We start from the raw sequence: 57,671 nt of genomic DNA, 5'->3' as shown, positions 1-57,671 counted from the left end.
ACAAGCAATTAAAGTTAGACCTCCATGAATTTTTTGGATCTAATAGGCCAAATTTAAGATCAAACTATTCAGGGAGGGAGCATGACCATGACTACGACAAACATAAACGAATACTCCATGCATTATATGGATTCCGGTGAAGGAATGGCCATCCTATTCATTCACCCTCCAGTACTCACAAGCTTAAATTTCACATACCAAATCCAAGGACTCTCGCCCCATTTTCGGACTATAGCTTTTGATATTAGAGGACACGGTAAAAGTCAGCCTTCCGAACAAACGGTTACTTACCCTCTCATCGCCCTGGATATTAAACATTTGATGGACCGGATGAGCCTTGATAAAGTATTTCTATGTGGATATTCTACCGGGGGCTCGATAGTACTTGAATTCCTCTTGACTTATCCAGATCGAGCATGGGGAGGCATTGTTATTAGTGGAATGTCGGAAGTAAACGAATGGCGACTAAGAAATAAAATTTCTTTGGGCATTGCTCTTTCCAAAATCGGCACAATCGGTACGATTGCCCTTTCTAATGCTTGGTCACAAACGAAACAGCTATCTTTATTCCGTAAGTTATTCAACGATGCGAAGCAGGGAAATCCCAGGAATGTCGAACAATATTATCGATACAGCTTGAATTACAACTGCACCTCACGGCTCGGGGAAATCCATCTTCCTGTCCTGCTCGTTTATGGTGAAAAAGATAAGCACTTTCATCCCTATGCCAAAATATTGCATCAACAATTACCAAATAGTGAGCTGGTTTTCCTTAAGAAAGCTGATCATCGCCTTCCTACGAAGGCCGCCGGATTATTGAATGAACTGATCAAGCAGTTCGTAGATCGGTTCAGCCTTTAAGGCAAATCCTACAGGATAATTCCACATACATATCTACATCCCACTTCTGTTACGTTAAGCGTCAAATAGCCCCCCACCTGTCAACATCCGTTGGCCATGACATGCGGCGGATGGGGCATTCCTTTCCGGACCCCGGCCGAAAGGCAGGAATCAGCACATTACATGCTGTTTTCTGCGCCATCGTCGCGCAACCTTACAAGAGTGTTAGGCAATTGTCATCTAGATCAATGGTATCAACCTAGCTGCTCCTCTATACTAATCCATTGATAGGATTATTTTTAAGGGGGAGTTGGCGTGAGGTTTTTTGAAATGCTGCTATTCTTTTCAAGTGCTTGTTTGTTGGCACTCCTGTTCATTATCAATCAACGTATCCGAAGACCAGCTTTGCTCCTGACAAGCGGAGCAGGCTCTATTTTTTTAGTGATACATTTGCTTGTCGAAGGATACAGGGTTCAGCTTTTATTTTTATACGGATTTACGATCCTGATGCTTATGCTTTCGCTTATAGACGTTTTCATAACGCTGAAAGTCGTTCGGACTGCCTCGCGAATCCGTAGGGTGCTGGGCCGCCTTTTTATCGTGATTGGGCTAATCGCAACGGCGTGCTTCCTCTATGTGTTTCCCGTATTCGACTTTCCGGCGCCAACCGGCGAGTTGAAGGTAGGCACGCAAGTCTTTCATTTCATCGATCCAAGCCGGGAGGAGACATTTGGCAAAACCGCGACAGGCAAAAGGGAATTGATGGTTCAGGTATGGTATCCGGCTCAAGCTGGCACCGACAAGTACGCTCCCTTTATTCCCGATACCCAGATTTTACGTTATATGGCCGCGGACTATGGCCTTCCTGAGTTTACTTTTCAACATCTGAAGTACGTATCCAGTCATGCTTATTCGGGGGCCGAAGTCTCTTCGGCACAGACTTCATACCCGCTGATCCTTGCGAATCCCGGCAATGGCTCTTCCAGGTTCCTCCACACGTCGCAAGCCGAAAATCTCGCGAGTCATGGATATATCGTGGCAGTGATCGACCACACCTACAATACCTTTGCAACCGAGTTTCCGGACGGGCGAATCACGACCAGCACAACCAACGACTTATTCTCGCCCGCCCATGATTACCAGACGAGTAGAGGAAATCGCGACAAGTTGGGAAAAGTTTTAACCGGCGATGTGGCGTTTGCGCTGGACCAATTCGAGCTCATCCAATCGGGGCAGATTACAAGTCATCTAAAAGGGAGGATTGATCTCGGTCATGTCGGGGTGTTCGGTCATTCCATCGGCGGAGCGACGGCCTATGACGCTTCTTACGATCCGCGAGTCACGGTTGGAATAGACCTTGATGGAGGGCTTTATCGACTGCGTGACAGAGACGGTCTGCGAAAGCCGTTTTTGTTCATCAACTCGGAAAGCTATTTCGAAAAATTAAAAATGGTGATGGATAACCGGGTCTACACGGATGCAGAGCTTAACCGTATGGGCTCAACAAGAGAGTGGGAGGATCAAGTAACGGAAGATAAAAAGTTGGAGCTTGAACGGATGCGCGAAGCGGTCAACGAAGGGGGACAAGTCCTCTATATCGAAAATACGGAGCACTTGAATTTTGCCGACGTACAGTTTATTTCTCCGATTTTCGAAATACTGGGCATTACAGGAAAGATTGCGCCCGAAAGAGCGAACTCCGTTATCAATGCCTATATGCTGGATTTCTTCGATAGGTATCTGAAAAATCAAGGCGGTATCTTAATGAAAGGACCGGATAGCCGCTTTCCGGAGGTGAAGTTCGTAACCTCGCTATTATAAATTACGGAACAGGCTACCGATTTTGATATGCTCCCCTTCAAGTAGGCAGGTTTAATAAATAAACCGCTACTTGAAGGGGAGTTTTCCTTTGTCTAAGAAGAACGCATACAATGCGATTGAGAAACTAGCCATCATACAGGAGTTAAAAGCAGGACAGAGCAGCCGTGTGGAAGTAGCCAAAAAACATAACATCAGCGTTACCACCTTAGTGAAATGGCGACATCGCTATGAGTTGTACGGAATGGGGAAGCGAAAGCTATGAGCAAGGGGCGGTCTACCAATCATCAGGAACGAATAGACAGTATCTTTGCCTGTATATTGTCCTGCTCATCAAAGCGAAAAATAATATATAATATTTTACACCATGTAAATATACAAATTATGCTAAAGTCATATATAGTTTGGTTAGGATAGGTATGTATTCGGAAGGAGTGTAAAAATGAAATGCTAAAGCGTATTCAGAATCTTTTTGTTATCCCTAACTACCCATTGTTCATGATCTGCATGTTATTGCAAGGCATGGCTATATCCATCAGCGCACCTTTTTTGGCTGTATATTTTACAAGTACACTTGGCGTATCTGTGGGAACCTTTGGTGTGTTTACAGCGGTAACTTTGATTTGTGGCATATGGATAAGCTCTCTGATTGCCAAACGTTCTGATACCGGATTAGATCGTAAACAAATTTTGGTGATTTGTACGTTATTTAATGCCATAGCCTTTGCAGGATATCTTGTAATCCAAAATTTTTATGTACTTTTTGTTTATATGACGATCTTTACGGCCATTGGTGCTCCTGGGATGCCGCAGTTATTTGCCAGTGCACGTGAAGCAGTAGATCGCAGTAAATCTGCGGATCACGCCTTTGCTAATTCAACACTTCGGTCTATGTTTTCTCTCGGCTTTATTACCGGGCCGCTTTTTGGTTCCTTTTTGATTGCACATACGGGCTTTAAAGGTATCTTTATGGGAACGACCTCTATTTTTGTTCTCATTGCTGCTCTTTTATTCTTTTTTATCCAGCAGCCTCCCGCTCAGCTTAAACATAAAAATCAACTTTCACTTCATAACATTACATTACATAAAAATATTGAGATTCTGATCCCTTTCTCAGTTCTTACTCTGCTCTATACGTCTCACTGGATGAATAGTTTAAATATTTCCTTGTTCATCATTCACAATTTAAAAGGTGACACAAGTGACGTTGCTCTAGTATCCAGTATTTGCGCCATTTTAGAAATACCTTTGATGCTTATGCTAGGCGTACTAGCAGCTAAATACTCCAACCGTTTGCTTATATTTTTAGGGGCATTAACAGGAGTTGTCTATTATATCCTTGTCCTTATGTCTACGGAGATGTGGCAGCTATTCGTGGGGCAACTTCTTCTAGCCTTCTTTGTTGCAGTGATTTCTGCCATTGGCATTAGTTACATGCAGGATTTGTTGCCCTCTCTTCCAGGGTACGCATCGACGCTATATTCCAATGCGACAACTATCGGAAGACTGGTGGGGAGCTTGATGGGCGGATTAACCGCTCAATGGATGGGTTACCGAAACACCTATTGGGTATGTTTGGCCCTAATCATCTGCTCCCTGGGTCTCCTGGCAATTTCGAAGAAATTAGAGTTTGAAAAATCTGCTGCTTTAAAAGAAAGGAATCACAGTATATAGACTGCGCCTTATTTTTCTATGGTGGAGAAATGACTCATAATTGTATCTGCCGCATGTCTGTACCCACCAGCCTGACGTAATGATTCGCCGATCACATGAGCCTGTTCTTTATAGGTCGGATGACTCAATACCTCTAATAAGGCAGCTCTCAAACTAGCGGGTGTAAGCTTATTTTTATCCACAACAACACCCGCTCCCAGTTCCTGCACCCGACTAGCTACGATCGGCTGATCCGATGTTAAAGGAATCATGACCTGCGGTACATTGTAATATAAGGCTTCACTTGTACTGTTCATCCCCGCATGTGTAACAAAAGCGTCCACATGCTGAAGCATTTCCAATTGCGGAATATAAGGCTTGATTATAAAATTGTCAGGGATACACGGGGCCAAGGGCTCCATGTCTGTATAATTGCCTGAAGACAGCACAAACTGCACAGGCAAATCGCGAAATGCTGCAAAACAAAGCTTATAAAATTCTAAGTCTTTATTCAAAATAGTACCCATCGAAATGTAAACCGCCTGTGGATGTAGAACACGAAGTTGTTCGAACGGGAAAGATGGAGCATCTTTACGCGGTACAATAGAAGGACCTGTAAAAATAAAACTGTGATCCAGTTTATCAGCTTGCGGTTGAAAATAGCGGCTTGTATAAACGATTCTTAAGCGCCCGCCATGAGGAGCAATCTTTTCTATAGCTGGAGCCTCAACCTGAAGCTCATTAGCTAGTTGATGCGTTATTTGCATCGTAGCCGTGTACAACTTCTTTACCTCCGGATCATTGTCATTCATGCCTTGCCCCGATCCCAATGGCTCTACGAAAGCAAAAGAAGCGATAGAGCACACAGCAGGGATTCCTAGCTTCTCAGCAATAATCGTGCCTCCCCAGCCCATCAAAGAATCATAGATTAAATAATCATAGGTTCTGTTTTCAATAACTCTCAAAACCTCTGGAATAATCGGAAGAATCATACCTTTTACCATCATGTACACAAATTGATAATGATGTTTGTATTCTGCTGGCTTTAAATCAGAGTCTTTAGAAAAAGCATCATCCACAAAAGGGTAGGTGATCATCTGTGCTCCTGTCTGTTGAATTCTCGTACGATATTCTTCCGTACACACATAGTCAACATCCTCCCCACTGTCTACCAACCTTTTTACTAATCCTAATGTCGGATTAACATGGCCTTCAGCTGGCGTGATCACTACTAACACACGTGCCATACCTTACACCTCCAAATCAATAATAAATTTCAATTTGAGATAAATGCACTTTTAACATAGCAAACATTTACCATATAAACAAGTATTTTCAATACCGAAAATCAAGTATGTATCCTCTACTCAAACTATTGAAATAAGCGAGGCTGAACGCTAGAAGCGCTTGCCCCGCTTAACCACTGAACATCAAATTTAAAGACGCCAATCCCAATGATCTGTCCCGCTCAGAACAGCTTCAACGGTGTACTGACTTGCTTCATCAGCGGTAAGCTGTTTGGCCCAAGATACACGCCCGCTACTTCCTGCACCTGGTCCAAAGTTGTCAAACTCTCCAAATCTTGCGGTCTGCTCATTGGATTCCTTGCCCCAATTGTTCCAGCCGCCCGGCTTGATATGGTCATCCATATAGGTCTTCAAAAAAGTAACATGAGCATAAGGGCGCCATGGCCGTCCAAGATCCACCTTGCCTGTCAAGCCATTTTCTGTTGTCAGACGACATTGAATAAATACAAAGCCAGGCTTGTTCTCTTCTGTTGAAGCTGCTGTCACATATCCAGCACGCAGGCTGTGTATGATCGAATTATCAAACACGGCAGGTGCATTGCCAAATATAAAATCTACACTACCACTGATGTAGCTGTCCTTAAAATACTGTCTGCCACGGTTCACAAGCAACGTATCCTGTAGGCCGGTAATTTTGACATTATGATACTTACCACGATCACCTTCGGCATATAACGCTACAGCCTGCACCTGCCCGGTTCCTTCTGTATTGGCAACCGTGACATTCTCCAACACAAAATCGGGACTTTGCACACGCATTGTATAGCTGTTGCTTGTTCCTAATTCTTTTCCATCCACCACCGTTTTGGCCGTATCATCAAAAGCAATGATCGTTTTGTCGCGATCTTCTCCGATAATACTCAGATTTTTTTTGGAGGAATTCACCTTTATTTTTTCACGATACGTACCGTTTTTGAGATGGATAACTGTCCTTGTGTTGCTGTCGTCAGGGACTGCGTCAATCGCTGCCTGGAGAGATGTAAAGTCAGCAGGGCCATAGGTCGCTACCACCACACTAGTGGGATGAGTTCCTCCTGAGTCTGTCAGGTTGCGGATGGTGACATTGCTGAATTCCGACGTATTGTAATTCCATACATCGTTTTGTTGTTTGGATGCATCGGTGGCCAACCCGAACAATAGCGGCTGATTATCCGGCACATCTATAACAGTTTCACCAACCTTCTCCCAGTTCGTCACACCATCTGCGGATACCCAGCCGGTAAGCTTTTGCCCTTGTCGTACCAGACGAACCGAATATGGCGTTGCAATAAACGTCTCCATTGACGCACGTTTCGTCTTGGCATCCGTTTGATCACGACTGATAAGAATACCCTGTTTGCCATATTTAACAAATGCTAAAGACATAAAGGCCATTTTTGATTCAGGCTTCAGCGATTCACGAATCATTACACCCGCTTCGGCATTATCATCCACCGGGGTAATTTGTTCCACACGGGCTGTAATTTCAGTGTCACCTTCCCATTTTTGATAAGCATAATGGAAAATATCTGCCTTACCGTCAACGTCTCCCGCTGACTTCAGTCGTATGCTGCTGCCGCTTGCATCTTCTTTTAAGACCTGAGTATGCCCTTTTATATAACCATCGTTGCCCTCAGAGCCAATCTCTTCGCTGAGCCAACTTCCCGACGGCGCAGTCGTATTGACGTGAATGGTAACAGGATTGGAAAATGCAGCAGTCCCCTTGCGGTCGATCACCCGTACAATAATATTATGGGTACCGTCTGTTACATGATTCCAATCGAGATGATAAGGCGCGGTCTCTACTTTACCAGCAAGTTTACCGTCAATGATAAATTCAACGTGAGCAATACCATCTTTGTCCTTGGCTGTTGCTGTTATGGTCGCATCACGGCCTGCTTCCAAAATATCGTTATGCTTTAGTGAACGTCCGTTTGCATCCGACACCTGAACGACGGCTTCTGGATTATCCACCTCATTTCCATTCGACAGCTTCTCAATAAGATCATTTAAATAGACCTCCAGATTCGTATAACCCTTGGCAAAATGAGCATACGCCCCTGTGCTGGCAAGCAATTGACCGTTACGATCATCCGCATTATTGGGGTCCAGCCCATGGGCACGTTCCCATTCATCCGGCATTCCATCATGGTCACTGTCAGAAAGCTCCGTCGTCGTTACGTTAGAATCGTCGTAAATCCACCCTGCTTCACGCGGAGAGTTAATAAATGCACCCGTTCCATTCTTCACATCATTCATAATTCGGGCGTCCACCGCATCTCTTCTTGGCAGCGTGGCTCCTGAGCCGGCAAGCACCTCCGTATATGCGGTTTGTGCATCTGTCGCTTGATATGGACCATACGCATCCGGTGAAATTCCGTTGTCGTATTCCCCTCTGACTTCAATCGGCTCCGCCAAACGGGTGGAAGGATCAATAATTGACCCAATAGATGTGCCAAGCTGCCAGTTGTCTTTCGTAACCGAGTCATTGCCGTACATGTAGTTACCACCAATAAAGATGCGTGTTTTATATTTTTCACTACCCACGTCTACAAAAATTTGACCGCGAACGTCCTCATATGTGTTGGGGCCATACTTATAATAGTTATTCAGCACATTATACGATCCTTCACCGCCACCGTATGAAGAGAAAAATCCCCAGTTATAAATGACATTATTGGTCATTTCCACAGCGTCGATTTGTTTTTTATCGGTTGGAAAACGCGGATTACGACTTGCATTGTGAGCCAACAAATTATGATGATAGGTGGAGTTTCGCCCGCCCCATATGCCGCCATAGCCGTGGCGACCTTTCTGATGCGTGGTCATTAGCATACTTTCGGACGCAATGGACCATTGTACCGTTGTATTGACGTTGTCATACAGGCTCAGTACCTCATCCACCGACCAGCTAAAGGAACAGTGATCAATCATTATGTTTTTATGGTATCTGGCTCCTAACGCGTCATCCTCACTGGGGTAACGGTCGGTCAATCGGAAACGCAGGTAACGGAGAATGACGTTATCTGCATCAATCCCTGTTGTGTAATCGCTTACAGTTATACCATCGCCAGGAGCTGTCTGACCCGCAACCGTCAGGTTGTTTCCCAAGATTTTAAGTGGCTCCTTGAGATGAATCGTTCCACCCACCCGGAATACGACCGTCCGATTATCGGAGCTGACCGCTGCACGAAGAGATCCGGGTATTATCTGTTCCCCTTTGCCGTAGTCTGCCAGCGTGGTAACCTCATACACTTCACCTCCGCGTCCACCGGTAACATATTTACCGCCACCCTCAGCCCCTGGAAAAGCCGGAATATCCGTCGCCACTTTTGACACCTTTGCGTTCTCTGTTCCTACCGCATTCTCCGCTTGGATTAGTGGTGGGCACAAGGTCAACAACAATGAACCCACAACCACATTACATAGCACCTTTTTCCATGTACGCTGCTTGCTCATATTCTGTTTCCTCCCTAAGATTTTCTTCCACATCAGCGCATATTTTTATAAAAACACGACCCGAGACGTTCAGAAGCGCCTTCACCTCCTTTCATCAATCTTTTCTGCTTTTATCATTGGCAGGTTGTCATATATACTGGTGGTATATGAATGCGCTTACTTATCTTAATTTGTAAAGGAAGAAGCACATGAATGAAATGAAAGAAGATAAATATGTCATTGGCGAACAACAATTCTCCATTCATCACATCTATCGTACCGGTTTCACAGTTATGCCCCGGCCTCATGTCCACGAGAACTATGAACTGTATCTCTTACTGCGAGGCGAACGCATCTATTTTATGAATGGCAAGGTATACACCGCTCGCAAGGGGGATCTAATATTCATCCTTCCTCATGACTTGCACTCTACCGCCAGTACACAATTGCAGGAAACAGAGCGCATTTTGATTCATTTTTCTCCGACGTTTCTCCCACAGCAGGATCATGACATTCTTGACCTGCCGCCATATCAGCAATCCGCGTTGCTTCGCTTACCTGCGAGAGAGCAAGTGGAGGTTGAACGTTTATTCCTACAGATGAATACCGAATGCAGGAATAAGCAGCCTCTGCATGACCGTTGTGTACAGCATTTACTGCTGGAAATGCTTATTCTGGTACACCGATCGGAAGCGATCGAGCGAAGTGAACCTGTTTCCTCTCATCCCATGCATCAGAAAATCACGGAAATTTCTTCTTTTATTCAGGATCATTACAATGAACCGTTAACTCTCGAACAAGTGGCCGCATGCTTCTTCATCAGTCCAGCTTACCTAAGCCGTATCTTTCTAAAGTTGACTGGTTTTCATTTCAGCGAATACATCCGCGTAGTGAGGGTCCGGGCGGCCCAAACAAGACTGCGAACCACCAAAGACAAAATCCAGCATATTGCAGAGGATGTCGGGTTCGGTCATGCTTCCCACTTTAATAAAATCTTTAAAAAAATAACCGGGCTCTCTCCTCTTCAGTACCGCAAGCAGGTTCGGTAGATATTCAGTGTAAAGAATTAGACGCCGACTTTATACATCCGCTCTTGTCTTGTTTTTCCATTTTTATATCCACTTGCTCTTTCATGGAACTAAAGACAAGCCGCTTTGGAATAAGTAAAATGCACAAAAAAACCATACTTCGCTGCAATGCATGCAACGAAGTATGGCTATTCAATAGTCATTTTACATCTTTAAAATTATATAAATTACTCTTTCTATGGCCTTATCGCAATGCTTTAATATCCTGAATCAGCATTGCAACATTTTCTTTCTTTGTAGCCCAACTGGTACAGAATCGAACAGCACTATGTGCATCATCAACCTTTTCCCAAAAGGAGTAAGTATATTTTTTACTCAATGTCTTTAGTATACGATCTGGCAAAATCGGAAACTGCTGATTGGTTGTAGAACGGTATTGAAAAGAAAAACCTTGCTCAGATAATCCGTTTTGAAGCAGCATTGCCATATCTATAGCGTGTTTGGAAATTTCAACGTATAAACCGTCTTCAAACAAAGTTTCGAATTGAATGCCCAACATTCTTCCCTTAGCCAGCAGTCCTCCTTTTTGCTTGATTATATATCTAAAATCTTTTTTCAATGTATCATTTAGAATGACTACTGCTTCTCCCATCAAGGCTCCAATTTTGGTCCCGCCAATATAAAATACATCGCATAGCTTTGCTATATCTGCTAAAGATACGTCGCTATCTTCGGCCACCAAGCCATAGCCTAATCGGGCTCCATCTATAAACAGTGGTAAACCACACTCTTGACAGACTCTACTTAATGCTTCCAGCTCTGATTTGCTATAAATCGTTCCATTTTCAGTAGGTTGGGAAATATAAACCATCCCGGGCTGTACACTATGCTCAGGAGCGGCATCATTCCAGTGAGCGTCATATAGCTCCTTTACCTGCTCGGCCCGAATTTTCCCATCATCACTTGGCAAAGTAAGTACTTTATGCCCAATAGCTTCAATCGCTCCGGTCTCATGTACGGCAATATGTCCAGAAACTGCAGCAACGACGCCTTGATGCGGACGCAGAATAGAAGAAATGACGGTGGTATTGGTCTGTGTACCTCCAACCAAAAAGTGTACATCTGCATTTGGGGAGTCACATGCTTCTTTAATATATGCTCTGGCTTTTTCACAATGATCGTCCACACCATAACCTGGAGTTTGTTCATCATTAGTCTCCAGTAGTCGCTTTAATATGCGCTCATGAGCACCTTCGGTATAGTCGCATTCAAATCGTATCATTCTGTATCCTCTCCAAATTATCCAATTTCTTCTGAATTAACAACATAGAAGCATGTAATTCCTTTATCTCTTCTTCTGAAAGTCCTTGAACTAATTTTAGAATTTGTTCATCAGACCTTTCATTCAGTTGGTTATAGAACTCCTTTCCTTTAGGAGTCAAACGAATCAGATTTGTTCTATTATCCAACGTTGAATTTTCCTTAACAAGAAAGCCCTCTTTGCAAAATTTAGCAATGATCCTACTCATATAGCTGCGATCAATTTTAAGAGATTCGACTAGAGTATTCGCAATACATGGCTCGATCAACCCGATCTCTATAATGACACGGGCCTCAGTAAAGGAATATCCGCTATCCAGCACATGTCTATCTAAAACACCTAGTATATTCGTATAGAACCGATTAAAACGCCTCATATCCGCTATCATATTAGCATCTATATTGATCATAACTCCCCCAATTTAGTGGACTTTTGCAACAATTATAGTAATGATTTTTGTGGACTCTGTCAATGAAATAATAATCAATATCGACAAAAGAAAAAATCGTACATTAAGACACTCGTCTAATGCACGATTTCATAGTAATAAGGAGATAATGAAGTATATTCTTTTCTATATTTACCTATAAGGTCATTGAGCTATCGCTATTTATAGCCTTTTCCTTCTTATGCTTCCGTTTCAGCTTCAGATGAGCTACGACCATATACAGCGTCGGAACTACAAACAATGTTAAAATAGTTGAAAAAATCAGTCCGAAAATAATGGTCGTTGCTAACGGTTTGAACAAGATCTCGCCTATTGTGGCAATAGGGATCATACCCACAATCGCAGTTAGCGAAGTAAGCAAGATCGGACGGAAACGGGCAGAGCATGCCATTAGAATGGCGTCTGTTAAATCAGCGCCTTCACGCCGCGCGTCTTCAATAAACTCTATCAACACGATACCGTTACGCACGACGATACCAGCAAGTGAAATGATACCCATAATACTCATGAATCCAATTGGCATCCCCGAAATAAAACTTCCAAGGATTCCCCCTGCCGCTGCCAGATAAACAGTGGTCATAATAATGAGCGGTGTGGAAACCGAGTAAAACTGCATGGTAATTAAGAGGAGAATAAGAAAAATAACAATCACAGCTAATTTGCCCAAATCCTTAAACATATCAGACTGCGCAGATGTTTCCCCTCCCATCTCCCAGGTGTAGTCTGGTTCAAACTGGGTATTTGTAAGTTTGCTACGGATATCATTAGTGAGTTCTGTAGCTGTACGCCCATTTCCATTGGCTGAGATCGTTACCGTCCGTTCCAGATCATAGCGGTGGATTTGTTGGATGGAAAAGTCCGGTTTCATCGTGGCTAATTGGGATAAGGGGATTTGCTCCCTTGCCGCATTGTTCACACTTAATTGTTGGAATAATACCTCAGGATCATGGTTTGGTTTGTTCATGTATATATTGACATCAAGCAATTCCTTACCCGTATCAAAATCCGTTACGTTCACCCCGTCACCCATTAATAGCAAAGTACGCGTTAAATCGGAATAGCTAACCTGATATTTATCCAAGGCTTGCTGATTAATTTGGAAATTCAGATTATAGCTTTGCATACCCATATTATCGGTCACATCTACAGCTCCGGGGGTTCCCGCAACAATTTCTTTGACTTTAGTTGTCATGTTTTGCAGCTTATCAATGTCTTCTCCTTTTATACGGATAGATACCGCACTGCCGACCGGAATACCTAATTGGGGAACGCGAATGCTGATTAATGCAGATGGATATTTAGCTTGTAGCGTATGGGTCCAGTTATCCACTGTTTTTTTGAGATCAAATAGCCCCTCTTTTCCAACGACAGCAATTTGGCCGTTTACCGCCCCCCCAGAGCCGCGACCACCTGCAACATCGCTGTACAGCTGAGGCGCTCCTCCACCTGCCGTTGCCGCCAGCCGCTCTGTTTCTGGCTGTTTTTTGACCCACATGCCAATCTCGTTAATAACCTGATTGGTTGCCTGCAACGATGTTCCTTCTGGCATCGTTACACTGATCGTGGCATCCGCTTGATCGGAATCCGGAAATAACTCAATAGGAACAACAGCAAGTAGTCCATAAGCTGCTGTACCCATCATAAGGCCAATAAGCGCTGTTAAAAGTGGGCGTCGCAGTATTCTTGGCATCCAGTTTTTAGAGTACACATTGGATAGAGACTGGATTTGATTCCCCAGAAGTCCAGGTGGCTTAACTGTCCTACTACTCTCTTTTCCTTTACGACGTTGATCATACCATTGACGGAAAATAGGAATGATCGTTAATGACATAATCATGGAAGCCAGCATCGTTAACGAAATAACGGTAGGTATCGGTTTAATAAAGTCACCAATGGTGCCCGGCAGGAATAAAAGCGGGGCAAATGCTGCAACCGTAGCTAGTGTAGCTGTAATGATTGATAAGGATACCTCTTTCGTTCCTTTAATGGCTGCCTCCGTAGCATCTTCCCCAAATTCAATGCGTCGGCGTTCAATATTGTCATTGACCACGACGGCATCATCAACCAATATCCCTAGCACGATGATTAATCCGATGACTGAAATTTGATTCAGCGTGATTCCTGTTGTGGGCAAGAAAATAAAGCCGATGGCGATGGAAACAGGAATGGCCAAGGCCACAAATGCAGAAGTCAGCAAATTTAAACCTAATGTACATATAACAATGACCGATATAATAGCGATGATCATCTCTTTGGTCAGGTTTCCAAACATTTCATCTACTCGATCATTTTGCGCAAAAAGCAGCTCAAAATGTACATTCTTCGGCAAACTGCTCACAAGTTCATTGATTTTGACTGTAGTCGCTTTAGATACTGTTGGCACGTCTGTGCCTGTATCTCCACTCACACTGATCGAAATAGCAGGCTTGTTATTCACATACGTATAACTAGCTGCTTTTTTAAAAACAAGTGAGGCTGTCCCTACATCTTTCAGAGATATCGGGAATCCATCGTCATTACTTGAAATCTGGACGTTATTTAGAATGGATGGATCGGTAGAGGCATTTACCGTCAGCTGATAAGTACGCTCATTGAAATCCATACTACCTGTAGGAACTCTTTCATTCTCATTTTTGATTGCTTGAACAACCTGCTCCCAGGAGATGTTATATTGTTGCATCTTTTGTGTGTCTAAACTGATTCGTACTTCTTGATCTGGTATTCCTTGAATATTAACTTGCGAAACACCCGAGACCGTTTTTAATTGATCTTTCCATTTGTTCATTAATTCATTCAACGAGTATAAATTCTCAATTTTATCAGAAGTAATCGCATATGAACCAATGAAAGAGCTTGTCATGCTATCATTGATAACCGGCTGCATCGCATCATCTGGAAGCTCGGACTGTGCATCCTGTACCTTTGTACGAAGATCAGCCCATACCTTTGTCGGGTCTGCATCTTCAAAAGCTTCTACAGTTATACTGGATTGGCCTTTAGATGAAGTGGAAGAAATCGTTTTGACACCTTGTACGGCTTTAATTTTCTGTTCCATGACCTTAGTAATGGTTTGCTCGATTCTTTCGGGTGAGGCGCCCGGATAGATGGTTGTAACACTGGCTGACAAGGGAATAACATCGGGCTGCTCTTGTTTAGGTAACGATGTAAAATTGTAGAGCCCTAGCACAATGCACATGCCAAAGAAAATGAGTGTAATTTTTTGTTTTTTAACGATATATTTAATCATTCGGACGACTCCTCCGATTTCTCAAGTACGTCACTCCCAATTAAATCACCATTAAATAAGGTTCCTGCTCCTTGTGTAACGATTTGATCGCCTGCCTGTAGTCCAGAGACCACTTCGAGCTGATTATTAGTCACTTTCCCCAGTTTAATCGGTGTTTTGACGGCTTTTCCGTTTACAGCTTTAAAGACATAAGGATCATTTCCCGTACTAATTACGGCCTCTACGGGCACTAAAAGCGCTTCGTTTTGATTCATGCTTTTAGATGCGCTTATGACTTGACCAGGTTTCCAATTCAGTTCGGGATTGGGAATGCTAACTTCCACATTGATGCTTCCCGTTTTGGAATTAGTCGATGGATAGATCTGAGTAACGGTCCCTGTTCTAATTTCATCGTAGAGAGATATATTTACTTTTTGGTTTTTCTTCCACGATAAGATTTCACTGTCCGGTACGGGGAGGAGTACTTTTAAAGTCTTGATATTTCCGACAACAAATGCCTCACTCCCGCTGGAGCCCAGTTGACCATCAGATATCTTTTTTTCAATCACAACACCCGTGATCGGGGAAGTTAAAGTAGCTTTTTTCAGTGACAAGGCTGACTGTTCATAAGCAGCCAATGCATCCTCATAGGTAGCCTGCGCCTGAGCTTTACTGGCTAGCCCTTGTTGTATAGTAGCCCTAGCCGATTCCAGCCCTGCCCTGGCCTGATCTACCCCGGCCGAAGCTTGGGCACGCTCTTCCTGGGATGCCCCTGCAAGCAAAAGAGACAATTTCTCTTGCGCATCACTTAAGCTTTTTTGTGCGTTTGCTAATTCCAGCTGCGCATTCTCATTTTCCGTTAATGATACTGCACCTGCCTGGAATAGACTTTGGGACCGTGCGGCATCCGCTTTCTTCTTGTTATAATTATTAGTTGCTACAGTAACCGCATTTTGAGACTGTGCAATCTCCTGCTTTTTGGCGCCATTGTTCAATTCCTGCAATTTGGATTGGGCCGCGTTGACCTGGGATTGTGAACTATGAATGCCCGCCTGGGCCGATTGGACAGTAGCCTCCGCTTGGCTTACACCAGCCTTTGCCTTTTCCATGGTTGCCTTTGCCCGATCCAGCTGTAACTGGTAAGCAGATGTATCTAACTTCGCAAGGACACTTCCTTTTTCTACTGAATCCCCAACTTCAACCATGGTGTTCAATATACGTCCATCCGCTTCAAAGGAAACATTGGCCTCATTACTTGCCTGCAATGTTCCCGCCAAATTAAAATCATTGGCCAAAGGTTTCATTGCAAGTTTCTCAATTTTTACCGGGTGACTGGCTTCTGTTACAGAGTTCTCCGATGCACTGGAGCAACCGGAAGCTACTAAGGCTAATGCAACCCCTGCAATCATTATCCTGATTTCTTTTCTCTTCAACTAATGTCATCCTCTCTGATTCTCTCTTCTAAAGGTGCTATCAGCAACCCGTGGGTCAAGTAAACTTTTTCATCCTTTTTTCATGTTATAGCAATGAACAAACAAAAAAATCGTACAAAGGGGCAAGCACCTTATGTACGACTGGGCAAATAAATAACATATTTTCAGTTATTATTTCTAAAGCTGTAAAATACCACGTTCCAACGAAACGGCAACGGCTTCGGATCTGGAATCAACACCAAGCTTGTTATAAATATTCGTTAAATGTGCCTTTACGGTACGCTCGGAAATTCCCATATCAAACGCAATTTCCTTACTTTTAAAACCATGTGCAACAGACTTTAGTATGTGTCTTTCCTTATCAGTCAGAACTAAGCCTCTTTCGTGTGATTCTATCTCAGCTTCTCTTTTATTCGTAGCAGCAAATACCCTTGCTGTTATTTCTGGCTGAAGCAGCGTTTCACCCCTTAGCGCAGACTCAATAGTGCGAAATAAGTTTTCTCGACTGGTATCTTTTAGTAAATATCCTTTTGCCCCCAATGAGAGTCCCTTAATCATTAAATCATCTTCGTTATAGGTCGTCAGGATAATGACTGGTGTTTCATTTTGTTTTTCTCTGAGGGCTTTCATGGTTTCCAAACCACTCATTTGTGGCATATATAAATCCAACAATATGACATGCGGCTGAAGTTCTTCGATCAATTTAAGAGCCGTTACACCTTCTCCAGCTTCACCAATCACTTCATAACTGTCATTGGTCTCCAGCACCAGCTTTAATCCTTCTCTAACTACCCAATGATCGTCGACGATTAAAATCTTGTATTTCATGATAGGTCTCCTTTAGTAAGGGGCGCCTCTATTTTTATAGCTGTACCTTCTTGAAATATACTGCTGATATTGATTTTTCCACCCAGCATCCGTACACGCTCATGTATGCCTATGATTCCGTAATGCCCTGTTTGCTTGGCAATAATATCTGTATCAAATCCTTTTCCATCATCGCGAATCTGAATTTCAATCTTGCCTTCATTATCTAAAATATGAATCCATACGGTATTAGCATGTGAATGTTTCGCTACGTTGGTTAAACACTCGCTTATAATAAACAATCCATGTTCGAACAACAGTCTGGGGACGGAAGCTTTAATTTTGATGTTGCGTATTACACGAATGCTCGTAGCCATTGTAAATCGCTGTATTTCTTCCTCCACTGCTTCTGCAAAATCAACTTCCGAGATGGTTTTCGAACGCAGATTGTCTATAGCTCGCCTTGAATCAGACAATGTTCTTCGCACTTGTGACATCGATTGTTGGACGATCTCCTGAGCTCTTTGCGTACTCCCTTTTGTCAGATGGGCATCAATGGCTTCAAGTTGCATGATTAGCCCAGCAAGCCCTTGAGCCAGCGTATCATGAAGATCCCGGGCCATACGTTGCCGTTCGTTAGCAATTGTAAGTTCTTCGACCTTTTGATGTGCGATTTCAAGTTCTTTAAGAACGTTTTGCGTTCGAATTCGTGCTTTGACTTGTTTGAGAAAAAGAACGGCATAAGCTACTATAACAACTGCAATTAGAAAAAATAGAGGGATGAACAAAACAAACTGCCTGCCATCATTATGCCAGACCACAGCCACACAAAAAAGTACATAGGAGATCAAAAATACAAGAATGACCTTAAGCGGCTTATAATAAATACCTATACTCTGACCCACCAAAATTGGCATTAACCCCACCAGTACAATGGAAAAACTGTTAGGTAGAAGAAATGCACTTGAAAAGATCAATCCCCCTTGCACAACAAAATAAGCCCATGAAAAATGTTTTGCAACTCTATGAGCATGCAAGTACAAGAGGATGTGCAATATGATGATTACAGTGAATAAGACACTTTGCAGCAGATTTAGACCCCCGAACAAATGTTGAAGAATGACAGACTCACTATAAATTATAAAAATCCATATTATGGTTAATACTTTAGAAATATCTTTCTGCTCAAATTCACCTTCACTTATTTCCGGATCTAGATTTTGAATCTGTTCATTGAATACATCAATCATAATTCCCTCCTACAATTCTGAATTCGGCTTTTCAACTTATTAGAGACAACGCCGCTATGATGACCTGGTCCATTTAGTTTGAACAGAAATCATTTATATATTATTTTACAAAAAAACAAACAGAAAAAAACGTACACATGGGCAATATCATTTGTACGTTTGGGCATTAAATACTATTTGTTCGACTCCAGCCAAATATGTGTCATATAAAAAGCACGCAACAGGTTATCCTGTGCGCGCTTGGTCATTCTCTATTTCTCCTCCAACTCATCCGGTACATCGTACTTATTGATATGTGAAGTTATTGCTGCAACGGCTTCGCTGGCATCCGTCGTGGCCGGTACTTCTCTAACCACATCATCCGTCTGGTCACGAAAATTCAAGCGGTCTGCCTCGATTTCCTTCTGTTGATTGGGTTTCATTTTTCATATCGCTCCTTTCTTATTCCAGTACCTGATCTCGTTCTGTTAACGCGTACAAAGGCACTTCCCGTTCCTCTTCTGGATTGCTCAGCGCATAAATGCGTGCCGTCTCACGCTGTTCATTCACATGCTGAATATAAATGGGTAGCCCATCGCACAACACATTCGCCATGATGGAAGAGGACGCTATTTCTTGCGCTCTTTGAATATTCACTTAGAAAAAACCTCCCTTGCTAAGTAGAGTTCGCCTTTACTATGCACGAGTTAAATATTTGTTATACACATTTCATGCCAACATGTGTTTCACGATCATGAAAGGATATCATTTGAAAAAATAAATATTATTGTTATTATGGATTAAGAGATTCAGTGAAAACTGCGATCTTAATTGTAGAGAAAAGGAGTAATGATGGATGTTAAACGTATTAATGGTTAACTTTCCGGCAGAAGGACATGTAAACCCCACGCTTGGGATCACGCAAGCCTTTGCAGCACGAGGGGACCAGGTTCATTACATTACAACTGAGAAATACAAGAATAGACTCGAAGCAGTTGGAGCGAAGGTTCACCTGCATCCTGATCTGGTCAGGACTGCTTCCATTGATACCAACACTCCGGCAGGACTGAACGCATTTATGAATATTCATATCCAGACTTCGATGGACATCTTAGCCATCACTCAGGAGCTGTCCGAGCGTATTCAATTTGACTTGGTGTTCTATGATCGATTCGGAGCTGGTGAATTAGTAAGAGATTATTTGAATATTCCAGGCATTTCTTCATCCCCATCTTTTCTCATTTCAAATCATCTGATGGCTGCCAATCTCTTCCGCTCCGACGCTAAAGTACCGTTTCAGCCTGATGAACAAGTCACGTCTTCACTGCATCTCATGAAAGAAAGGTTCGGTGTTGCTCCCAAAGATCTGGTTCAATTTATGAACAATTCAGGAGCTTTGAATGTTGTATATACGAGCAGATATTTTCAACCGAATGGTGAACAATTTGGGGACGAGCATCTTTTTATTGGCCCCAGCTTCCCGGAGCGCAAAGGAGAAAATTCATTCCCGCTGGACAGACTACAGGGTAAAAAGGTTTTATATATTTCGATGGGAACTGTGCTGGACCACACTGAAGACTTTTTTAACACCTGCATTGAGGCTTTTTCCGATTTTGAAGGCATCGTCGTGATTGCAGCTGGCGAGAAAGCTGACTTTACCAAAATTAACCCGGCCCCTGAGCACTTTATCATCTCGTCTTATGTTCCTCAATTGGAGGTATTACGTCATTCAGATGTATTTATTACTCATGGTGGAATGAACAGTGTGAATGAAGGAATTCACTTTAATGTACCCTTGGTCGTGCTGCCTCAGGACAAGGATCAGCCCATGGTCGCGCAGCGGTTAACGGAACTTCAAGCGGGCTATCGAATAACTAAGGATCAAATCAATACACAAACGTTAAGAGATGCCGTACATGAGGTAGTGTCAAACGCAGCGTATAAAGAGGGCGTACAAAAAATAAATGACAGCTTCCAGCAATCCGGCGGTACAAAAGAAGCTCTCGCAAAAATTGATGCTTATCTTGATGCTTATCTGCAACATAAGCGCGCCTAAAATCACACGAGCAAAATGGCCACAAAAAAACAGGAATCTGACCATCCACGGTCAGGTTCCTGTTTGTATGCGATTCTATGCGAGGATATCCCACTTCTGGAACGAGGCAATCGTACAGTTTCCGTTCGCAAATGCACGAATACCTGTTGATTCCATTCCGGGATACACTCTTCCTGTGAGAACGTATTCGCCGTCGCCGATGAATATCTCCACAGAGCTTTTATCGACGAAAATCCGAAGCTCCAGGCGCCCCTCTTGTAATTCCAAGGGCACTCTTCTCTCTCCGCCCGGGCCTATACCGGCACGTTCTCGGTTGAAACGGAACAGACCGTCATCGGGACGGTACGACAGTACAGTCTCCTCTTCGCTACCCACCCGCAGTTTCAAACCGAATTCATCGGTGTTACTGGACTCAAACTCAAATACGACCTTCAGTTCGTAGCTATCTCCGCGCGTGTCCATAATCTGCTCACCTGTCAGTAAGATATCTCGCTGCTCGAACAGATTGCATCGGTAATTCTTTACCTCTTCAAGTGGACGGAACAGCAGCCTGGCGCCGTCGATCACCGCTTCCCGCGGAAGACTCATCGCACCAGCCCAATGGTGCCCCTCCTGAGTCGGCATCTCCGACTCCCACATATCCATCCATCCGATAACGATACGCCGCCCTTTATCATCCAAGGTTGACTGTGGGGCATAGAAATCGAATCCGTGATCCACCTGAGCATACCGCTCTGCCGTAAATGTTCCGGCAGCGGAATTGAAATCACCTATACCGTACATGGTTGAATGCAGATTGCGGTAAGCCTCTCCCTGTGCAGGCATGCGCTGCGGGGATAGCATAAATACGTGCCGACCACCGAGCGGGAACAGATCTGGACACTCCCAATTATCGCCAAAGCGTCCGTCACTCACGGCTAGTACATTGACATACGTCCAGCTTTTCAGGTCTTCAGAACGGTAAAGCAGTACAAGTCCGTTCCCTTTGGCATCATTAGAACCGAGAACGGCGTAATATTGATCTTCGTGCCTGAACACCTTAGGGTCACGGAAGTCTTTACGGCTGATCGTGTCCGGTATAGCGTCATAACCGATAACTGGGTTGCCCTCCCACTTTTCGAACGTTATTCCGTCTTCTGATACTGCAATTCCCTGCGACTGCTTGTAATCCTGATCTTTGTCAGGCCCGGTTACAACATGTCCGGTATACATCAGGACAAGCTTTCCGTCCTGCTCAATCGCACTGCCAGAGAAGCAACCATCCTGGTCGAACTCACCGTCCGGTGCCAAAGCGATCGGTAGATAATCCCACTTCATAAGATCGCGGCTGACTGCATGTCCCCAGTGCATCGGTCCCCATACTGATTTATACGGGTAATGTTGATAGAACAAGTGATATTGCCCGTTATATTGAATGAAGCCGTTCGGATCATTCATCCAACCCAATTCAGCCATTAAATGGTAGTGCAGCCGATAATCTGGCCGAAGCATATGCTTCGATTGGGAAATAAATTGATCTGCACGCTCTCTCGTATACGTTCTAGTCTGTTTGATAAAGCATCCTCCCCCTGCAGTTATTTAATCGAGCCTTGCATAACACCCTGAATAATATACTTCTGGGCGAACAGATAGATGATAATGATCGGAAATATCGTCAGTACCAAACTTGCCATCAATGGACCATAATCCACTGTATAGGTTCCATAAAAGTTGTACGTGGACAACGGAAGTGTCCTTTGCTCCGGATCGACCAGAATAAGGGACGGCAACAGAAAATCATTCCAGATCCACAGTACATTGAGAATGGAAATGGTGGCAGTCGTGGGCATCAGTACCGGAAACACAATCCGGAAGAATGTCTGAAACCGCGTGCAGCCGTCAATTAGCGCCGCTTCCTCCAGTTCCTTTGGAATACTCTTTACAAAACCATGATAAATGAAGACGGCCAGCGAGCTGCCAAAACCGATATACATGTAAATCAGCGACCACTTGCTGTTCAGTAGATCAAGTGATCCGTAGATTTTCACCAATGGAATCATGATAGCCTGGAATGGAATGATCATGGATGCAACCATCAGCATAAATGTATATTGGTTGAACTTGGTGTTGTTTCTGACAAAATAATGGGCCGTCATCGCCGCGAACAGTGAAATAAACAGAACACTTAACACCGTTATGACCAATGAGTTGGTGAAGGCAGCGATGTAATTCATTTTATCGAATGCGTTCATATAATTGACCATACTGAAGCTCTCTGGAAGCGATAACGGATTTGAGGTGATGGCCATGTTTTCCTTGAACGAATTGATCAGCAAAAAGACGAAAGGTACGATGAACAATATGAGTATGACTGTCAGCACAATGAATTTGATCACGGAGGAAGCAATTCTTTTTCTTGTCATTACGCCTCCACCTCCAACTTCTTGCTAAAATAAACCTGAAGCAGAGTGATGAGAGCAACCATCAGGAACAACACGAATGCTTCTGCCTGCCCCACACCATAATCACGGGAAAGGAATGCCTTTTCATACACATGCATCGACACCATTTGAGTACTGCTGAACGGCCCACCTTTCGTGAGCGCAAGGTTCACGTCATAGACCATAAATCCGCGCTGCAGGGACAAGAATATACATACGATGAAAGAAGGAACCATCAAGGGCAGCACCATTTTCCGCAGTCTGGTCCAGCTGTTTGCCCCATCAATGCTTGCGGCCTCCATAATATCATTCGGGACACCAGTCAACCCTGCGATGTAAATGACCATCATGTAACCCGCGTTCTGCCACACGGTTACAATCACGAGTGCCCAGAACGCTTTGTCGGGATCAGCCAGCCAAGTCGTGCTGAGCGACTGTATGCTGGCATGTTGTCCCAAATAGACAAGCACGTTGTTGAATATAAACTGCCATATAAAACCGAGTACAATGCCGCCGACAAGGTTGGGCAGGAAAAAACCCGCCCGGAAAATACTCTGTCCTTTTAACCCTTTTGTCAGCACATAAGCCAGCATAAAAGCGATCACATTGATAAGAACAACGGTATAAAACACATACTTGAGCGTCAAGCTGAACGATTTCCAAAACTCAATATCTCTAAAAACAGCCAGATAGTTTTGGACGCCAACCAGCGATAGTGTGGTGGAAATACCATCCCAGTTTGTGAACGTCAGATAGATGCCGTACAAAAATGGAATGATCATTACCGTTATGAAGGCAAACAAGGTTGGTCCGGTAAACAGCAGCCGCGTCCGCAGCCGATTCCATACTCCTTTTTCCGCAATCATGATGCCCCCCCTCTCTTTGTCCCTGATTTCTCTCTCTATTCCGGGTAATTTGAAAACAACCTTATTTTACGGTCTTCCAGTAGTTTTCGATTTCTTTAACCAGTGTTGCTCGATCGCCCTGTTTCGCCAGATACTTTTGCATGGAAGATCCTGTCTTGGACCAGTGGTCGGCAGGCAGCATGCTCATCGACTGCTCTGACTTGCCTTTTGCGATATAATCCTGGATGGACTTGCCCAGCGGATCGGCCGCAGGCAGTGTAATATTTTTGAACGCCGGGATGATGTTTGCTTGGTTCACGAGGAAATCCTGGCCTTTCTCTTCATAGACGATCCAGTTCAGGAACTTCTTCGCCGCCTCTTGCTGTTCTGGAGTAGCCTTCTCCTTGTCAATAACAATGCGCTTGGATACAGCAGACGAAATCTCCTGATTGCCGTAGTCATCGGCATTGTTGCTGATGGGTACAGGCAGAAAACCATATTCTTTGTTAGCGGTATCAAAACTGTTGATTTGCGGCCATGCCCAGTTGCCCATGAACCAAATGCCAACTTCACCTTTGCCGAGCAGTTCTGGTCCGCGTTCATAAGTTCCTGCTAGCGGAGAAGCCTGATCGATATTGTATTTCATCATGACGTCGAATGTATCCATAAGTCCGTTAAATACAGGATTATTAGCCAAGTCCGCCTGGCCCGCTTTTAGTGACGCCATGAATTTGTCCACTTCAGCCATGTCTTTGTTCTGGCCTGCATAAGCAAGAGGCAAATAATGAGCGCCCAGGGACCAGTCCATTGATGAAATCACCAGTGCTTTCTTTCCGGATGTCTCGATTTGCTGAAACAGTTTTTCAAGGTCATTTCGGGTTTTAATTGTGGTGGGATCAAAGCTTCCGCCTACCGCTTTATCTACAACGGCTTTGTTGTAAATGAATCCGTAGCCTTCAACAGCCAGTGGAAACGCGTAATTTTTACCATCAACTGTCGTAGCAGTGGTAGCGTTTTCAACAGTGTCCGCATTCCACTTTTCCCCGCTTAGATCGAGGATACGGTCCTTGAATTTCTCAACATCACCTGTATCTAGCATGATCATGGTCGGCGGGTTTCCTGATGCATACAAGGCAGAGGCACGCTCAAAAGGAGATCCACCAGTCGGAACCGGCTGGATTTCAACAGTAATGCCCGGATTGTCTTTCTGGAACGCCTTCGCGGCTTCCTCCAGCTGTGGAAGGATTTCACCTTTGGAGTTCAAAAGCGTAATTTTCACATTTTTCGAATCCCCTGATCCCCCTCCAGAAGCCGAATTACCTTCTCCTCCGGAGCCACTGCATGCAGACACCACCATAACCAAAAGGAGCAGCATTACCATCCATTGAACTCTTTTGAATTTCCTCATTGTTGTCATCCCCTTATTTATATAATGGCTCTGAACACTTAAATAAAACGCTTACAAACGGATTATATGTCAATGGTTTAACTTGTGTCAATCGTTTGACATGTTGAATTTTTAACATGTACTAAAAAAAATCTGTTCCCCTTGTTAGAGGAACAGATTTTCATTCAGGTCGTTGCACGCTCAATTAGTTCAACAGGCAGCAGATTGACAGGTTGTACCTGCTCCCCTTCCGCCTGCCTGCGGATCAGCTCGACCGCCAGTCTGCCGATGTCTGCAATCGGCTGTCTTACCGATGTAAGTTCCGGCGTCAGCCAGGAAGCAACGCTTACATCATCGAAGCCTACAATGCGCACATTCTCTGGCACATGCCTTCCAGCGCGAATATATTCTTTCAGCGCAAAAGCCGCAATAATATCACTTGTTGCGAACACTCCATCAACATCGGGATGTTCATGAACGAGTTTTGAAATGATTCGCTCGTACTCCTTCTGGTCGAACACATTCAAGTCTGTTTGAACGATCACATGCTGGACACCATCCCTGCCCACGACATCCCGGAATGCTTGGGTCCGCTCATTGGACAGCATGTTCAGCTCCAGATTTCCGCATATATGCGCAATTTTCTGGCAGCCTTTGCTGATGAGCAGCTCCGTAGCCAGCTCGCCTCCGCGATAATTATCCGAGGATATGTAAGGAATACACGGGTCAATCTGTCTATCAAATGTCACAATCGGTGAATTCAAATGTCGGTACTCTTCTACTTCTAATGTATGGCTACCCATAATGATGCCATCCACCCGGTTCCGCTTCAACATATCGATATACACTTTTTCCTTCACGGGATCCATATGGGAATTGCACAGCAGGACCTTGCAGTTTTGCTGATAGGCATAGAACTCAACCTGATTGGCAAGCTCACTGAAGAAAGGATGCGAGACATCGGGAATAATCAGGCCAATAATATTAGACTGCTTACGCAATAGGGATCGTGCTATTTCATTCGGTTGATAATTAAGTTCCTCCATTGCGTCGAACACTTTTTTGCGTGTAGTTTCGCTAATATATCCCCGGTTGTTCATTACACGGGATACTGTTGTGACCGACACGCCCGCTTTTAATGCTACATCATGAATTGTCGCCATATTAACCTCTTCCCGCACAAAATAAATACATACAAACTATACTCTCTCCTCATCATTTCAACAACCTTACATAACGGAAGCCTAAAAATGGACGTAAATGTTAGGTGACTGAACTTTGCGAATCCCAAATTAGAGGTTACAGCAAGTTCTACTAACTTCATAAACTGATCATCATACATAATTCGCGAAGAGCTTTCTTCTTCCATTTGTTCACCGCCTGCCGAGTGATTTTGAGTTCTCATTTCTATAAAATAATACAACAGCCTATCCAATTGGATAGGCTCAGGCTGTCGAGAAACCCCCTGTTTTTTTTGCAGGGGGTTTAAAACTGTCTTAGTGGTCTAAAAACTAGGGTCCTCAGATCGTTTTAAATCGATTTTTGTTTTAAAAGATGCGTCTCCCCATATAAAAATAGAATTGTCGAAAAGTCCTCTGGACTTTCTCGACACTCTGAGCCTATCCAATTGGATAGGCTGTCGGTAGCTGAAAGTATTAACATCATTCTGATTGTGCGTCAGTCGGTGCATTAATGTATGTATCTGTAAGCACATCAGTCGGTGCATCCGCAGGCACATTATCCGTTGCTGATTCACTGTTCTGGAGTAGTGCTCTCGGATAGGCCTGTGCACGCTCATAGTACCAGTTAAACAAGAAGCGGGCCATCGCCTGACGTCGGGTATCGCCATCCCACTTTAACCCTGCTGTTGGGTCCGCAAATGAACTCCTTGCTCCAGATTCCAGCAGAAAGCCATTCATGTGTGCGGTCATGCTGACATTACCGGCTGCTGTAAAAATGGACTTCGTGTTTTTCCCAAATCCATCATTAGAGCCGTTAAACAAATTCCAGTACTCTGAATCGCCGGGTTGTGTTTTGAACCAGGTAAATTCTGTAACATTTATTGGATAGGCTTGAGCTGCCGCCTTAATGTTGGAATCCCATTGCGATTGCAGCTTGTCCTTGTTATCATAAGCTCCGTAGCCTGGATACCAGTGGACAGCATAGCCGTAGTTGTTCAAAGGGTCTGTCAGCGGGTGTTTTGCCACCGGGCTGTAAAATTGGTTGTATCCAAGTCCTGCAGCCCAGATGACATTATCCGCTCCTTTACTTCGAATCGTGGAAATGATAGAGTTCTGGAATCTTCTCAGATCATTCCAATGGTCAAGAAAATCATTCTCGCCGGGATAGCCTCCCCAATGCCCATTCGCATACGACTTAATTGGCTCGTTGATCAGTTCAAACATGACGTTATCCGCGCTATTAATAGCCGGCTGCGAGGCAAGATACCCCCAGATTTGATTAAATTTGTCCAAATTGGATTGTGTTGTAGCCTGGTCGTTAGCCAAAGTGAAATCAAGACCAAGGGTAACATAAACGCCCTTTGTTTTCGCATAATTGATGTATGGAATAATCACATTTTGTGTAACTGCCTGTAAACCGGCGAAGTTGTATGACCCTGCGGCCACATCTCCCATATCCTGGCGGTCAATAAACAATCGGACCTGATTCATATACCAACCGTGGTTGCTTCCATACTTCGGTCTGGTGTCTGTAAAGGTGTCGGTGATATCCTTCAAATAAGCCAAAATTGCTGCATGACGATTGTTACCATTCAATTTGAGATAATAATTACTGTTTTGATAGGTCCAGTATGCTCCCGACGGCTGATGCCAGCCACTCAAAACAACAGGTTTTCCGCTGCTGTTCACCAATTGATTGCCCCTGACATGGAGCTCTCCCATGGGCATACCTGACCATGCATCTATATGTTGGTCAAACACCGGTTTTAAAGGCAATATGAATACAAGTATCAGAACTATTTTACATACCATACCTAATTTTTTCAAAGAAAGGCCTCCTCCTCAAAAATTAATTGACTATTATGCCAAAAGAATAAAATGGTATAAACATGTAGTGGCACCGCTTCCTGAGTCTATCCTATTGCAAAATCATCACCTCCCTTAATGGAAAATTATAACGTTTATTTGTATTTCTTGCATCTAATTGTATAACTTACATTTCCAAACCACAACTTGATAAAATTTAGTTTTTTTTGAGATTATTTTTCAAGAGTTAAGTTTGCTATAGTCTACGCCTCAATTTCAAGCTACAATGAAGATACCAAATATGGAAGTCTTTTATATTTTTCCGATAAGCCGGCCAATACTTGAAATAATGTATCATTGCCAGCCGTTTCTTTCATGTTTGGTCAATCTTTTATGGAGGTGTAAAATGAAGAAGAAATCTTGGTTCACTTTAATGGTCACGGGTATTGTCTCTCTGTTTTTTTCGGTAAGCGTTTATGCAGGGAATGTTTTTTGGGAACCACTTAATGGTTTCAATTCTGGTGCATGGCAAAAGGCGGATGGATATTCCAATGGGAACATGTTTAATTGCACTTGGCGTGCCAATAATGTCAATTTTACGAACGATGGCAAAATGAAGCTTGGCTTAACAAGTTCTGCGTACAATAAATTTGACTGTGGAGAGTATCGATCGACGAACACTTACAGATACGGCTTATACGAGGTCAGCATGAAGCCTGCTAAAAATACTGGGATCGTATCTTCCTTCTTTACGTATACGGGACCTACTGATGGCACGCAATGGGATGAAATAGATATTGAATTTTTAGGCAAAGACACGACAAAAGTGCAATTCAACTATTATACAAACGGGGTCGGTGGTCACGAGAAGATTGTTGATCTGGGCTTTGATGCATCAAGAGGCTTCCACACCTATGCTTTCGATTGGCAGCCAGGGTACATTAAGTGGTATGTTGACGGGGTTTTAAAGCATACGGCAACTACAAACTTACCAAGCACGCCAGGCAAGATTATGATGAATTTATGGAATGGTACTGGCGTTGACGACTGGCTGGGTTCGTATAATGGAGTGAATCCGCTATACGCTGAATATGATTGGGTAAAATACACGAGCAATTAGCCCGTAGTACAAAAGCAGCCCTGTAGGGGCTGTCAGGCTGTCGAGAAACCCCCTGTTTTTTTGCAGGGGGTTTAAAACTGTCTTAGTGGTCTAAAAACTAGGGTCCTCAGATCGTTTTAAATCGATTTTTGTTTTAAAATATGCGTCTCCCCATATAAAAATAGAAGTGTCGAAAAGTCCTCTGGACTTTCTCGACACTCTGGCAGCCCTGTAGGGGCTGTTTTTTTTTGATGATGCATTGAGTCAGCCATGTTCGGCCATGAAGAAAACCACCGGAAATCTATTCAAATCTGGCGATCATCGATGCGCAGCTTGAATATAATCAGGGATTTAATAACTCCTCAGTTTACCCCATACGTTTGTAGGTGATTGGAATTCATCTGCTTCAATTACTTTAAAACACCAATACAGGAAAGGATTCATGTAACTATACTACGCACTGATTGAGCCAAAGCTGTAGCCTCTGAATTTAATAAAAAAGCCCGGTGTACAAAGGTACCAACTTTAATGTAACTAAACAATAGTTTGTCAGGTGATAAAAAAGTCGTGAACCAATTTTGTTGATTTTACTGCGTTGCCAGAGCACGTGATAAACACGAAAAATAAAAAGTGAAACCACCACAAATTACCATAAAAAGAAATTTGGAAACTTGTACTATTACGATAATATAATTTTCATAACCATTTCCTCAATATACTGAATGTCGCATATAACGTGCTTAAATGATCAATTTTCTTTTTCAAAGAATTATCTCTAATAATCTGTCCATCTTTAGTCCATTGTCCATATATTTGAACTAACCGCCCTGTAGTTCGTGAGAGTTCAAGAAGTACTGTGCCATTATATCTCTAGCTAGTTTATTAATTCTCTTTTTTTGTTCGAATGATAGCTTGATTTTACTTCATTCTTTAAATAGTGAACTTATGGAATGGTTTGATTCTTAGTATACCAAAGGTAAACTACGATTTCTGTTGTGTTTTGTCGATTTCCAATAAATTGAAATAGTTACTCAGCGGCACTTGACGTCAGATTCCTGTGGTGGATTTTTCCCTTTCATTTGGAAAAAAACACCCGGCAGGATGCGTACCGAGAGAAATACGGCATACACCCAAGCCGGGTAAGGGATTAGAAAATAATATCAATGGCCTCTAGCACATCTTGCTCCTGTTCGGATTGCCCGTTCAGGGAAATATCCTTCAACAGCACCGAAGGCTGTTCGCAAATTTGGGTGATGATCACGAGCAGGTCCTGAGCGAAATTGTCGATCAGATTGCGCGTAAACAACTTGGTGGCATATTCAAACTGCCCGTTCATTCCCTCATCCAGCAACGAAATGACCAAGGTAAGATCAAATTGGGAAACCGTATGAGTTTCCGGATAAGATTCGATCTTGATATCCCCGAAGCTTTGAACATTATCTTCCTTGGTTTCCAGAACAAACATGACATCGAATACAGGATTGCGGCTTTGATCTCGCGGCGCCTGCAGCTTTTTCACAAGCTCCTCGAACGGATAATCCTGGTGGTCGTAGGCCCCCAGCATCGTTTCTTTGACTTCGTTCAAGTAAGCGAGGAACATCTTCTCCCCGGACGGATAATGGCGAATCGCCAAAGTGTTGACAAACATTCCGATGAGCGGCTCCAGGTCGGCATGTGTGCGGCCCGAAACCGGTATGCCTACAATGAAGTCTTCTTGTCCTGAGTACTTGCTGAGCAGGATTGAATAGGCCGCCAATAACACCATATAAAGGGTGGCACCGTTCTCATCGGCGATGCGCTGCAAACTGTCGGTCATCTGCTTGTCGATGCTGAAAGGCAGCACATCTCCCTCAAAGCTGCGAGCGGCAGGTCTGACAAAGTCCGTAGGCAGTTCAAGCGTCGGCAGTTCGCCTTCCAGCACGTCCAGCCAGTAGGCTTCCTGACGTTTCAGCCGCTCTTTTACAGGTTCGGACTGCTGCCAAGCGGCGAATTCCTTGTATTGAATCCGAAGCGGTTCCATATTCTCGCCGTTATACAGGCGCAGCAGCTCTTCGACGAAGATGCCCATCGACATGCCATCCGTGACGATATGATGAATGTCCAGCATGAGCAGATGCCGTTCCGCTTCCCATTCGACTAAGCCCACACGCAGCAGCGGCGGCCGCTCCAAATCAAAGACGCGCACAAAGCCGTCTACGATGCTCTTCGTTTCACTTTCCGTCGCTTTCGTATACTCGACGGCAAACTTCAAGTCCGGATAAATCCGTTGTACCGGTTCGCCGTCGACCATTTCGAAGCCGGTTCGCAAAATTTCGTGACGAGCTATCAATCCTTTGAGCGCCGCCTCGAATTGATTCCGTTCCAAGCGCCCGACGAGAACCGTCATGCCGGACATGTTGTAGCTAAGCTCGGCGCTTTCCATCTGCTGCTGGATGTACAGCCGTTTTTGCACGGAGGAAAGCGGATAGTAATCCCTCTTATCCAGAACCGGAATGGAGAGGTGTTCCTGCCGCTCCAATTGGCTGATCGCTTCGGCCATCGCTTCGATGGTCGAGTGCCGGAACACATCGCGCAGCGGCAGGTTCACGCTCAGCTCCTTGTGCACCTTGCTGACCAGCGTCGTCGCCCGCAGGGAATGCCCGCCGAGGTCGAAGAAGTTGTCCGTCACGCCAATCGTGATCGGTCCGAGCACGTCCTGCCAGATGGCGACCAGTTTCGCCTCCAGTTCGGTGCGCGGCGCCACGTATTCGCGGCCTGCGCTTGCTCCCCCTTCCGGCGCCGGCAGCGCCTTCCGGTCGATTTTCCCGTTCGGCGTCAGAGGCAGGCGCTCCAGCTCGACGAAGTACGACGGGATCATGTAACCCGGCAGCTCCCTGGAGATCGCCCGTTTCAGGTCTGCCGCCGTCAGTTCGCCATCCGTTGTGTAGTACGCGCACATCGCTTTCTGCCCGTTCGCGTCACTTCGAACCAGCACCACCGCTTCGCGCACGCCTTCCACCCGCAGCAGCTGCGACTCGATCTCGCCCGTCTCGATCCGGTACCCCCGGATTTTCGCCTGGTTGTCGATCCGGCCGATGAAGTCCACGTTCCCGTCCTCCATCCACCGCGCCAAGTCTCCCGTGCGGTACAGTCGCTCGCCCGCGGCGAACGGGCTGTCTACGAACTTCTCTTCCGTCAGCTCCGGACGGTTCAAGTACCCGCGCGCCACTCCGACTCCGCCGATGACCAGCTCGCCCAGCACCCCGACCGGCACCGGGTTCAGATGCGCATCCACGATGTAGAATTTCGCATTCAGCCACGCTTTGCCGATCGGCACATTGCCTGTCTGCGGCAGCTTCGCCAGCGGCTCGCCGTAGAAGCTTGAGTCGATCGCCGCTTCCGTCACACCGTATGCGTTGATGATCCGGAACAACGAGCCGAAGCGTTCCTGCAAGGTCCGGTAATCCGCCACGCTGCAGCTGTCCGAGCTCGTGATCAACAGCTCCAACCGGCTCATATCCAGTTGCTGCTCGTGCACATACTCCAGGAACGGCACGATCAGCGCCGGCGTCGATTCGAAGATGGTGACCCGCTCCCGCTCCATCCAGTGGTGCAGACGAGAAGGATCGATCCGGTCGTCCTTCGGCACAATCACCATCGTGCCTCCGTTGTACAGCGTCCGCGCGATATCTCCCACGAACACGTCGAACGAGAAGCTTGCGAGCTGCAGCAGCCGCACCGGGAACTCATCCAACTGGTATTCCCGCCGGTAGCCCGCCGCCGTGTTCACCAGGCTGCGGTGCTCGATCATCACGCCCTTCGGCTTGCCCGTCGTTCCCGACGTGTAGATCACGTACGCCAGGTCCTCCGGACGGGCTTCATGGAAGCTGTCGGCATTCGTCCGCTCCTCGCTGTACGAAGTTTCGTCGTCGAGGTACAGCACCGCCGCCAGCGCCAGCTCCTCTTCGCCGAGCCAGGCTTCGGCACGCTCTCGCAGCGGCGTTTGCGTCAGTAGCACCTTCGCTCCGCTGTCTTCGAGCATGAACCGCACGCGCTCCGCCGGGTAATCCGGGTCGAGCGGCACATACGCCCCGCCCGCTTTCCAGACGGCCAGCACGGCCACCAGCAAGTCCACCGAACGCTCGGCGAGAATGCCGACGATCGTCTCCCGGCCGATGCCGCTTGCGCGCAGCGTAGCCGCCAAGCGGTTCGCCCGCTCGTTCAGCTCCGCATACGTCAGCCGGTCATTCTCGTACACGACAGCTGCCGCTTCCGGCGTGCGTTCTGCCTGTTCCTCGAACAGCCGGTGGAACGCGGCCGCAGGAGCCGCTTCCGGCTGCGCCGGGTTAAACGCGCCGAGAATTTGCTCTTTTTCCGCCGGTGTCAAAATGCCCAGCTCGGCAATAGTCGCCGACGGGTTGCGGAGAATGGATTCAAGCAGCTGCAAGTAGTGAGCGGCCAATTTCTCCACCGTTTCGGTTTTATAAAGAGCAGTGGCGTATTCAAACAGATATTCCAAGCCTTCCTCGATCTCCGTGACGTCCAAGCTGAGATCGAATTTAGAAACAATTTCTTCGCTGGCATACGTCGACAAATGGAGTCCGGGAAGCTGGATTTCCAAATTCTCTGTATTCTGCAAAGCAAACATCGTATCGAACAGCGGATTGCGGCTTAAATCGCGAGCCACGTTCACCTTATCCACCAGTTCCTCAAACGGATAATTCTGATGTTCAAAAGCGCCCAGCGTCGTCTCCTTGATTTCCTTCAAGTAGTCAAGGAACGTCTTACCGGCAGCCGGATAACTGCGGATGGCCAGGGTATTGACGAACATCCCGATCAGCGGCTGAACGTCACTGTGATTTCTTCCCGCAATTGGCGTACCGACCACCACGTCTTCTTGCCCTGTATATTTATTCAATAATATTGTATAACCAGCAAGCAGAACCATGTAAAGCGTTGCGCCGTTCTCGGCTGCAAGCCGTTTCAGACCCTCGCTTTTCTCGCTATGCATAAACAATTGCAGCGTGCGGCCCTCGTAGCTCTGCATAGCCGGGCGCGGATAGTCCGTCGGCAATTCCAAAACCGGCAGCTCTCCGCGGAACATGTCGAGCCAGTAGGCTTCCTGCTTGGCAAGCTGAGCTTTCTGCTCGTTCGATTGCTGCCATACCGCATAATCTTTGTACTGAATGCGGAGCGGCTCCAACTGCTCCCCGCTGTACAAGCGGACGAACTCTTCGATCAGTACGTCAATCGAAACGCCGTCAGATACGATATGATGCGTATCGAACATTAGAATGTGCTGGTCCGGCGCCAGTTCGGCAAGGCCTACCCGCAGAAGTGGCGGCTTCGCTAGATCAAACGGACGAACGAATTGGCGCACCGTTTCTTCCGCCTGCTCCCCGCTGATCTGCACATATTCCACCTGGAAGGCGGCTTCTTCGTAAATCCGCTGAACCGCTTCGCCTTTTACCATCTCAAAGCCGGTACGCAGCGTTTCATGACGAGCTACGAGCCCGCGGAACGCTTCTTCAAACCGCTGCCGATCGAGCTCCCCTTCGAGCAGCATAGCTCCCGGTATGTTGTAGCTCAGCTCGGCTCCTTCCAGCTGGTTCAAGATATAGAGACGTTTCTGAGCGGAAGAGAGCGGATAATACTCGCTAGGTTCCGCAGCCGGAATAGCCGTGAACGAGCCGATCTCCAGCCGCTCCATAGCCGCGGCCATTTCCTCAACCGTCGAGTAGCGGAATACGTCGCGAAGCGGGAATTCAACGCCTAGCTCCTTATGCATTTTGCTGACAAGCGTCGTCGCCCGCAGGGAGTGTCCGCCGAGGTCGAAGAAGTTGTCCGTTACGCCTACCGCCTTCTCCCGAACAAGCACATCCTGCCAAATGGCGGCCAGCTTCGCCTCCAGTTCGGTGCGCGGCGCCACGTATTCGCGGCCTGCGCTTGCTCCCCCTTCCGGTGCCGGCAGCGCCTTCCGGTCGATCTTTCCGTTCGGCGTCAGAGGCAAGCGCTCCAGCTCCACGAAGTACGACGGGATCATGTAACCCGGCAGCTCGCTGGCAATCGCCCGCTTCAGGTCCGCCGCCGTCAAGCCTTCTTCCGCTGTATAATAAGCACACAAAGCTTTCTGACCTTCTTGATCTTCCCTGACGACGACGACCGCTTCCTTCACGCCACCTACACTCAGCAGCTTCGCTTCGATTTCGCCCGTCTCAATCCGGTACCCCCGGATTTTCACCTGGTTGTCGATCCGGCCGATGAAGTCAACGTTGCCGTCCTCCATCCACCGCGCCAAGTCTCCCGTGCGGTACAGCCGCTCGCCCGCGGCGAACGGGCTGTCTACGAACTTCTCTTCTGTCAGCTCCGGACGGTTCAAGTACCCGCGCGCTACCCCGACTCCGCCGATAACCAGCTCGCCCAGCACCCCGACCGGCACCGGGTTCAGATGCGCGTCCACGATGTAGAATTTCGCATTCAGCCACGCTTTGCCGATCGGCACATTACCTGTCTGCGGCAGCTTCATCAGCGGCTCGTCGTAGAAACTTGAGTCGATCGCCGCTTCCGTCACGCCGTATGCGTTGATGATCCGGAACAACGAGCCGAAGCGTTCCTGCAAGGTCCGGTAATCCGCCACGCTGCAGCTGTCCGAGCTCGTGATCAACAGCTCCAACCGGCTCATATCCAGTTGCTGCTCGTGCACGTACTCCAGGAACGGCACGATCAGCGCCGGCGTCGATTCGAAGATGGTGACCCGCTCCCGCTCCATCCAGTGGTGCAGACGAGATGGATCGATCCGGTCGTCCTTCGGCACAATCACCATCGTGCCTCCGTTGTACAGCGTCCGCGCGATATCTCCCACGAACACGTCAAACGAGAAGCTTGCGAGCTGCAGCAGCCGCACCGGGAACTGATCCAACCGGTATTGCCGCCGGTAGCCCGCCGCCGTGTTCACCAGGCTGCGGTGCTCGATCATCACGCCCTTCGGCTTGCCCGTCGTTCCCGACGTGTAGATCACGTACGCCAGGTCCTCTGGACGGGCTTCATGGAAGCTGTCGGTGCCAACATTCTGATGGCTCTCATCGCCGTCGTCCACAGCATCCGTCAGCTTGCCGGAGACAATGCCGGAGCCAATCGGCGCATTCGCCCGCTCCTCGCTGTACGACGCTTCGTCGTCCAGGTACAGCACCGCCGCCAGCGCCAGCTCCTCTTCGCCGAGCCAGGCTTCGGCACGCTCTCGCAGCGGCGTTTGCGTCAGCAGTACCTTCGCTCCGCTGTCTTCGAGCATGAATCGCACGCGCTCCGCCGGGTAATCCGGGTCGAGCGGCACATACGCCCCGCCCGCTTTCCAGACGGCCAGCACGGCCACCAGCAAGTCCACCGAACGCTCGGCGAGAATGCCGACGATCGTCTCCTGGCCGATGCCGCTTGCACGCAGCGTGGCCGCCAAGCGGTTCGCCCGCTCGTTCAGCTCCGCATACGTCAGCCGGTCGTTCTCGTACACGACGGCCTCCGCTTCCGGCGTGCGCTCCGCCTGTTCCTCGAACAGCCGGTGGAACGCGGCCGCAGGAGCCGCTTCCGGCTGCGCCGGGTTGAACGCGCCGAGAATTTGCTCTTTTTCCGCCGGTGTCAAAATGTCCAGCTCGGCAATAGTCGCCGACGGGTTGCGGAGAATGGATTCAAGCAGCTGCAAGTAGTGAGCGGCCAATTTCTCCACCGTTTCGGTTTTATAAAGAGCAGTGGCGTATTCAAACAGATATTCCAAGCCTTCCTCGATCTCCGTGACGTCCAAGCTGAGATCGAATTTAGAAACAATTTCTTCGCTGGCATACGTCGACAAATGGAGTCCGGGAAGCTGGATTTCCAAATTCTCTGTATTCTGCAAAGCAAACATCGTATCGAATAGCGGATTGCGGCTTAAATCGCGAGCCACGTTCACCTTATCCACCAGTTCCTCAAACGGATAATTCTGATGTTCAAAAGCGCCCAGCGTCGTCTCCTTGATTTCCTTCAAGTAGTCAAGGAACGTCTTACCGGCAGCCGGATAACTGCGGATGGCCAGGGTATTGACGAACATCCCCATCAGCGGCTGAACGTCGCTGTGATTTCTTCCCGCAATCGGCGTACCGACCACCACGTCTTCTTGCCCTGTATATTTATGCAATAATATTGTATAACCAGCAAGCAGAACCATGTAAAGTGTTGCGCCGTTCTCGGCTGCAAGCCGTTTCAGACCCTCGCTTTGCTCGCTATGCATAAACAATTGCAGCGTGCGGCCCTCGTAGCTCTGCATAGCCGGGCGCGGATAGTCCGTCGGCAATTCCAAAACCGGCAGCTCTCCGCGGAACATGTCGAGCCAGTAGGCTCCCTGCTTGGCAAGCTGAGCTTTCTGCTCGTCCGATTGCTGCCATACCGCATAATCTTTGTACTGAATGCGGAGCGGCTCCAACTGCTCCCCGCTGTACAAGCGGACGAACTCTTCGATCAGTACGTCAATCGAAACGCCGTCAGATACGATATGATGCGTATCGAACATTAGAATGTGCTGGTCCGGCGCCAGTTCGGCAAGGCCTACCCGCAGAAGTGGCGGCTTCGCTAGATCAAACGGACGAACGAATTGGCGCACCGTTTCTTCCGCCTGCTCCCCGCTGATCTGCACATATTCCACCTGGAAGGCGGCTTCTTCGTAAATCCGCTGAACCGCTTCGCCTTTTACCATCTCAAAGCCGGTACGCAGCGTTTCATGACGAGCTACGAGCCCGCGGAACGCTTCTTCAAACCGCTGCCGGTCGAGCTCCCCTTCGAGCAGCATAGCTCCCGGTATGTTATAGCTCAGCTCGGCTCCTTCCAGCTGGTTCAAGATATAGAGACGTTTCTGAGCGGAAGAGAGCGGATAATACTCGCTAGGTTCCGCAGCCGGAATAGCCGTGAACGAGCCGATCTCCAGCCGCTCCATAACCGCGGCCATTTCCTCAACCGTCGAGTAGCGGAATACGTCGCGAAGCGGGAATTCAACGCCTAGCTCCTTATGCATTTTGCTGACAAGCGTCGTCGCCCGCAGGGAGTGTCCGCCGAGGTCGAAGAAGTTGTCCGTTACGCCTACTGTCTTCTCCCGAACAAGCACATCCTGCCAAATGGCGGCCAGCTTCGCCTCCAGTTCGGTGCGCGGCGCCACGTATTCGCGGTCTCCGCCTTCCGGTGCCGGCAACGCCTTCCGGTCGATCTTTCCGTTCGGCGTCAGAGGCAGGCGCTCCAGCTCCACGAAGTACGACGGGATCATGTACCCCGGCAGCTCGCTGGCAATCGCCCGCTTCAGGTCCGCCGCCGTCAAGCCTTCTTCCGCTGTATAATAAGCGCACAAAGCTTTCTGACCTTCTTGATCTTCCCTGACGACGACGACCGCTTCCTTCACGCCACCTACACTCAGCAGCTTCGCTTCAATTTCACCAAGCTCGATCCGATAGCCGCGAATTTTCACCTGGTTGTCGATCCGGCCGATGAAGTCCACGTTGCCGTCCGGCATCCAGCGCGCCAGGTCGCCCGTCCGGTACAGCCGCTCCCCAGCGGCGAACGGGCTGTCTACGAATTTCTCCGCCGTCAAATCCGGGCGGTTCAAGTAACCGCGGGCCACACCCGCTCCGCCGATAACCAGCTCGCCCAACACCCCGATCGGCACCGGCTTCAGATTCGCATCCACGATGTAGAACTTGGCGTTCAGCCACGCTTTCCCGATCGGCACGCTGCCCGTCTTCGGCAGCTTCTCCAGCGGCTCGTCATAGAAGCTGGAGTCAATCGCCGCTTCCGTTACGCCGTAGCTGTTAATAATATGGAACTGCGAGCCGAAGCGCTCCTGCAAGGTGCGGTAATCCGCTACGCTGCACGCATCCGAGCTTGTGATCAGCAACTGCATCGAGCTGAGCTCCAGACTCTCGGCATGCACATGCTCCATGAACGGCACGATCAGCGCCGGAGTCGATTCGAATACCGTCACGGCGTAGTCGCGAATCCAGCCGTAGAGGCGGGTTGGATCAATCCGGTCGTCCTTCGGCACGATGACCATCGTGCCGCCGTTGTACAGCGTCCGCGCAATGTCGCCGACGAACACGTCGAACGAGAAGCTGGCGAGCTGCAGCAGCCGGATCGGGAACTGATCCAGGCGGTATTCCCGCCGGTAGCCCGCCGCCGTGTTCACCAGGCTGCGGTGCTCGATCATCACGCCCTTCGGCTTGCCCGTCGTACCGGAGGTGTAGATGACGTAAGCCAAATCGCGCGGCTTGTTCACATTCGCCGGATTCGATGCGAGATCCGCCGCTAGTACGTTCTTCTCGGCTTCTGCCGTGGCGGACGTTTCGGCAGAAGCCGTTTCCGCTTGCGCCAAAGCCTCCGCCTCTGCGCCTGCTTCGCCCAAAGCTTGTACGCCCACAGCCGCTCCGAGGCTGTACGTCGCGGCGTCGTCAAGCGCAAGCACCGTTTGCAGCACTAGAGCTCCGTCGCTGCGCCAAGCTTCCGCCTGCTCCAGCAGGCGGGTCTGTGTGAGCAGCACCGACGCCCCGCTGTCCGCGAGCATATACTCGATCCGCTCCGCCGGATAGTCCGGGTCGAGCGGCACATAAGCGCCGCCCGCTTTCCATACGGCGAGCACCCCGATCAACAGCTCCGCCGAACGGCCGGCCAGAATGCCGACCACCTGCTCCGGCTTCACCCCGCGCGCCCGCAGTGCATACGCCAGACGATTCGCTTTGGCGTTCAGCTCCGCATACGTCAGCTTGCTGTCTTCGTAGACAACCGCCAGCGCTCCCGGAGTGCGCTCCGCCTGCTCCTCGAACAGCTCGTGGAACGTTCTCTCTCCCCACGACTCATCCGCTTCCAAACCTGTACTCTCTGCGGCGGGTTGCTTCGCAAGAGCCGAAGACGACACGTCAAACCCGACCAGCAAATCATGCTTTTCGCTGTCCGTCAAGATATCCAAATCCGAAATCCGCGCACTCGGCTGAACCAGGATCGACGCCAATAGCTGCTCGTAATGACCCGCCAGCCGTACCATCGTTTCCTGTCTAAACAACGAGGTAGCGTACTCGATCTTGCAAACCAGCTCGTTATCGGCTTCCACGATATCAAGGCTAAGATCAAACTTTGCCGTCTTTTCCTCGATGTCGAACAGCGACCATTGCAAGCCTTCCATGGTTAAATCCAAGCTTTCGTGTTTTTGCAAAGAAAACATGGTGTCAAACAGAGGATTCCGGCTTAAATCCCGGCTCACCTGAAGAGCTTCCACCAGCTCCTCGAACGGATAGTCCTGGTGCTCGTAGGCTCCAAGCGTCGTTTCCTTCACTTCCTGCAAGTAATCCAGGAACGTCCGCTCCGCCGCCGGACCCAAGCGAAGGGCCAGCGTATTGACGAACATGCCGATAATCGGCTGCAGGTCGGCGTGAGAACGGGCAGCAATCGGAGTGCCGACCACTATATCTTCCTGTCCCGCGTATTTATGAAGCAATACGGAGTACGCAGCCAGCAGAAGCATGTACAGCGTCGCCCCCGAATCGCCGGCAAGCCGTTTGAGAGCTTCGCTTTTCTCCGCATCCAGCGTAAACGTGAGCGTTTGACCGTCAAACTGCTGGACGGCCGGGCGGGAGAAGTCGAGAGGCAGCTCAAGAACCGGAAGCTCGGAGCTGAATACCCCGCGCCAGTATTCCTCCTGCCGTTTGATGCGCTGGCGCTGCTCCTCGGATTGCTGCCAAACGGCGTAATCCTTATATTGAATCCGCAGCTCCGGCAATTCTTCCCCATTGTAAAGCCGCACGAATTCGCGCAGCAGCACGTCCATGGAAAGGCCGTCGGAACCAATATGATGAATATCCAGCGCGAGCAGGAATTTCTCTTTCTCCAGTTCGATCAGCAGGGCGCGCAGCAAAGGCGGCTGGGTCAGGTCAAAAGGCTGAATGAAGCCTTCAAGAATGGCCGCAACCTGATCTTCGCTTGCTTGAAGCTTCTCGACCTTGAAAGCTACGAGCGGATGAATACGCTGAACCGGCTCCCCATTCACGATTTCAAAACCGGTGCGCAGCATATCATGCCGGGCCACCAAAGTTGTCAGCGCCTTTTCCACTTTGGCCTCGTTCAAAGCCCCTTCCAACTGCAAGGCACTTGGGAGGTTGTAATTCAGCTCCGAGCCATCCAGCTGGTGCAGGACGTACAGCCTTTTTTGCGCGGAGGAAACCGGATAGTACGCTTTCTCTTCCGCTTTCGGAATCGAGCTGTGCCGCGTTTCTTCCAAGCTGGCAATAGCCCCGGCCATCGACTCTATCGTCGTATAGCGGAACACATCGCGCAGCGGAAGTTCGACGTTCATCTCCTTCTGAATCTTGCTGACAAGGTTCGTCGCCCGCAAGGAGTGGCCTCCGAGCTCGAAGAAATTGTCCAGGACTCCAATGCCGGAGTAGCCCAGCACTTCCTCCCAGATCTTCACAAGCTGGGACTCCGTCCGGTTACGCGGCGCTACGTATTCGACGCCCGTTTGCAAGCCGCCTTGCGGCTCCGGCAGCGCTTTGCGGTCCACTTTTCCGTTGGACGTCAGCGGGATGCGCTCCAGCTGCACGAAGTACGACGGGATCATGTACCCCGGCATTTCCTGGGCCAGCGAGGTTCTCATTTCGCTGACCGTCAGCGTCCGGTCCGCCACAAAGTAGGCGACAAGCGCCTTCTCGCCCCCGCCGTCCTGACGGGCGAGCACCACCGCTTCTTCCACGCCCTCGACGTTCAGTAGCTGCGTCTCGATTTCGTCCAGCTCGATCCGGTACCCGCGGATTTTCACCTGATGATCGATCCGGCCCAGGTATTCGATGTTGCCGTCCGGCAGCCAAGCCGCCAAGTCGCCCGAGCGGTACAGTTTCTCCCCCTCCGCAAACGGGGAATCGACGAACTTCTCCGCCGTCAGATCCGGACGGTTCAGGTATCCTCTCGCAAGGCCTTCCCCGGCCACGTACATTTCGCCCGCTACGCCGATCGGCACAGGGCGGCGGTTTTCATCAAGGACGTATACGCTCAGCGTCGGGATCGGCTTGCCGATATTGCTCTTCGCCGCCTCCATTTCGACCCACGTGATTTCCTTATACGTAACGTGAACCGTCGTCTCGGTAATGCCGTACATATTGATCAGCTTCGTCTCCGGATACTTCGTCTTGAAGCCCTTGAGCAGCAGCGGACTCAGCGCTTCGCCCCCGAAGATGACGTTGCGAATCCGCAGATCGTACGGATGGTCCGCCAAGACCTCACGCAGCAGCTGGTAGAAGTACGTTGGCGTCTGGTTCAAAATCGTGACCTGTTCGCGGCCCAGCAGCGCCAGGAAATCGGCCGGATTTTTCGCCGTGAGCGGCGGTACGATGACCAGCTTGCCTCCGTACAGCAGCGCTCCGTACATTTCCCAGACGGAGAAATCGAAGCAGAACGAGTGGAACAGCGTCCACGTGTCGGACGGCCCGAAGTCGAACAGGTTCTTGTCGTTGAACAGGAGCCGCACGACGTTCTTATGCTCGATCAGCGTTCCTTTCGGTCTGCCGGTCGTTCCCGACGTGTAGATGACATAAGCCAGGTTGACCGGCCCGGAAATCGGCTCCAGGTTCGAAGCGTCCAGCACATCGGCGGAGTCCGCCCCTCTGTCGCCCCAAACGAAATCGTCCAATTCGAGGCGCGTTCCTGCGAAGTCGGTCTTCTCGTGCAGATGCTTTTGAATCAGCAATAATGGCGCGCCCGAATCCTCGATCATGAAGCGGATGCGCTCCTCCGGGTAGTCGGGATCGACAGGCACGTATGCTCCGCCCGCTTTGAGAATCGCCAAAATGCCGACAACCATATCGAGCGAGCGTTCGGCCAGAATCGCTACCAGCTGATCCGCTTCTACTCCCGTCTCCCGCAGCTTCCGCGCAAGGCGATTGGATCGCTCGTTCAGCTCGCGATAGGTCAGCTGCCGCTCGTTCATGACGGCGGCCACGTTGTCCGGGTAAAGCTCCGCCTGCTCTTCGAACAAGCCGTGAATCGTCTGCTGCTGCGGGTAGTCCGCCTCCGAATCGTTGAAACCGCGCACCAGCTTGCGGATTTCCTCCTCCGTGAGCATTTCCAGCGAGGCAATATCCCCGTCCGGCCCTGCTGCGATGGTTTCGAGCAGCTTGTCATAATGTCTGGCGAACCGCTCCGCGGTCTCCTGTTTATACAAAGCCGTAGCGTACTCCAACCGGCATTCGAGCTGACCGTCCAGCTCCGAAATATCCAGGAGCAGCTCGAACTTGGATGTTTGGTTTTCCAGTGGATAAAACGATTGCTCCAGCCCCTCGATGACAATTTGCTCGTTCTCCGTATTTTGTAGGGAGAAGAACGTGTCAAAGAGCGGATTCCGGCCGGTCGCGCGCGGAATGTGAAGACTTTCTACCAAGTCTTCGAACAAATAATTTTGGTGTTCGAAAGCCCCGAGCGTGATGTCCTTGATTTCTTCCAGGTACGAAAGGTACGGCTTGGAACGCTCCGGACGGCTGCGAATGGCCAGCGTGTTGATAAACATCCCTACGATCGGCCGCACTTCTTCCTGCGTTCTTCCGGCAATCGGCGTGCCTACGATCAGATCTTCCTGACCCGAATATTTATGCATAAGGATGGTGTAAGCCGACAGCAGCACCATGTACAGGGTCGTCCCTGTCCGTGCCGCCAGCTCTTTCAGCTTCTCCGTCCGATCTTTCTCGATATAAAACTTCACGGTTCGGCCGTCAAAGCTTTGCACCGCAGGCCGCGGGAAGTCCGTCGGCAGCTCCAAGACCGGCAGCTCGCCCGACAGCTGTTCCAGCCAATACTCCTTCTGCGGCTGGAGCATCTGCCCGTAAGCTTCGGAATGCTGCCAAACGGCATAATCTTTGTATTGAATGCGCAGCGGGGCCAGCTCCTCGCCCCGATACAGGCGGCTGAACTCGTCGAAGAGCAGCGCTGTCGAAATGCCGTCCGAGACGATATGGTGCATATCGAACAGCAGAATGTGGCGATCCTCGGCGACTTCGATCAGGCCGATGCGGAGAAGTGGCGGCTTGGTCAGATCAAACGGGTGATAGTAAGCTTCCACCACTTGCTCCACTTCCCGCTCGCTCGCTTGGAAATAATCTACAGCAAACTCCACCTCGTCATAGATGCGCTGGACAAGCTCGCCTTGAACCTGCTCGATCCCGGTACGCAGCGTCTCATGGCGCTGAATCAGCGCCCGGAACGCGTGCTCGACGCGCGTGCGGTCCAGCTTGCCTTCGAGAAGAAGCGCCGCCGACATATTGTAGCTGCGCTCGGCCCCGTCAAGCTGGCGCAGGACGTACAGACGCTTTTGCTCGGATGAAACCGGATAGTACTCGGCCTCAGCCGCCTTTGTAATCTCATACGTCTCCTGCTGCCTTAAACCGCCGATTCTTTGGGCTAGCTGTTCGATCGTGGTGTAGCGGAAAACTTCCCGCAGCGAAACCTCGACTTGCAGTTCTTTCCTAATCTTGGAAACAAGCGTAGAGGCCCGCAAGGAATGACCACCCAAGTCAAAGAAATCGTCTTGGACTCCAACTCGCGCAATACCCAGCACCTGCTGCCAAATGAGAGCAAGTCTTGTTTCCAGCGTTGTGCGAGGAGCCACATACTCACGGCCTGCTTCTACCTCTCCGGTCGGTTCAGGCAGCGCTTTACGGTCAATTTTGCCGTTCGGCGTGAGCGGAAGCTTATCAAGAGACACCAGCCGGGCCGGGACCATATGGGCCGGCAGCTCTTGCTTCAATTGGGACAGCAGATCGCTCAGCTGCAAGGAAGCATCCGCCGCGACGTAGCCGCACAAATACTTTTGCCCCTGCTCATCCGTACGGTCGGTCACCACAGCCTGCTTGACGCCCCGGAAACGCAGCAGGGCCGTTTCAATTTCGCCGAGTTCGATCCGGAACCCGCGAATTTTCACTTGATAGTCGATCCGGCCGATGAAGTCGACGTTGCCGTCTTCCAGCCAGCGGGCCAAATCGCCTGTCCGGTACAGACGTTCGCCCGGCACAAACGGGCTGTCCGCAAACTTCTCGGCGGTTAGGTCCGGACGGTTCCAGTACCCGCGCGCCACCCCGGCGCCGCCGATGACAAGCTCGCCCGGAACCCCTACAGGAACCGGCTTTAACGCGGCATCGACAATGTAAAACCGGGCGTTCAGCCAAGCTTTGCCGATCGGCACATGCCCCGACGGCGGCAGCTTATCCAGCGGCTCACCGTAAAAGCTGCTGTCAATGGCCGCTTCGGTAACGCCATAGCTGTTGATGATGCGGAATTGTCCGCCGAATCTTTCCTGCAGCAATCGGTAATCGGTGACACTGCAAGCATCCGAGCTGGTAATCAGCAACTGCATGGAGCTAACGTCCAGCCCTTCTTCATAAATATGCTGCATGAACGGCAGGATGAGCGCAGGCGTCGATTCGAATACCGTAATGTTTTGGTCCCGAATCCAGCCGTATAAGAGGTTCGGATCAATCCGGTCATCCTTCGGCACAATCACCATCGTGCCTCCGTTATACAGCGTCCGCGCGATGTCTCCGACGAACACGTCAAACGAGAAGCTGGCCAGCTGCAGCAGCCGCACCGGAAACTGATCCAACCGGTACTCGCGACGGTACGCATCCGCCGTATTCACGAGACTACCGTGCTCGATCATGACGCCTTTCGGGCGTCCCGTCGTACCCGAGGTGTAAATCACATAAGCCAAGTCTTGTGGGGCGCTGCCGGCAGATTCAAATTCCACGGCTAAGGCATCCCCGTTATAGATCTGTTCATCGTCCATGGCATAGACAGCTTGAAGCTTCAGCTGGTCATCGGCCAACCAACCTCTGGCCCGCTCCAACAGATGACGCTGCGTAAGCAGCACCGATGCATCGCTATCGCTGAGCATGTACTCAATCCGCTCCGCCGGATAATCGGGGTCCAGCGGTACATAGGCTCCGCCGGCTTTCCAAACGGCGAGCACCCCGACCAGCAGTTCCACTGAACGCTCCGCCCAGATCCCCGTAATCGTCTCCCTTCCCACGCCCTGTTCGCGAAGGAGAGAAGCCAGCCGCTCGGCGCGTTCGTTCAATTCGCCGTAGGTCAGCTGTTTGTCCATGTAGACGACTGCCGGATGATCCGGAATTTCCCGGGCAAACTTTTCAACATACCGATGAAACGCTTCTCCCTCGCTCAGCCCTGCCATCGGCGGGTTAAAAACGTTGAGAATGCGGTGTCTCTCCTCATCGCTCAGCAGAGAAATCTCGCGTACCGGCAGTTCGGGAGTCTGAAGGAACTGGTCCAGAACGGTTACATACTGTTCCATAATCCGATCAATCTCGGCCGTCTCGAACAGGCCGGTACGATAGGAAGCATGGAGAATTACATGGCCTTCATTCAGCATATGGTCGAAGCGCAGCAGCAAATCGTCCATCTCGTGCCTAGCGAAGTGAGCCTCCAGGCGTACCTTGATTTCTTCGTACTCCACGATTTTCAAAGGCAAATATTCCAGAGACGTGCGGAACAGCCCCGAAAGATCGTTGCGGCCGTGTTGTTCGCGTAAATCCTGGATCAATTGGTTATAAGGGTATTTCTGATACCGCAGATCCGCCGTATTTTCCTTGGAAACCGTTTGGATCAAGGAAAGCACGTGCCCGTCTGGATTCAGACGAATCCGCGTAGCCACGGTGCTGACGAACATGCCGATCGTTTCTTTTTCCTTCTTGCTGGTGCGATTGGCGAAAACCGTGCCGACCGGAACATCGGTGCTGTCGGTCAGCTTGTACAATAAGGCATACATGGCGGACAGAAATAACGTATATAAGCTGACCTGATATTGTTCGCTGAAGGCCAGAATGCGTTCATACCGGGAACCGTCCAAAGTGATGGCCAGTTTATTGGATTCGCTGCCGATCGAGAATGGCGGATACGATTTAATGCCGGTCGTTTCAGGCAAAGTGTTGTACTTCGTCAGCCAGTATTCCTTGCCTTTTTGATAACGCTGCGATTGCTCATATTCACGCTCCGCGGAAATATAATCCAGATAGGTAGGGGCCTGGTAACTGCTGGAGATGCCTTTACGCAGTTCTAAGTATTTTTCCATCACCGCATGCAGCAAAGCATTGACGGACAAGCCGTCGGCGATAATATGATTTACCGTCAAATTGAGCCATACTTGGCCGTTCGCAAAATGGATAATCGTAAATTGGTAGAGGTGTTCGTCGAACACGCTGGCCGGTTTTTCGCTTACTTCTTTCACCCAAGCATAGAATTGTTCGGTTGTGCCTATTTCGAGGCGGCTTATCCTAGCTTGGACATTCTCCGGCTCTTCGAACCACTGCGTTGGATTTTGCAAATCCCCGCTAATGCGGATTCGGAAAACGTCATAGGTTTTGACGATCTCTGCCACCGCTTGCTCCAGAAGCTGTGTGTTGATCTCGCCCGTAATCTGGTAGGTCGCGGAAAGCATCGTGATGGACGTTCCCGGATTCATAATTTCCATGAACCATATTCGGCGCTGGGCTTGCGTTAATCCATATTGCTCGTTGGTATTCTCTCTCACATCGACACACTCCCGGTTTAGAGATTCTTTATAGATAGGCTTTGTACCTAGATGTCACTTAGTCACTCTTAGAAGAACCGCGCGGCCATTCCCGGAACGGCTCCTTCGGACTCTGTCCCCTTTTTCGTGTCTGCGTTTTCTGGTAACTACCGGTTATAAAGTCATACCTTGGATTACTAAAAGACTCTGTCGCATTTGCAAGCAGGAAGCCGCCCGCCGTAAAGCGGATCTAGCCGTACAGCCGGGCGTAATAACCCCCGAGCGCCAGCAGGTCCTGATGGCGGCCCCGCTCGACGACCATCCCTTGGTTCATGACGGTAATCAAATCTGCATGTTCCACGGTGCTGAGACGGTGGGCGATCAGAATGGTGGTGCGCCCCTTCATCAATACGTTCAGGGCCTGCTGTACCCAATGCTGGGATTCGTTATCCAGCGCGGAAGTCGCTTCGTCCAGCAGCAGAATCGGGGCGTTTTTGAGAATCGCCCGGGCGATCGCAATTCGCTGCCTTTGTCCGCCCGACAACGACGCTCCTCTCTCTCCCACCGGCGTTTTATACTGTTCAGGAAGTTCCTGAATGAAATGGTGAGCGTACGCCGCTTTGGCCGCTTCGATCACTTCTTCATCCGTTGCATCCGGGTTGCCGTAGCGGATGTTTTCCTCAATCGTGCCGGTAAACAAGAACGGCTCCTGCGGAACGTATGCAATCTGCCTGCGGATTTCGTCCAGCGTGTAATGGCCGAACGGTTTGCCTTGGAGCAGGATTTCTCCGCTGTCCACAGGATAAAAGCCGAGCAGCAGCTTGATCAGCGTACTTTTGCCGCTGCCACTGGCCCCCACGATAGCGGCGACCTGGCCGGGAAACACCTGCATGGAGATGTCGACAAGCACCTTTTTATCCGCCTGATAGGAAAATTCCACATCGCGAAACTCCACCGCAGCCTCCGACACGAGCTCGCTGTGAGGAGATCCCAAACGCTCCGGTTCCTCTTCCTCTCTTAGTACCTCTTGAATCCGGTGAGCGCCCGCGATCGAATTTTGGGTCATCGACAGAACCATCCCCAAGTTCAACAAGGCGTGCGTCAGATTCACTTGCAGAACCGCCAGGGCAGCGACGCTTCCCATTCCCATCAGTCCGTAGGCATAAAGAAGACTGCCGATGACGATGATGCCGCAGAACGTGACGTAGCTGATAAAATGATTCACCGCAGCCTGCATGCCGTTCTTCTGCGCGGTTTGCCGAAGCGTCTGCGTCATTTGTTCGTTCAACGCCTCGTACTGGCCGTAAATCGTGCGGATGCGGAACAGCTTCACAATTTGAATGCCGCCCATAAAATCTTTGAATTTTTCGGTCATTTTACCGAGCGTTTGCAAGCCTTGTTCGGACAAGGCGCGAATATCCCGCGCAAATTTCAGGCTGACCACGGAGGACAGCAGCAGAATGACGAAGGATACGCCGGCAAACCGCCAATCGATCAACACCATGGAGACAATGGAGCCGATGCAAAAGACAACTTGAAGCAGCAAAACGAAGTAAACCTGCGAGAATGTAAACTCAACGGTCGTTACGTCGTTGTTCACCCGCGACAGCAAATCCCCATGGTGCGTCTGCTCCAGGAATCTCGTCCGCACCCGGCACAGCTTGTCATAAAGACGTTCGCGGATATTCAGCACAGTCAGCTCGACACTGCGCTGGTATAAGTAAATGAACCAGGGAGAAATCACATTTTCCAGGAACAAGGCCGCGCCCAAAATAATAAAGGCTTCCACCATCAGGGACGTATCTCGAGACACGGCGAAATCAACCAAGTTATGTACGACCAAGCTGAAGGCGATCAAGAACAATGTCTGGGTGAGCGCCGTCACGGCCAGGCCAATGGCGTACTGGGTTTTGCGCTTGCGGTTCATAAACATCAGCAAGTAGCCGAGTTCTTTCACTTGCGAGAGCCATCCGCCCTTTTTCATGTGTACGCCACCTCCCTGCGTTCGGCAGACTCGGTAAATTCCTGATAGTACGACTGGGCGTACAGTCCCTTCATCTTCAGCAATTGTTCATGAGTGCCCTTTTCAACAATACTCCCCTGTTCCATGACCCAAATTTCGTCGGCGTTTTGTACTGTAGAAAGCCGGTGGGCAATAATCATCGTCGTTCTCTGCTTCATCAATGCGCCCAGCGCTTCCTGAACCGCGCTTTCCGACTCCGGATCAAGAGCCGACGTTGGCTCGTCCAGCAGCAGAACGGGAGCATCCTTAAGAAAAGCCCGGGCCATTGCAATGCGCTGGCGCTGCCCGCCGGACAAAAGGCCTCCGCGCTCTCCGACATACGTCTGGTAGCCGTCGGGAAGCTGCATAATGAAGGAATGCGCCTGAGCGGCTTTAGCGGCTTCGATAATCTCGTCCATCGACGCTACTTCCCGCCCGTAGCCGATATTTTCAGCGATCGTGCCGCTAAACAAATATGAATCCTGGGTTACCACGGAAAAATGCGACCGAAGCTGCTCCGGATCGACGCCGTGGATCAGGCTGCCGAACACGCGGATCTCGCCCTGGTCCTCTGGAAGCGGATAAAAGCCGCATACAAGCTTAAACACCGTGCTCTTCCCTCCGCCGCTCGCTCCGACAAGCGCGATCGTCTTCCCTTCCGGCACCGAGAAGCTAACATTCCGCAGGATCGGGGAGCTCTCCTCATACCCGAAGGTTACGTTCTGAAACTCGATGGGGGCGGCGCTCGCTTTCGGAAGCGAACGGCCATTTTCCGTTTCGGTCGGCTGCTCGACGATTTCGGAGACCCTTCTCAGGGCACCGGCCATTTCGAACGTCCGCGTGATGAGCTCGGGAATATGCTCCAGCGGCTCCAGACACAGATTCAGCAAGTACAGGAAGGCGATCAGCTCTCCCGCGCCTAGCTGCCCTTTGTAGATCAAATAGCTTCCGTAACTGACGGCGAAAATGATCGGGCTGATCATCAGCGTGGAAAGCAGCGGGTTGACCCAGGCTTCCCGCTTTTTCACGGCCAGCTTTTTTTGGGCCATCAATTGCAGCAGCACTTGGTAGGAGCGAGATAACATGCCGGATAGCAGGTAGCTTTTTACAATAGGCATACCCCCAAGCGTATCCTGGAGGTTGACGTTCATTCGGCCCATGTTCGCCTGGGCTTCCTCCGTCAACCGCTCCAACTGCTTGCCGATCCATTGGGAAACCAGCAGCGCTACGGGAAATAACAGCAGGCTGTACAGCATCAGCTCCCATTGGAGGTAGATCAAATAAGCGAAACAGCCGATGAACACCAGCGGATGATAAAACCACTGGGCGAGGTCCCGAATCATAAACTGCTGGATGAGCTGCAGGTCGTTGTTGATCCGCGACAATACGTCGCCGGAGTGCTGCTTTTCCAAATAGGAGACCGGGAGTTTGCCGATATGACGCATGACATGGTTGCGGATATCCTGCACCGCAGAGGCGCTGCTTCGCTCCACGCCGAAGCTCATGAAAAACTTCGCCGGCACACCGATCAAGATGACCACAAAGACCGTGTACACGATTTGCAGAACGATTGGCCCCGCCCCCTTCTCGGCCTGGGTGGTCAGCTGCTCGATCAAACTTCCCATCCATATCTCAATAACGGCGGCGGCAATCGCGGACAAGATACCGACGATCATCCAGCCTTTGTGACGGCTTACATAGGACATCAGCCAGCGGAACGCTTTCCAGGCGGCGTAAGCGGTTTGGCGCTTGGAAGGCGCCGCTGTGCCTTGTTCTAGAACAGACGGCTGGCGGTCAGCTTCCATGCAGTACCCCGGCCTCCGCTTCGATCTGCCGCTTGACTTGCTCTAAGATGTCCCGGATGACGACGGCCGTTTCTTCCACGCGCGCGAGTTCCAGCAATTCCTCGTGCGCGCCCTCCAGCCGGTAATCGGCGTAAGCTTGCGTCGTTGCCCCCCGCCAGGAAGGCAATTGGTGCTCAAGGCGGAACGCTTCGCTGTCCTTCGCAATCATTTCGTAAATCCGGGCCGGGATCGTGCCGGAATTAATAAGCTGCGCTTCGTACGCCAAGGTCGCTTTGACCTTCCGATGAACCCGCTCCCGCACGAGCGGGTTGCTCATTAATTCCTTCTCTTCTTCGTCGAAATCGGCAAGCGTTTCTTCAAGCTCTTTCTCCGACGTTTCGGAAGGCGTCAGCGTGTCCTTAATCCACGAGTCCACCATGAGCACGTCCGTTACGGAATACCCTCTTTTCTCCATCGTTTTGGCTACCTCGAACGTCAGGTTGCCTCCGAAGCAGTAGCCGAGCAGCACGTAAGGTCCTTCCGGCTGGATGCGGACGATCTCGTCCACATAACGGTTCAGCATGGCCTCGTAATCGACGGCATCGTCGATAAAATCAATGCCGTAGAGCACGAACCGGCCGTCGAGCCTGCTTGCGAGCTCTCGGTAACCGATGCCGAAGCCGCTACCCGGAGGGAAACAGAACACGTTCAGATCTCCTGCTTTATTCAGCTTAATGAAGGAGTCTCCCCCTTTATCCAGGCCCAGATCCCCCTCGCCGAAAGCCATGGCTTCAACTGTCAAATTGTGGAATTGGCGGTTCAGCGGTATCTCGAGGCCCGTTTCATCGTAAACAGCTTGAACGAGCCTCATCAGACTTAACGAATTGCCACCCAACTCAAAAAAGTTATCCTTTACGCCGACCTGCGGAACGCCAAGCGTATCCTGCCAGACGCGGGCGATCTTCATTTCGAGCAGCGTTCTCGGCGCGACATATTCCGCTCCTCCGGCCGCGGCTTCCTCCGGCGCGGGCAGCGCTTTGCGGTCGATTTTCCCGTTCGGGGTCAGCGGCATCCGCGAAAGCTGCACGAGGTGCGAAGGAATCATATACCCCGGAAGCTGCTTGGCGAGCTCCTCCTTGAGTTCATGCGCCGCCAGCCTCGTTTCCGCGACGTAATAAGCGACAAGCTGCTTATGGCCGTTCGCGTCGTCGCGGTCAAGCACCTTGGCTTCTTGCACGGCGGCGATCTTCAGCAGCTGCGTCTCGATTTCGTCCAGCTCGATCCGGTACCCACGGATTTTCACCTGATGATCGATCCGGCCCAGGTATTCGATGTTGCCGTCCGGCAGCCAAGCCGCCAAGTCGCCCGAGCGGTACAGTTTCTCCCCCTCCGCAAACGGGGAATCGACGAACTTCTCCGCCGTCAGATCAGGGCGGTTCAGGTATCCTCTCGCAAGGCCTTCCCCGGCCACATACATTTCGCCCGCTACGCCGATCGGCACAGGGCGGCGGTTTTCATCAAGGACGTACACGCTCAGCGTCGGGATCGGCTTGCCGATATTGCTCTTCGCCGCCTCCATTTCGACCCACGTGATTTCCTTATACGTAACGTGAACCGTCGTCTCGGTAATGCCGTACATATTGATCAGCTTCGTCTCCGGGTACTTCGTCTTGAAGCCCTTGAGCAGCAGCGGACTCAGCGCTTCGCCCCCGAAGATGACGTTGCGAATCCGCAGATCGTACGGATGGTCCGCCAAGACCTTACGCAGCAGCTGGTAGAAGTACGTTGGCGTCTGGTTCAAAATCGTGACCTGTTCGCGGCCCAGCAGCGCCAGGAAATCGGCCGGATTTTTCGCCGTGAGCGGCGGTACGATGACCAGCTTGCCTCCGTACAGCAGCGCTCCGTACATTTCCCAGACGGAGAAATCGAAGCAGAACGAGTGGAACAGCGTCCACGTGTCGGACGGCCCGAAGTCGAACAGGTTCTTGTCGTTGAACAGGAGCCGCACGACGTTCTTATGCTCGATCAGCGTTCCTTTCGGTCTGCCGGTCGTTCCCGACGTGTAGATGACATATGCCAGGTTGCCCGGCCCGGAAATCGGCTCCAGGTTCGAAGCGTCCAGCGCATCGGCGGAGTCCGCCCCTCTGTCGCCCCAAACGAAATCGTCCAATTCAAGGCGCGTTCCTACAAAGTCGGTCTTCTCGTGCAGATGCTTTTGAATCAGCAATAACGGCGCGCCCGAATCCTCGATCATGAAGCGGATGCGCTCCTCCGGGTAGTCGGGATCGACAGGCACGTATGCTCCGCCCGCTTTGAGAATCGCCAGAATGCCGACAACCATATCGAGCGAGCGTTCGGCCAGAATCGCTACCAGCTGGTCCGCTTCTACTCCCGTCTCTCGCAGCTTCCGCGCAAGGCGGTTGGATCGCTCGTTCAGCTCGCGGTAGGTCAGCTGCCGCTCGTTCATGACGGCGGCCACGTTGTCCGGGTAAAGCTCCGCCTGTTCTTCGAACAAGCCGTAAATCGTTTTCCCCCGCTCGAACCCGCTTTCGGTGTCATTAAATCGCTTCAGTAGCGTCTCCCTCTCGTCTGGGGACAGCACATCGGCTTGTCCGAGCTCCAGATCCGGCTGAAATAGAAGCACGGACAGCAGCCTAACAAGATGGTCGGCCGCCTGTTCCACAAATGCCCGCTCGTACCGCTGCCCGTCAAAGCTTATTTCCAGCTCGATGGAGTGGTTTTGGCGGTCGAAGCGAAAAACCGTATCGGCCGCCACCCGGTTACCCAGCGGTTCCGGATGAATCGGAGCGAAGGATACGACGGTGTTGACGACCGGGAGGCCGTCCCCCGTATAGTCCAGATGGAGCGGCTCCACCATTTTCCGAAAAGGCAGGTGCTGATGCTCCAGCGCCTCGCCGATGGAGGCTTTGATGCCCCCGAGCAGCGTTTTCAGCGTAGTCTGGCGGCTTACGGACGTCTTGATCACCAAGATGTCATGCGGCGGCGGAGTCCCGTCGGGGTCTGCGCTATAAGAAGGCATGCCGACCAGCACTTGGTCCCGCCCGGTATACTTGAACAGCAGGCTTTTTACTCCTGCCAAAACAATCATGTACAAAGCCAAATCCGAACCGTTGGCGAGGCAAATGATTCTCTCCGAGAGTTCGCTCGGCAGAGTACGGTGAAGCAAGCCCGGCTCGGCCGCAGGTTCCCCGTCGGCGGATAATTTGGAGGATTGACTGTAGGGAAGGAAGCTCAGGCTGTCATCGGCGTCAAACTTGCCGCTCCAGTACCGTTCTTCCTTTTCAAACAAAGATTTCATTTGTACCTCCCCTAAAAATGAAGTGACCGCATGCCCCAGCGCAGGTCCGAAAAAGCTTGCTTTCGGCCTGCGCGTTTACGGGCTTGGACGTTGTTCGCCGTCTTCCTTGGGATGCGCGCCGCTTTCGCTTGACGGCGGAGGCGCGCTTGTAGGATTAGAACGCGAATTCGATCGTATCGACGGCACTCTTTGCGCCTGCCGCCGGTTTATGACATTCAATCCGGCTTAGCTCGAGTTGTGGATTTTCCGCAATTTGAGACAGTACCCGCAGGTAATCCTCGGTCAAGGTGCGGATCATCGCTTCTTTGAACAGCTTGGTGGCGTAGAAGAAGCCCCCGCTCAGCGCCCCGTTGTTTTCATACATAAACAGCGTCAGATCGAACTTCGCTTCTTCCAAATGGTCAAGCTCGTAAGTCTTCAGGCTGACCCCTTCCAGCTCGGCGTCTCGTTCTTCGATATTTTGCAAGTCGAAAACGGCATCGAACAGCGGGAAGCGGCCCGGCTCCCGCTTCACATTCAAACGCTCCACGAGCTCCTCGAATGGATAATCCTGGTTCTCGAAAGCATCCAAAGCCGTTTCCTTCACTTCTTCCAGGTAGGACAAGAACGTTTTGTCGCCCGACGGACGATTGCGGATCGCCAGCGTATTGACAAACATCCCGATGACCGGTTCCAAATCGGCGTTCGTTCTTCCCGCCACCGGGGTGCCCACGACCAAGTCCTCCTGCCCGCTGTACTTGGACAGCAGCACGGTATAAGCCGCAAGCAGCACCATGAACAGTGTGCTTTCACGCTCGGCCGCCAATTCGCGCAGCCGCGCAGAGAGAGAAGCTTCGACGTCGAACTCCAGATGCGCGCCTTCGTAGCTGCGAGCCGCAGACCGTTCGTAGTCCATCGGCAGGTCCGCCGTCGGCAGCTCTCCTTCGAAGGTTTGCAGCCAGTACGCTTCCTGCCGCCCGATCCGCTCTCGGTGGGCCTTCGACTGTTGCCAAACGGCATAATCCTTGTATTGAATGCGCAGTGGCGGCAGTTCTTCCCCGGCGTAGAAACTCGAGAACTCATCGATCACAATCGCCATCGATACGCCGTCGGACACGATATGGTGCATGTCGAAAAGGAGAATATGCAGGTTCGGCTCCAGCTCGATGACCCCGGCGCGCAGCAGCGGCGGCTTGCCGAGATCAAACGGACGAACGAAGCTGCGGACGATCTGCTCGATTTGAGCCGCATCCTCTTTGTCCGCTTGATGATGCTCGATAGCAAAATCGACCTGCGGGTAAATCCGCTGAACCGCTTCGGCCTTCACGATTTCAAAACCGGTGCGCAGCGATTCATGCCGTGTTATCAATTTCCGCAAGGCGGCTTCCAACCGGTCTAAATCAAACTCGCCTTCCACCTGCACCAGCTCCGGCATGTTGTAAAGCTGATCCGCTCCATCCAGCGTGTGCTGAATGAACAGCCGTTTCTGCGCGGAGGACAGAGGGTAGTACTCTCTCTCCTCCGCTTGAGGAATGGCCTCATGCTCCCGCCGTTCCATCCGGGCGATCGCCTCGGCCATCGCCGCAATCGTCGAGTGACGGAATACGTCGCGCAGCGGCAGGTTGACGTTTAATTCCTTAAATACCTTGCCCGCCAGCGTCGTCGCTCGCAGGGAGTGACCGCCGATGTCGAAGAAGTTGTCGTGAACGCCAACCTCCTTCGCAAGCCCCAGCACCTCCTGCCAAATCGCCGCCAGCTTCGTTTCTAGCTCATTGCGCGGTGCGACGTACTCCGTTCCGCTTCCCGCTTCCCCTTCCGGCGCTGGCAGCGCCTTCCGGTCAATCTTTCCGTTCGGCGTCAGAGGCAAGCGCTCCATCTCCACGAAGTACGACGGGATCATGTAGCCCGGCAGCTTCTGCGCCAGCGCGCTGCGCAAATCGTTCATCGCCAGCTCCGCCCCGGTATCCGGCGTGTAATACGCGCATAGCGCCTTCTGCCCGTTCGCGTCACTTCGAACCAGCACCACCGCTTCGCGCACGCCTTCCACCCGCAGCAGCTGCGACTCGATCTCGCCCGTCTCGATCCGGTACCCCCGGATTTTCGCCTGGTTGTCGATCCGGCCGATGAAGTCCACGTTGCCGTCTTCCATCCACCGCGCCAAGTCTCCCGTGCGGTACAGCCGCTCGCCCGCGGCGAACGGGCTGTCTACGAACTTCTCTTCCGTCAGCTCCGGACGGTTCAAGTACCCGCGCGCCACTCCGACTCCGCCGATGACCAGCTCGCCCAGCACCCCGACCGGCACCGGGTTCAGATGCGCATCCACGATGTAGAATTTCGCATTCAGCCACGCTTTGCCGATCGGCACATTGCCTGTCTGCGGCAGCTTCGCCAGCTCCTCGTCGTAGAAGCTGGAGTCGATCGCCGCTTCCGTCACGCCGTATGCGTTGATGATCCGGAACAACGAGCCGAAGCGTTCCTGCAAGGTCCGGTAATCCGCCACGCTGCAGCTGTCCGAGCTCGTGATCAACAGCTCCATCCAGCTCATATCCAGCCCCTGCTCGTGCACGTACTCCAGGAACGGCACGATCAGCGCCGGCGTCGATTCGAAGATGGTGACCCGCTCCCGCTCCATCCAGTGGTGCAGACGAGACGGATCGATCCGGTCGTCCTTCGGCACAATCACCATCGTGCCTCCGTTGTACAGCGTCCGCGCGATATCTCCCACGAA

General features: G+C 50.0%; 28 protein-coding genes. 7 read left to right on the top strand and 21 right to left on the bottom strand.

Annotated features, from left to right (window positions below):
- Positions 1-87 precede the first annotated feature (87 nt).
- From ACUYLD_RS17015 to ACUYLD_RS17000, 4 genes are all read left to right on the top strand, one after another.
- Positions 88-861 (top strand): alpha/beta fold hydrolase, encoded by a 774-nt coding sequence (locus ACUYLD_RS17015; protein ID WP_446675578.1) that lies wholly within the window; start codon positions 88-90, stop codon positions 859-861.
- Positions 862-1,155: 294 nt separating this feature from the next.
- Positions 1,156-2,661 (top strand): alpha/beta hydrolase family protein, encoded by a 1,506-nt coding sequence (locus ACUYLD_RS17010; protein WP_446675577.1) that lies wholly within the window; start codon positions 1,156-1,158, stop codon positions 2,659-2,661.
- Positions 2,662-2,749: 88 nt separating this feature from the next.
- A complete protein-coding gene (locus ACUYLD_RS17005) occupies positions 2,750-2,923 on the top strand; it encodes a helix-turn-helix domain-containing protein (RefSeq protein ID WP_235306397.1) in 174 nt (57 codons plus the stop codon).
- Between the two features lie 182 nt (positions 2,924-3,105).
- Positions 3,106-4,332, top strand: a complete 1,227-nt coding sequence (locus ACUYLD_RS17000) for a sugar efflux transporter (protein ID WP_446675576.1) — start codon at positions 3,106-3,108, stop codon at positions 4,330-4,332.
- An 8-nt stretch (positions 4,333-4,340) separates the two neighbouring features.
- Here the strand turns inward: ACUYLD_RS17000 and ACUYLD_RS16995 are convergent, their stop codons facing one another.
- Together ACUYLD_RS16995 and ACUYLD_RS16990 are read right to left on the bottom strand one after the other, a co-directional pair.
- The gene (locus tag ACUYLD_RS16995) at positions 4,341-5,558 is read right to left on the bottom strand and encodes a macrolide family glycosyltransferase (RefSeq protein WP_322161428.1); all 1,218 of its coding nucleotides are present in this window, start codon (positions 5,556-5,558) and stop codon (positions 4,341-4,343) included.
- A gap of 189 nt (positions 5,559-5,747) precedes the next feature.
- Positions 5,748-9,056 (bottom strand): pectinesterase family protein, encoded by a 3,309-nt coding sequence (locus tag ACUYLD_RS16990; protein WP_446675575.1) that lies wholly within the window; start codon positions 9,054-9,056, stop codon positions 5,748-5,750.
- A gap of 188 nt (positions 9,057-9,244) precedes the next feature.
- On the opposite strand from ACUYLD_RS16990, the gene ACUYLD_RS16985 reads away from it, so the two are divergent.
- Complete coding sequence (locus ACUYLD_RS16985; RefSeq protein ID WP_023990412.1) at positions 9,245-10,084, top strand: helix-turn-helix transcriptional regulator; 840 nt, start codon at positions 9,245-9,247, stop codon at positions 10,082-10,084.
- 223 nt (positions 10,085-10,307) lie between these two features.
- On the opposite strand, the gene ACUYLD_RS16980 is transcribed toward ACUYLD_RS16985, so the two are convergent.
- The 8 genes from ACUYLD_RS16980 to ACUYLD_RS16945 all read right to left on the bottom strand — a co-directional run bounded on the left by ACUYLD_RS16980 (position 10,308) and on the right by ACUYLD_RS16945 (position 19,184).
- Positions 10,308-11,345, bottom strand: a complete 1,038-nt coding sequence (locus ACUYLD_RS16980) for a threonine aldolase family protein (RefSeq protein WP_446675574.1) — start codon at positions 11,343-11,345, stop codon at positions 10,308-10,310.
- Positions 11,332-11,793, bottom strand: a complete 462-nt coding sequence (locus ACUYLD_RS16975) for a MarR family winged helix-turn-helix transcriptional regulator (protein ID WP_025718002.1) — start codon at positions 11,791-11,793, stop codon at positions 11,332-11,334. Before ACUYLD_RS16975 ends, ACUYLD_RS16980 begins: the two co-directional genes overlap by 14 nt.
- A gap of 175 nt (positions 11,794-11,968) precedes the next feature.
- On the bottom strand, positions 11,969-15,079 hold the full coding sequence (locus tag ACUYLD_RS16970) for an efflux RND transporter permease subunit (protein WP_446675573.1): 3,111 nt from the start codon (positions 15,077-15,079) through the stop codon (positions 11,969-11,971).
- The gene (locus ACUYLD_RS16965) at positions 15,076-16,467 is read right to left on the bottom strand and encodes an efflux RND transporter periplasmic adaptor subunit (protein WP_446675642.1); all 1,392 of its coding nucleotides are present in this window, start codon (positions 16,465-16,467) and stop codon (positions 15,076-15,078) included. Before ACUYLD_RS16965 ends, ACUYLD_RS16970 begins: the two co-directional genes overlap by 4 nt.
- Positions 16,468-16,668: 201 nt before the next feature.
- Entirely contained in the window at positions 16,669-17,319 is a 651-nt protein-coding gene (locus ACUYLD_RS16960) for a response regulator (RefSeq protein WP_446675572.1), read from the bottom strand.
- Complete coding sequence (locus ACUYLD_RS16955) at positions 17,316-18,548, bottom strand: sensor histidine kinase (protein WP_336078204.1); 1,233 nt, start codon at positions 18,546-18,548, stop codon at positions 17,316-17,318. Before ACUYLD_RS16955 ends, ACUYLD_RS16960 begins: the two co-directional genes overlap by 4 nt.
- A 251-nt stretch (positions 18,549-18,799) precedes the next feature.
- Positions 18,800-18,970, bottom strand: a complete 171-nt coding sequence (locus tag ACUYLD_RS16950; RefSeq protein ID WP_165179260.1) for a hypothetical protein — start codon at positions 18,968-18,970, stop codon at positions 18,800-18,802.
- 19 nt (positions 18,971-18,989) lie between these two features.
- Positions 18,990-19,184 (bottom strand): H-type small acid-soluble spore protein, encoded by a 195-nt coding sequence (locus tag ACUYLD_RS16945; RefSeq protein WP_446675571.1) that lies wholly within the window; start codon positions 19,182-19,184, stop codon positions 18,990-18,992.
- Between the two features lie 199 nt (positions 19,185-19,383).
- Here ACUYLD_RS16945 and ACUYLD_RS16940 point away from each other — a divergent pair, with 199 nt between their 5' ends.
- Positions 19,384-20,583, top strand: coding sequence for a macrolide family glycosyltransferase (locus ACUYLD_RS16940; RefSeq protein ID WP_250266740.1), 1,200 nt, complete (start codon positions 19,384-19,386; stop codon positions 20,581-20,583).
- A 75-nt stretch (positions 20,584-20,658) separates the two neighbouring features.
- Here ACUYLD_RS16940 and ACUYLD_RS16935 read toward each other — a convergent pair whose 3' ends face one another.
- From ACUYLD_RS16935 to ACUYLD_RS16910, 6 genes are all read right to left on the bottom strand, one after another.
- Positions 20,659-22,074, bottom strand: coding sequence for a glycoside hydrolase family 32 protein (locus ACUYLD_RS16935; protein ID WP_254350623.1), 1,416 nt, complete (start codon positions 22,072-22,074; stop codon positions 20,659-20,661).
- 83 nt (positions 22,075-22,157) lie between these two features.
- Positions 22,158-22,985 (bottom strand): carbohydrate ABC transporter permease, encoded by an 828-nt coding sequence (locus ACUYLD_RS16930; RefSeq protein WP_023990432.1) that lies wholly within the window; start codon positions 22,983-22,985, stop codon positions 22,158-22,160.
- On the bottom strand, positions 22,985-23,869 hold the full coding sequence (locus tag ACUYLD_RS16925) for a carbohydrate ABC transporter permease (protein WP_061828966.1): 885 nt from the start codon (positions 23,867-23,869) through the stop codon (positions 22,985-22,987). Before ACUYLD_RS16925 ends, ACUYLD_RS16930 begins: the two co-directional genes overlap by 1 nt.
- 61 nt (positions 23,870-23,930) lie before the next feature.
- Positions 23,931-25,256 (bottom strand): ABC transporter substrate-binding protein, encoded by a 1,326-nt coding sequence (locus ACUYLD_RS16920; RefSeq protein WP_336078202.1) that lies wholly within the window; start codon positions 25,254-25,256, stop codon positions 23,931-23,933.
- A gap of 164 nt (positions 25,257-25,420) precedes the next feature.
- Positions 25,421-26,398, bottom strand: a complete 978-nt coding sequence (locus ACUYLD_RS16915) for a LacI family DNA-binding transcriptional regulator (protein ID WP_322161443.1) — start codon at positions 26,396-26,398, stop codon at positions 25,421-25,423.
- A 498-nt stretch (positions 26,399-26,896) separates the two neighbouring features.
- Positions 26,897-28,243 carry a cellulase family glycosylhydrolase gene (locus ACUYLD_RS16910; RefSeq protein WP_322161445.1) on the bottom strand — a complete coding sequence of 449 codons (1,347 nt, stop codon included), beginning with the start codon at positions 28,241-28,243 and terminating at the stop codon, positions 26,897-26,899.
- Positions 28,244-28,628: 385 nt separating this feature from the next.
- On the opposite strand from ACUYLD_RS16910, the gene bglS reads away from it, so the two are divergent.
- On the top strand, positions 28,629-29,342 hold the full coding sequence (gene bglS / locus ACUYLD_RS16905) for a beta-glucanase (RefSeq protein WP_414126420.1): 714 nt from the start codon (positions 28,629-28,631) through the stop codon (positions 29,340-29,342).
- A gap of 1,126 nt (positions 29,343-30,468) precedes the next feature.
- On the opposite strand, the gene ACUYLD_RS16900 is transcribed toward bglS, so the two are convergent.
- The 5 genes from ACUYLD_RS16900 to ACUYLD_RS16880 form a co-directional block, all read right to left on the bottom strand.
- Positions 30,469-47,880 (bottom strand): non-ribosomal peptide synthase/polyketide synthase, encoded by a 17,412-nt coding sequence (locus tag ACUYLD_RS16900; RefSeq protein WP_446675570.1) that lies wholly within the window; start codon positions 47,878-47,880, stop codon positions 30,469-30,471.
- Positions 47,881-48,109: 229 nt separating this feature from the next.
- Positions 48,110-49,843: an ABC transporter ATP-binding protein gene (locus ACUYLD_RS16895; RefSeq protein ID WP_446675569.1), complete on the bottom strand. Its 1,734-nt coding sequence runs from the start codon at positions 49,841-49,843 to the stop codon at positions 48,110-48,112.
- Positions 49,840-51,666 carry an ABC transporter ATP-binding protein gene (locus tag ACUYLD_RS16890; RefSeq protein WP_446675568.1) on the bottom strand — a complete coding sequence of 609 codons (1,827 nt, stop codon included), beginning with the start codon at positions 51,664-51,666 and terminating at the stop codon, positions 49,840-49,842. Before ACUYLD_RS16890 ends, ACUYLD_RS16895 begins: the two co-directional genes overlap by 4 nt.
- Positions 51,656-54,964, bottom strand: coding sequence for a non-ribosomal peptide synthetase (locus tag ACUYLD_RS16885; protein ID WP_446675567.1), 3,309 nt, complete (start codon positions 54,962-54,964; stop codon positions 51,656-51,658). The genes ACUYLD_RS16890 and ACUYLD_RS16885 overlap by 11 nt, the downstream gene beginning before the upstream one ends.
- Positions 54,965-55,118: 154 nt before the next feature.
- Positions 55,119-57,671: condensation domain-containing protein (locus tag ACUYLD_RS16880; RefSeq protein ID WP_446675566.1), on the bottom strand; the 2,553-nt coding region annotated here is incomplete at its 5' end.

The sequence above is a fragment of the Paenibacillus sp. SER-28 genome (genome assembly GCF_052906305.1).
This window is presented reverse-complemented; position numbering and strand designations above follow the sequence as displayed.

Bases quoted from the DNA above. Each gene is read 5' to 3' on its own strand.
- ACUYLD_RS16965 (WP_446675642.1), bottom strand. From the start codon at position 16,467: ATGATTGCAGGGGTTGCATTAGCCTTAGTAGCTTCCGGTTGCTCCAGT.
- ACUYLD_RS16960 (WP_446675572.1), bottom strand. From the start codon at position 17,319: ATGAAATACAAGATTTTAATCGTCGACGATCATTGGGTAGTTAGAGAA.
- ACUYLD_RS16990 (WP_446675575.1), bottom strand. From the start codon at position 9,056: ATGAGCAAGCAGCGTACATGGAAAAAGGTGCTATGTAATGTGGTTGTG.
- ACUYLD_RS16980 (WP_446675574.1), bottom strand. From the start codon at position 11,345: ATGATACGATTTGAATGCGACTATACCGAAGGTGCTCATGAGCGCATA.
- ACUYLD_RS16935 (WP_254350623.1), bottom strand. From the start codon at position 22,074: ATGCTTCGGCCAGATTATCGGCTGCACTACCATTTAATGGCTGAATTG.
- ACUYLD_RS16920 (WP_336078202.1), bottom strand. From the start codon at position 25,256: ATGAGGAAATTCAAAAGAGTTCAATGGATGGTAATGCTGCTCCTTTTG.
- ACUYLD_RS16925 (WP_061828966.1), bottom strand. From the start codon at position 23,869: ATGATTGCGGAAAAAGGAGTATGGAATCGGCTGCGGACGCGGCTGCTG.
- ACUYLD_RS16915 (WP_322161443.1), bottom strand. From the start codon at position 26,398: ATGGCGACAATTCATGATGTAGCATTAAAAGCGGGCGTGTCGGTCACA.
- ACUYLD_RS16955 (WP_336078204.1), bottom strand. From the start codon at position 18,548: ATGATTGATGTATTCAATGAACAGATTCAAAATCTAGATCCGGAAATA.
- ACUYLD_RS16885 (WP_446675567.1), bottom strand. From the start codon at position 54,964: ATGAAATCTTTGTTTGAAAAGGAAGAACGGTACTGGAGCGGCAAGTTT.
- ACUYLD_RS16995 (WP_322161428.1), bottom strand. From the start codon at position 5,558: ATGGCACGTGTGTTAGTAGTGATCACGCCAGCTGAAGGCCATGTTAAT.
- ACUYLD_RS16940 (WP_250266740.1), top strand. From the start codon at position 19,384: ATGTTAAACGTATTAATGGTTAACTTTCCGGCAGAAGGACATGTAAAC.
- ACUYLD_RS16970 (WP_446675573.1), bottom strand. From the start codon at position 15,079: ATGATTAAATATATCGTTAAAAAACAAAAAATTACACTCATTTTCTTT.
- ACUYLD_RS16930 (WP_023990432.1), bottom strand. From the start codon at position 22,985: ATGACAAGAAAAAGAATTGCTTCCTCCGTGATCAAATTCATTGTGCTG.
- ACUYLD_RS16985 (WP_023990412.1), top strand. From the start codon at position 9,245: ATGAATGAAATGAAAGAAGATAAATATGTCATTGGCGAACAACAATTC.
- ACUYLD_RS17000 (WP_446675576.1), top strand. From the start codon at position 3,106: ATGCTAAAGCGTATTCAGAATCTTTTTGTTATCCCTAACTACCCATTG.
- ACUYLD_RS16975 (WP_025718002.1), bottom strand. From the start codon at position 11,793: ATGATCAATATAGATGCTAATATGATAGCGGATATGAGGCGTTTTAAT.
- ACUYLD_RS17015 (WP_446675578.1), top strand. From the start codon at position 88: ATGACTACGACAAACATAAACGAATACTCCATGCATTATATGGATTCC.
- bglS (WP_414126420.1), top strand. From the start codon at position 28,629: ATGAAGAAGAAATCTTGGTTCACTTTAATGGTCACGGGTATTGTCTCT.
- ACUYLD_RS16950 (WP_165179260.1), bottom strand. From the start codon at position 18,970: ATGAAACCCAATCAACAGAAGGAAATCGAGGCAGACCGCTTGAATTTT.
- ACUYLD_RS16895 (WP_446675569.1), bottom strand. From the start codon at position 49,843: ATGAAAAAGGGCGGATGGCTCTCGCAAGTGAAAGAACTCGGCTACTTG.
- ACUYLD_RS16890 (WP_446675568.1), bottom strand. From the start codon at position 51,666: ATGGAAGCTGACCGCCAGCCGTCTGTTCTAGAACAAGGCACAGCGGCG.